Here is a 55970-nt window from a genome sequence, read left to right on the forward strand (position 1 = left end):
GGTGATGCATTCACCGCCTGAACCTACCGGGCTCAAAGTGTCATAAACCTAGTCACTTTCTTGGCGTTATAGATGGGCATACGCCGCGCGGAGGCGGTCGAACCACCAATCGCGGCGGGGGCCCGGCGCGGCGAGCTCGGCCAGGCGGGAAGGGTCGGGCGCGGGGTTGGTGACGGGCAGTCGGCCATCGATAAGTGGCCGGGGCTCGATGACGTCCTCGATAAACAGCGAGGACGTGGCCAACCCCGCCGCATTCGGCTCCGGCTGCAGCTCGGTAGCAGGCAGGGCCGCCGCCGTGAACAATCCCGCGGCCATACCAACGCCGGTATCCAAGGCGCTGGCGACGGTCACCTTCATCTCCAGTTCCTCGGCCAACCGAAGCAAACGGCGTGGCCCGCCAAGCGGCGCAACCTTCATTACGCCCACGTCAGCAGCCTGCTCGCGCGCAACCAAATACGGATCCTCGGCCTTGCGAATCGACTCATCGGCAGCAACCGGGCAAAACTCCCCCACTGCGTCGCGGACCTCGCGCAGCTCGGCGACAGTCGCAACGGGCTGCTCCATGTACTCCAGCGGCCCCAACTCATGAGCGGCGCGGATGGCCTGCTCCACCGACCAGCCACGATTCGCATCCACCCGCACCACAGGTTCATAGCCATAGGCTTCCGCCACCGCGGTGCGGACGGCGGCTACGCGCTCGATGTCGTCGTTAAGCGATTGGCCGCTCTCTGCGACCTTGACCTTAAACGTGCGGCACCCGGGGTAGCGCGCCACGACCTCCGGCACCTGGTCGGGTGTGACGGCGGGGATGGTGGCGTTGACCTCGACAAACTCGCGCTTCGGGATGGGCAGGCCGACGTATGCGCATTCGATGGCCGAGCGCAGCCACGCGGCGGCCTCGGACGCCTCGTATTCCAGGAAGGGAGCGAACTCGCCCCAGGTGACGGGGCCGTCGATGAGGAGTGCCTCGCGGGTGGTGACGCCACGGAATTTCACTGCCATGGGCAGCGCGACGACGTGGGCGCGGTCGAGGATGTCATCGATGGGCGGAAGCTGGATGTTGGGCGCAGCGGACACAGACATACCCCTCATGCTAGAGACCTTTATGCTGGAAGCCATGACTGATACCGCGAAGTACTCGACCGATAACCCCTTCCGCCCCGAGCAGTGGAAGACGGTTGATGGTTTTGAGGATTTGACCGACATCACCTACCACCGCCACGTCGGCGAGGGCCGCGAGAACGGCATTGTGCGTATTGCGTTTGATCGCCCGGAGGTTCGTAACGCGTTCCGTCCGCACACTGTCGACGAGCTCTACCGCGCGCTCGACCACGCGCGCCGCACCCCGGATGTCGGCGTAGTGCTGCTGACCGGTAACGGCCCGAGCACCAAGGACGGTGGCTGGGCATTCTGTTCGGGTGGTGACCAGCGCATTCGCGGTCGTTCCGGCTACCAGTACGCGACGTCCCACGAGCATGACGACGCTACCGCGGACGCATCCACCATCGATACCGCGCGCGCCAAGGTCGAGGGAGGTCGCCTGCACATCCTGGAGGTGCAGCGCCTGATTCGCACTATGCCGAAGGTTGTTATTGCTGTGGTCAATGGCTGGGCCGCAGGTGGCGGACACTCCCTGCACGTGGTGTGTGACCTGACGCTGGCATCACGCCAGGAGGCTCGCTTTAAGCAGACCGACGCTGACGTGGGATCTTTCGATGCCGGCTATGGCTCGGCCTACCTGGCGAAGCAGGTTGGTCAGAAGTTTGCCCGCGAAATTTTCTTCCTCGGCCGCTCCTACGACGCTGAGACCATGCACCGCATGGGTGCTGTCAACGAGGTCGCGGACCACGCTGAGCTGGAAGATGTCGCGGTCGAGTGGGGTCGCATGATCAACGGTAAGTCCCCGACAGCGCAGCGCATGCTGAAGTTCGCCTTCAACCTGACCGATGATGGCCTGATGGGTCAGCAGGTCTTCGCGGGTGAGGCTACTCGCCTGGCGTACATGACCGACGAGGCCGTCGAGGGCAAGGAAGCGTTCCTGGAAAAGCGCGACCCGAACTGGGACGAGTTCCCGTTCTATTACTAGGCCTGTTGGGACACTGCTAGGGCTGGCTTAGCGGCGTGAGCCCCCAGCCCTACTGCACCCCAGCCCTACTGAACCTTCGTAACCTCAAAACGCTGCTCCGGGTGAACGTAGGCCTCCTGCGCGCGCACGAGCTCCAGCTCGCCAGAGCCGGACTCGTGCGTGACCTTCAGCAGCTCAAAGATGCTGGCCGCGGTGTTGCCCAACGCGACCGACAGGTCACCGTCAATACCGCGACCGCGCAGCAGGTTGCCCGCAAACAGCGCAGCCGTGACATCGCCGGAGCCGTTGCGCTTTAGCGGCAAGTATGGCGTCGCTACCAGCCATGCGCCCGAGCCGTTGACGGCGAGCATCTCAATCTCGCCCTCCTTGCGCTCCGGACGCAGCACGCTGGTGACCAGCACGGCCTCCGGGCCCATCTCACGAGCAGCATGGGCTGCCGCAATGGTGGACTCCAGGTCGTTGACCTCGCGGCCCGTCAGGTATCCCAGCTCAAACTGGTTCGGCGTAATCACGTCTGCCACCGGCACAACCTTGTCGCGCAGCAGCGGCGGAATGTCATCCGAGACGTGGCAGCCGCTCTTGGCATTTCCCATCACCGGGTCACACGAGTAAATGGCCTTCGGGTTGCGCTGCTTGGCCATCGCCACGGCCTCGATGATGACATCCGCAATATCGCTACCGCCCTGGTAACCGGAGATAATCGCATCGACGTCGTCAAGCTTGCCCAGCTCATCGATACCCTTGATAACCTCGCGCACATCCGTGGCCGGAATCATCGGGCCGCGCCACTGGCCGTAGCCGGTGTGGTTGGAGAAATCGACGGTGTGGACCGGCCACACTTCAAAACCTGCGCGCTGCAGCGGGAAAACGGCAGCGGAGTTACCCACATGGCCGTAGCTCACATGCGACTGGATGGACAGGATCGAGGGCACGCGGTTGAACTCCGCGACGGCTTCAGCTGCCTTTTCGGTAGGGACCTGATTTTCGTTCATTCCTCTATATTGCAACGGATGCACGAAAATCCCATATCCCCTAGTAGGCGCTGGGGCGACGTCGGCTGGCTTTGAGCTCGGAGCGGCGTTGCTTCTGCGCTTTACGACGCGCAATCGAGGCCCGACTCGGCCGAGTCCGCCGGCGCCTCGGAGGCGGTGGCTGCACGGCTTCCCGAATGAGATTCGCCAAGCGACGCCGGGCTTCCGCGCGGTTGCGCACTTGGGAGCGCTGCGTGGTGACGGACACGGTGAGTGTCGTGCCGTCGAGTCGGTGGCTGAGATTCTGGAGAGCGCGGCGGCGGTAGACGTCGGAAAGCACGCTGAGCTCGGCGATATCGACCGATAGCTGCACCTTGGAATCCGTGGTGTTAACGCCCTGACCGCCCGGCCCTCCGGAGCGCGCGAAGCGTTCGGTGAGCTCCGCCGCGGGGATGACGAGGCCCTTTGGGATGCCGGGACCTGGTGGGATGTTCAGGGGTTTCATGGTGGCCAGTGTAGAGGGCGCGTTTGTAATCAGGGCGCGTTTCCTCTAATCCGCGGTTAAACAACAAATACTCACCTAAGCTGGCAAATAACATTTATCCACTTATAAAAACAGCAAGAAAAGGCAGGATTGAGACACCATGGCCACTTCTGATTCCCCGTCCATTTTCATCTCCGGCGGCGCGCAGGGCATTGGCCGCGCGGTGGCCGAGAAGTTCCTGGCTGCAGGCTGGACCGTCGGCGTCTACGACATCAATGAGGATGCCCTGGCGAAGCTCAAGGCTGAGCGCCCGGAGGTAATCGTCGGCAAGCTGGACGTGACGGACTTTAAGCAGTGGGAGGACGCGCTTGCGGACTTCACCTCCCACACCGGCGGCAAGCTGACGGTGCTGGACAATAACGCGGGCATCATCGGCGATGGCGATATCACTGACCAGTCGCCGGAGATTATTCGCGCGCAGGTGGACATCAACTGCACCGGTCTGACTCTGGGCGCGAAGGCGGCGCACCCGTACCTGAAGCGCACCAAGGGGTCTCACCTGGTCAACATGGGTTCGGCTTCGGGCATCTACGGCCAGCCGCACATCGCGCCGTACTCCGCGTCAAAGTTCTACGTCTCTGGTCTGACGCAGGCTCTGGATCTGGAGTGGCGCAAGGACAAGATCCGCGTCGTCGCAATCATGCCGCTGTGGGCGAAGACCAAGCTGGCGGACGTTTCCGCTGGTTCCACCCGCCGTCTTGGCGTGCGCATCACGCCGGACCAGGTCGCTGATGCCGTGTGGAAGGCAACGCACCCACAGAACTTCATTGAGCGCCAGCGCCACTTCTACTCGGTGTCGGCAGCGGACTTTATCCTGCGCTACCTGGGCAAGATTGGTCCGCAGTTCCTGTCCCGCCCGGTTAACGCAATCATCGCGGGTTAAGAGGCAAACTAGACCTATGCTCTTTGATCAACTCCCGCGCGATGATGCCCGCATCACGCCGGGAGTTGTTCATCTTCCGGGTTGGCTTCCCCTGGACCGGCAGGCGGGCATCATCACGCAACTCCGCGACATCGCCCGCGACGTTGCCGGCACTCCCCTGGCCATGACTCGCCCGCAGCTCAAAAGTGGTCAGATGCAGGTCTTTATGCTGCATCTCGGCCGCATGTGGGCCACCAATCCCTACCGCTACGTCACGCACGCAGGCGGCGTTCGCGTCCCGCCCGTGCCTGACAACCTGCTACAGCTCGCTACCGAAGCACTCGGCGCTGCCGCGCTTTACGACGAATCCCTCAGCCAGTGGCCCACCACTTTTCGGCCCGACATGGCGTTGGTCAACTACTACCCGCCCGGGGCCACCATGGGGATGCACCAGGATCGAAACGAAAACTCCCCTGCCCCGATTGTGTCACTCTCTATCGGCGATGAGGCTCTGTTCCGCATTGGCGGGACTGAAAACCGCAACAAACCCTGGGATGACGTGACTCTCGCCAGCGGGGATGTGATTGTGTTTGGTGGTTCGAAGCGGCTTGCGTTTCATGGTGTGCCCAAGACTCGTCCGGGCACGCTGCCGGAAGGGTGCGGGCTTAAAGAGGGCCGCATCAACATCACATTCCGGCAAGTGGAAAACTCACACTAAACCGCGCAAGCCACCGACCGCTAGCCTAGACACATGCAGCGCACCGCTTCCTCCATGCACGCACAGCCTGCCACCGCGCAGACCCCTGCCCCACTCGACTGGCGCAGCCGGGTACGTTTCTTTGTCGGCTCATTCCCAGCTGCCGATCTCGCTATTGCGGCTTTTTTCCTGCTGTGCTGCTGGTTGAGCATGACGCCGCTACTTACTTATGGCCCGAGCTTCACATATGTCACCAATGTGATTCTGTCCGCGATGATTGCCGGAGCCGCAGCGTTTCGTCGTAAAGCAGTGCGCGCATCGTTTGTGGTTACGTACAGTGCCCTAGCGGGTCTCGCCTTGCTGGTGTGGCTATCCCCAGTGAACCTTGGGCTAGACCCCATTATTGTTGCTGCCCCACTATCACTATGGGCTGTGAGCAGGTGGGAACCGAATCGCACCTGGGGCATCGTTGGGCTGTTTTTAGGGTTAATTGGCAGCTTCCTCAACCCGGCAGTTCCTGCCTTCGGCTTTACCCCGGAACGACTATTGGTCTTCGGACTACCGGCGGTGCTCATCACGGCGAGCGCGTACGCAGTGGCACTGTGGCTGCGCATCAACGCCGAGGAACATGCCGCAGAGTTGGAGAACGTCGTGGCGCGCAACAAACTGGAGTTGTCCCGGGAGCTTCACGACGTCGTGGGGCACGGACTCACCTCTATTAAGGTTCAGGCCCAAACCGCTCTGTACCTGGCGGAGATGGATGGCTCACGAGCGGAATCCGCTGCTGAAAAGACCACGCTGGAAGGTATTGCCCAGACCGCAGAACAATCGTTGCGGGATGTGCATGCGCTTGTCGATGCGCTACGTGATGGCGGCGAGATTAGCGCTGACCCGAATGAGATTCCGCGTCTGGTTGCGGCAGTTTGTCCGCCGGGTCGCGATGTTTCGGTGACTCTGCCGGAGTCTTATGGAGACCTGGCGGATTGGCCACTCGCGAAGCGTTTGACTTTGGTGCGGGCAGTGACGGAGTTGGCCGCGAATATGGCCAAGCACTCATCGGGCGCTGGTCAGCTGGCACTGGTAATCGATCCACCTGCCGATGCTGATGACAGCCCGGCGCGGGTACATTTGGTGACCGCAAATCGGGCTGCGAGCGATACTTTGGAACCCAGGAAGCGAGCTGGCGCTGGCCTGATTGGTCTGGATGAACGCGTGGCGCAGCTCGGTGGTGAGATGACTTATGGTGAAAGCGACGGCATGTTCCGCGTCAGTATTCGGCTGTAAGCAGTTCGACCGAAGCAAGGCTGACTGGCGATTCTGTCGAGAAAGACGAGCAATGGGTGTAATTCGAGTACTAGTGGCTGAAGATCAGGCTCTGATTCGACAGTCTTTCGCGCAGCTTATTGATGCCCACCCGCAGATGAAAGTCATTGGTGCCGTGGGCGACGGCGCCGAGGCTGTGCGTCGTGCCTCCGGTGCGGATGTGGTCGTCATGGACATTCGAATGCCCGTGATGGACGGTATCGAGGCCACACGACAGATTGTGCAAGGCGTGCCGTCCGGAGGTGCGGCTCGCACATCCACTCCGAAAGTCCTGGTACTGACCACTTTCCGCGAAGAAGACCTGGTGCTCGGCGCTTTAGAAGCTGGGGCCGCAGGCTTTTTGCTCAAAGACTCCAATCCCCGTGAGCTGCTTTCGGCCATCATGCGTATCCACCGTGGTGAAGGAGTCATCGATCCGAAGGTGACGCCGATGGTGTTGCGGCATGTTTCACCGCGCGCACCGCACTCAGGACAGCCAGCGAGAGCGTTCTCGACACATGGCGCTGACTCAGACCCCACTCACACAGGAACCCAATTCACACCCCGCGAACAGGAGATTTTGAACCTCGTCTGCCAAGGGCTTTCCAATGACGAAATTGCTCGCAGGTTGGTTGTCGCTACAACGACAGTGAAAACCCATGTGAAATCCCTGTTGACCAAGACGGGCTCACGCAGTCGCGTGGATCTTGTCATTTGGGCTGCGAAAAACGGGCTGCTGTAGCTTCTCCTCGCTGGTACCGTCATCCTCGCTATCGTCTCCTCCCTAGGGAGGATATTTCCGCCACCTCATCCTCAGGGAGGGCGCGAACCGTGCCAAACACTCCTATTACTTAAGGCATGAACGCACCAACCCCTACCTCAGGCCCTTCCGCAGATGCCGCCGCTCCCCTCCTTCAGCTGCGCGGCATCACTGTCTCCTACGGCAAGAACGAACCTGTCCTAAACGGCCTCGATATGAGCGTCCGTGCCGGCGAGGTCTACGGACTATTGGGACTCAACGGCGCAGGTAAATCCACGTTGATGAGCACGGTGCTTGGGCTAATTCCCTACTCCGGTGAAATCAGCATCGCGGGACACCCGTGGTCCGTTGTCGACCTGGACCGCATCGGCGCCTCCATCAATGGCCCGGCGTTCTACCCACAGCTCTCAGCCACCGACAACCTCAAGGTTCACGCGCACCTGACCGGCACGGACAAGAGCCGTATCGCCGAAGTCCTCGACATGGTGGGGCTGCACTCGGGCAACAAGCGTGCCCGCGCTTTCTCAACGGGCATGAAGGTTCGTCTCTCGCTGGCGATGGCGCTGCTCACCGACCCCGACATTGTGCTTCTCGACGAGCCCACCAACGGCCTCGACCCCGAAGCTATCGTGGGCCTGCGCACCTTGTTGCGAAATCTTGCCGCTAGTGGCAAGGCCGTCGTGGTGTCCTCCCATCAACTCGGAGAGGTCGAGAAGAGCGTTGACCACCTTGGCGTCCTTGCTGGTGGCCGACTGGTCTACGAAGGCCCGCTGGCTGACTTTGCGGCTGCTGGTCAATCCCTCGAGCAAGCTTTCTTCACCGCAGTAGGTGTTGCCCGATGAGCACTCAACCGCACACGCGCACTCTTAACACGCGCACCGTTCCTGCCCGCCGCTACTTCCGCGCCGAGCTACTGCGGGCAAAGTGGTCACTCACCATGTTTCTTCCCATCATCATGGTGGCAATCGCTCTGGTCAGCATGGTCTTTTCTAGAGGCGTTGACGCCACCGCCATGGCGAGCGCCCACATCTACTCGCTTATCCTGCTTCCTCCCCTGGCTGCTATTACGTCCGTCATCGGCCAAAACCGTGAAGAAAAACTCCGCCAAGGCGGCCTAATCTGGCGCAATATCTCGGGCACTCGAGTGCTCCTTGCCCGCGCAGCCACTGTCATTGCCTCCGCGGCCCTCGGTCACGCATTGATGGCTGCACTCCTTGCCCGGAGCGTGAGCACCGCATTGCAATTCACGCTCTTTAGCACGTTGTCATTCTTCGTCTTCTGGACATTCGGCCTTGCCCTATGGCGCCTTGTGCCACGCGCAGCTCTCTTCCTCGCTCCGCTCGCTTCCATCGCTTGGGCCATCGCAGGAACACTGGACGCCATGAGCCCAAACTGGAAAGTTCTCCCGTGGACCTGGGCAATCCGCCCAACGTTACCTATCCACGGAGTGCAGGCTAATTCCATCTCGGCTCCCGCCGACAGCGAGATCTGGAACATCGCCATCCTGCCGCCCGCGTTGCTGCATTTACTCCTCGGGCTAGGTCTATTTGCCATCGCATTGCTTGCGCACGGAAAATCTCTCAGCTTGCCGACGGGCCGGGAACGCAGCACTTCGTCGTTAAGCCATGGCATGAGCGCGACCCTTCCCTGGCGCACCTGGTGGAGTCTCGCAGCGCTGATGCTTGCCGGACTTGCGGTCGTGCGTGTGGTGTGGAACCCGGAGTATGCGCTGGGGCTGCTGAGTTTCGTCTGCGTGCCGACGGCCGCAACCGTGGTGGCCATCATGACATGGACTTCGCAAGCCGATGCCTGGCCAGCACTGATGTATCGGCGTGCGCGACGCAGCATCACGCTCCGACTGTTTGCCTTGGATATGGCGTTTCTCCTGCCGGTGCTGGTGGTTGCGGTGGTTATCAGTGGTGCAGGCGGCGAGACCAATAGCCAGACGGGCATTAACCCCTGGCCGTACCAGGCGGTAATCGCGTCTCTTGTGGCCGCGATGATTGTGGCCGTGACCGGCTTAATTGCGCGTCGAAGTGTGGCGGCCGCAATCTTTGTCTCGGTCGCGCTCGGCGGTTGGGCGGTGATGGTTGGCGGTGATGTCCTCAGCGCCTCACCGTTGTGGTGGACCTCGGAATGGGGATGGACTTGGGTAGTCCGTGATTACCCCGAGCGGTGGCCAGTGATGGTTCTCGTGTCCGCCATTGTGATGGCGGCGTTCGTGGCTTGGGCTCGGGCGACATCATTGAAGGCGATCCGATCCCAAGACTGACGGCGGCGCTACGAGCAGCCCACCTACTACTCGATCGCCTCGCGAACCTCTTCGACACTGAGGTTGGAGTCTTCAATCTCCTCGCGGGCCTCCTTGTTCCGGCCACGGCGGACCAGGCGGAAGATGCGCTTGCGGCGGGAAGTCTCTTCACTGATGCGCTCGCGGCCGCGCAACCAGGCAACAAGCATGACAGTAATGAGCAGCAGACCGATGTAGCCCAGGATTGGGTAGACCCAACCGATTAGGTTCTGGAAGCCCATGAAGCTCAAGGCGAAACCGAGCAAGACCAGCGCGACGTAGACAATCTTGAATTTTTCCGGGTGATTTGCGGTGACGCGACGCCCCAGTGCGTAGAACATGCCAAGTGCCGTGTTGAAGATCATGCCAAGGATTACCACGGCCATGGCCTGGCCTAGCCACGGGTGCAGTCGATTAATGACGGTGAGCATTGGCACGGCATCGGTGGCGACGGTACCAACAGTGTGGAACAACGTGATGGTGGTGATCAGCAGCATCGCGGAGTAGATCAAACCACCGGTAAACCCACCGGCTCCAGCGGCGCGGGGATTGAACAGGCTACCGCCAATAACAATCGCCATGGAAACCGCAACCATCAGGTTAAAACCGACATAGTTCACTGCGGCGACAACCCAGTTCGGCAGAGTGGTCGGGACTTCCGCAACGGCAGCTGCCTGCTCCGCGGCTGGGGTGGCATCGGTGAACGCCAGCGTATAAACACTGGCCAGCAGAATAAAGCCGACGATAAACGGCGTGATGGAACCGATCACTGTGGTCACTCGGTCAACATCGAGGAAACCGGCTGCAATGGTAACCAGCACCATGATTACGGCACCGATCCACACGGGGATGCCCCACTGCTGCTCCATGTTGGCACCGGCACCGGCGAACATGACGAACCCTGTGGCGAAGAGCGTGATAATCACGCCAATGTCCAGTACTCGCGAGAAGATGGGGTGCGATACGCGTCGGAAAACTTCGCCGTGCTCGCTGGCCTGAAAGTAGCTTCCCAGCTGCAAAATGATCATCGCCATCAGGCTCATGATCACCGCTGAGAGAACGGCACCCCAGACACCATTGATGCCAAAGGCGACGAAGTATTGCATGATTTCCTGACCCGTCGCAAAGCCCGCGCCGACGACCACGCCGACGAAGGCAAATGCAACGCGCAGTACTTGCTTCACCACAAGGGTTCACTCCTATTCGACTATCTGATTGATATAACCACCTTACTTTTCTCAGTGAGTTTTACTAATCGCGACTGACCGTTCTAAAAAGCTTCGCCTTTAAATTCCGCAGGCCACGCCGGTCGAATGCACTGGGCAGTAGCCGTTCGGATTCTTAAACAAGTACTGCTGATGCTCATCCTCGGCTCGGTAGTACTCCCCTGCCGGAGTCTCCGCGAGTGGCTTAATCTCCGTGGTGATGGCCCCCAGGCCAGCGTCGGCAAGCTTCGGCGCGTAGGCATCGGCGATCTCCTGTGCCCGGCGCGCTTGCTCGGGCGTCGTCGTGTAGATCGCGGAACGGTACTGCGTGCCGACATCATTACCCTGGCGGTAGCCCTGCGTGGGATCGTGGGCTTCGAAGGCCTTGGCGATCAGCTGGTCGAAGCTAATCTGCTCCGGGTCGTAGACGACCTCCACAATCTCGGTGTGGTTGGTGCGTCCGGTGCAGGACTCGCGGTAGGTGGGATTTGGCGTCACGCCACCGGCGAACCCGACCGATGTGCTGAGCACGCCCGGTGTTTCCCAAAACAGCTTCTCAGCGCCCCAGTAACAGCCAATCCCGATGTAGACGACCTCCTGGCCTTCCTCCCATGGGCCGGTGATCGGCGTGCCGAGCACCGCATGCGGCTTCGGATTTTCCAACACCGGGTGCGAGCCGCCCTTGAGCGCCTCATCTTCCGGCACCAGCTCTGCGGACCTGCCAAAAATCCAACCCATCTTCTACGCCTTTCTATCTATGACTGTCTTTGGTCTGCGCAACGCGCCCGAGGCCACGATTGTTCCGACCTCGCCACCAGAAACTACGGCACAACACGGGCTATGGTTTGGGTTGTGCGTACGCTCAGCCTGCTTTCCGTCAATCCCCACGACCCGACCGCCATCCTGCCCGACCTCCGCGCCGCGCTGGACGGTGAGGTCTCTCTTCTTCCCGTTCCGCTTCACGACGGCACGCGCGCCTCAATCTTGCGGAACTCGCAACGCGCAGGTGAGCCGATTGATGAGTCCATCGCGCTTGTTGTCGGCACTTCCGGTTCCACCGGCACACCGAAGGGTGCACAGCTGACGGTGGATAACTTGGTCTCCTCTGCTACCGCTACACATCAGTGGCTCGGCGGTGAAGGACAGTGGATGCTGGCGATGCCGGCCTACCATATCGCTGGCCTGCAGGTTCTCATTCGTTCGCTGCTCGCTGGCACGGATCCGGTGTGTGTGGATGTGACCGACGGTTTTGATGTTGCCGCATTCGCCGACGGCGCCGAGACCCTCACCAGCGATCGCGCCTACACGTCGCTGGCTCCGATGCAGCTGGCCAAGGCTATGGAAGAACCCTTTGGTGCGGCAGCCCTGCGCCTGTTTGATGCCGTCCTTGTCGGCGGCGCAGCTTTGAACCCGCAGGTGGCAGCGCGGGCCGAAGAGCTCGGCATCAACGTCGTAACCACCTATGGTTCCTCCGAGACAGCCGGCGGCTGCGTCTACGACGGACAGCCCATCGAGGGTGCACAGGTCGCCATCGAAAATGGTCGTGTTTGGCTGGGCGGGCCGATGATTGCACACGGTTACCGCAACGCGCCCGGTCACGAGGCTTTCCATAAACCAGGTTGGTTCGCCACCTCCGATGCGGGCGAGATCCGCGATGGCCGACTGGTCATCACGGGCCGCTTGGACACCATCATCGACTCCGGCGGGTTGAAACTGCACCCGGAAGTTCTCGAACGTGAACTGCTCGCCATCGACGGAGTAACAGGTGCCTGCGTGGTGGGCGTGCCGCACCCACGGCTCGGCCAAGCCATCGTCGCAGCGTATGAAGGCACGGCTGAGCTCGGCGATATTATGGACGAGCTCGGCGATGCTGAAGACGCCGGGCGAATCAATCACTGGATGATTCCGAAGGACCTGCGTCGTGTGGAGGCTCTGCCACTGATTGGTCCGGGCAAGGTCGACCGGAAGAAAGTCGCGGCGCTCTTTTAGCTCATTCAGACACGCATTAGTTCAAGGCATTTGGTGTCACGTCCTATTATTAATTCATGTCTGAAGCACCAAAGAGTCCTGCAACGGCGTCGTTAAGCGATTGGCTGGAAGGCGCGCGCCCCCATACCTGGGCGAATGCGTTTGCGCCGGTCATCGTCGGTGTCGGAGCGGCATCGACGCACGCGCCGATTATCTGGGGACGTGCGGTGCTCGCGCTGGTTGTCGCATGGGCGTTGATTGTGGGCGTGAACTTCGCCAACGACTACTCCGATGGCATCCGCGGCACTGACGATGACCGCTCGGGCCCGCTGCGCCTGACGGGTTCTGGTCTGGTCGAGCCGAAGGTTGTGAAGTACGCGGCGTTCGGTTCCTTTGGTGTCGCCGGTCTTGCCGGTGTGGCGCTGTCCCTGATGAGCGCGTGGTGGCTCATTCTGGTCGGTGCACTGTGCATCGCGGCTGCGTGGTTCTACACCGGCGGTAAAAATCCCTACGGTTATCGCGGACTTGGCGAGGTCTCGGTCTTCGTCTTCTTCGGTCTCGTCGCGGTGCTCGGCACGGAATTCACCCAGACGGGCTCGCTGTCTTGGGTCGGCCTGGCCTGCGCAATTGGTATTGGTTCGGTGTCTTCTGCCGTGAACCTGGCGAACAACTTGCGCGACATCCCCACCGACGCCGCCACCGGCAAGATCACGTTGGCAGTTCGCCTGGGCGACTTCCGCACCCGCATCGTCTGGCAGATTCTCTCCCTCATGCCCGCCCTGGCTAGCATCTTTATCGCGTTCTGGCGCCCATGGGCCCTGGTGGGTCTGCTCATCGTGCCGCTGTGGGTGAAGGCCTCCGAGCCAATCCGCATGCATAAGAAAGGCAAGGAGCTCATCCCGGTACTGGGGCTTACCGGCAAGATGATGCTTGCCTGGTCCGTCATCACGGCACTCGCACTCGCGCTCAGCTAGGGGGTACCGATGGACTTCCGCACACTGACACACAAGGCGCTTGACGACGCCAAGGAGGCCGCAACCAGAGTTGGCGACACAGCAGCCAAGGCTCCAGCTTTCGCCCGCAGCGCTGCTCTGCGCCTGACCAAATCGGGACGCCGCCGACTGGCGCTCGAGCACGGCGCGCTGCATTCACAGACTCGCACACCGGGCCTGACCAATCTCACGTCAACCGGCGTGGTGCATATCAAGACCGCACCGGTCACAGCCGAGATTGCGACCAAGGATGACGAGCGGGAAGCCAGCGACAAACCGGATGCTGTCACCACCGATATTCCGGTGCACTGGTACGAGGTTGAACCTAGCGAGCCCGCCAAAGAACCCGTCACCATCGTCTTTATCCACGGCTTCACCCTGGCTGGCGAGTCCTGGTACCGGCAGTTCAACCCGCTGCGAAAGTCGCACCCGGAAGCACGCCTGTTGACTATGGATCTACGCGGCCACGGCCAGACCGGAGCGGTTCCGGCTTCACTCTGCACAGTCGAAGGTGCTGCGGCCGATGCGCTGGCCGTGATCGCGGAGCGTGCCGCGACCGGAAAACTCATCGTTGTTGGGCATTCACTGGGCGGTTTGATTGCACTGCACATGGTTCGGGCTGCCGAGGAAAGTATTCGCCGTCGGATAGCGGGTGTGGTGTTGATTTCCACGTCTATCGACAAGCTAGCCGCCCAGGGTGTACCGCAGATTCTCGCGTCCCCGGTCGCGGATGCGGCGCGCAATGCAATTGAGTCCTCACCGAAGGAGATTCGCAAATTCCGCGAGGCAATCGCGTCGCTGATGGCGCCGTCGTTGGCAGTTGCTGTATTCGCCCGGCGCACCGATTACGAGATCATCGAGTTCCACGCGGCCATGATCAATGAGACGCCGCTGGAAACTTTCGTGGGATACCTAGACGACCTGCAGGAACATGACGAGTTCGCGGCCGGACCTTACTTGGCGGGTTTGCCAGGGGCAGTACTGGTGGGCACTAAGGACGATGTCACTCCCCGCAAGCAAGCAGACCTAATTATGGAAAAGTGGCCGGACGCCGAACTGGTTGAAGTCGACGGTGCCGGCCACATGCTGCCGCTGGAAGCTCCGGAAGCAGTGAACCGAGCAATCGAGCGGGTGTTGGAAAAGGTGCGCTAGTTTTCCTCGCGGTCCTTAATCTGCTGCGCAATGTATTCCTTGTGCGCGCGGCGGTTCTCCGACCACGCTGCAACCGACTCATTGGCCTGGACGCGCAGCTTCGGGAACACAAACACCGACAGCGGCATCGCAATAATCAACGCAAACACAGCCGTGATTGCAGCCGGAATCTGCACATTAACGAGGTAAATAATCACGAGCAGAACGAAGAACAGCACCAGGAACAGCAGCAGACGCGCAAGGCCGTACCAGAACAGACCCTTCATGGCATTGCCGCGACCAGCATTCTTCGGACCAGGAGCTGACTGCTTCGGAGCTGCCTCCGACTGAGCCTCAAAAGCCTTTTTGTCCTGCTCTGCTGGATTGGTCATTAAACCCTCACCTCTACGTGTTACGCCTGTGCTGCGCCCGACGTTGTTAGCGTCCATGGCTGTTCGTGTCCAACGTTCCTTTGTACCCTAACGAACTCTGTACGCCGTACCGCCTGCGTTGCGATACCCCTCGTGGGCACTACGGGACTCGTTGCGTATTCTAGTCGGTAAATCCAGGAGGTTAGCTATTACATGGGTCGGCTCATTCTGCTGCTGTTCATCATCCTTGTCGTAGTCATGCTGTGGAAAGCATTTGGCCCCGGCAGTCGAGGCAACGGCATGCGACGTATTTCTGCTCCGCAACCGGAACCCCGTCCGCTCGCTCCCGACGATGATCCGGAGTTCCTCTGGAAGCTTAAGAAGGCCGAATTCGATCGCCGTAAACGTGAGCAGGAGCTACAGGAACGGCGCGAACGCGAGCAGGACGACAACCCTGATAATCCCGGTGAAACCGCCTAAACGTCCTTGCCTCTCAGCAACAACTGCTGCAGATACTCCCCGTAGCCGCTGGCGCTGAGGGTGTCGGCACGCGCGCTAAGCGCTGCATCGTCAATGAACCCCATGCGCCATGCCACCTCTTCCGGCGAGCCAATCTTTAGCCCCTGGCGCTGCTCAATCGTGCGCACGAAATCGCCCGCGGCCATCAGATTGTCCACCGTGCCCGTATCCAGCCACGCCGTGCCGCGCGGCAGCACCTCTACCTGCAGTTTTCCACGCTCCAAGTAGGCGCGGTTAACATCCGTGATTTCCAATTCGCCGCGTGACGACGGTTGCAGCGAGCGCGCTATTTCTACAACCTCGGCGTCATAGAAGTACAAACCAGGCACCGCGAAATGGCTGCGTGGTTTCTTCGGCTTCTCCTGAATCGCCACGGCCTTGCCGCTTTGATCAAAGTCCACGACTCCATAGGCGGTGGGATCTGCGACCCAGTAGGCGAAGATCGCTCCGCCATCGACGTCATGGAAGCGGCGCAGCTGCGTGCCCAAGCCAGCACCGTAAAAGATGTTGTCGCCGAGGATGAGCGCAACGGAGTCATCGCCGATGTGGTCCGCACCGATGATGAATGCTTCAGCGAGACCACGGGGCTCGTCTTGGGTTGCAAAGGTGAGGTTGAGGCCCCACTGCGAGCCGTCGCCAAGTAGACGCTCAAACTGCGGGGCATCATGTGGCGTAGTGATGACAAGGATGTCCCTGATTCCTGCTAGCATCAGCGTGCTCAGCGGGTAGTAAATCATCGGCTTGTCATAGACGGGAACCAGCTGCTTGCTTACACCAAGTGTGATTGGAAACAGCCGAGAGCCGGTGCCACCTGCGAGGATGATGCCCTTCATAGTGCTCGCGCCTTTCTGCCTTACTGCCCAGCCGCTTCGTTGGCGATTGCCCATTCGTCGCGAGCCATGTTCTCCAAATCCTTGCAGTCAAACTCGCTGGGGAGCTTATTACCTTCAGCCTCGAACTGCTCGATGGTCGGAGCCTTCTGATCGCGCTCGGAGAGAATCATGTCCGCTTCGGTGAGACCACCCTTGGCCAGTAGCGCGGCCAGGTCAATTCCGAGAGTCGGGTCCTGGATGCTGACTGCACGCTCAGCCTCCGGTTTGTAACCGGTGGAAGTGAGGTAGGTAAGCACGGAGTCGTCGGCAAGCGAGACGAAGCCATGTCCGATGCCGTTGGGCAGATAGACCACTCGGCGGGTCTTGCTGTCGAGCTCGAAAACCTCGACCTTGCCGAATGTGTCGGAGCCGCGACGCAGGTCAACTGCGATGTCGAGGATGTGGCCCGCGGAGCAAGTAACCAGTTTGGCCTGGCCGGGGTGACCATCTGGCGCAGTGCTGACGTCGGCGAAGTGAAGGCCGCGGACAACACCTGCGGCGGAGACACTCATGTTGGCCTGCTCCGGGAAGAACGGGTAGCCCGTGGCCTCGGCGAATGCGTCGAGGCGATACCACTCGTGGAAACTACCGCGGCTATCGCCGTGGATGACCGGTTCGAAGGTGAAAACGCCGTCGATGGAAGTGGGCTGGAATGTGCTCTTAGGGCTCATGGGTAACAAGTGTAGACGCGGCATCCGGGCTGTGGCTGTGGCACGCGTTGAGCGTGCGCTGAGGGCGTGCGCTGGGAGTGTGCTAGGCGTGCTCCGACAACGAACTACAACTCCTACAACTCCTGCTCGCGCTCGGCGTAGCCAGCCTCAGCGGCATCGTAGGCCGCAGCCCACCAGGACTCGTTGGCGCGATACCAGTCAATGGTCTCGGCGAGACCCGCGGAAAAGTCTTGGTAACGCGGCTGCCAGCCAAGGGTATGGATGGATGCGGGATCAATCGCATAACGACGATCATGCCCCGGGCGGTCAGTGACATGGACGAAATCGGACCGCACACGTCCGAAGCCCTCCAGGATGTCTCCGACCACGTCGAGGTTGGAACGCTCGCCATCGGCACCGATAAGGTAGGTCTCCCCCACCTCGCCGGCAGCCAGGATTGCCCAGACCGCATCGTTGTGGTCATCGACGTGAATCCAGTCCCGAACATTCTCGCCGGTGCCGTACACACGAGGGCTACGACCGCGCAGCAGACCACAAATCTGCCGAGGAATCAGCTTCTCCGGATGCTGCCTAGGGCCGTAATTGTTCGAGCAGTTACTAATCGTCGCAGCCAGCCCAAAGCTACGCACCCACGCCCGGACAAAGTGGTCCGCAGACGCCTTGGAGGCCGAATAAGGGCTGGAGGGTTTGTACGCGGTGGCCGTCGTAAAGCGTGCTGGATCATCGAGAGCGAGATCGCCAAAGACCTCGTCTGTGGAGATGTGGTGGAGGCGAACATCGTGGGTGGCACAGGCCTTCGCCAGATTCACAGTGCCCATGACGTTGGTGGTGACGAAGGGATCGGCATCCACCAGCGAGTTGTCGTTATGGCTCTCGGCGGCGAAGTGGATGACGACGTCGAAGCGGGGAACGAGGCGATCGATCAGCTCCGCGTCACGGACATCGCCGCGAATAATTTCGCAGTCCGCCCCATCCAAGCTGGCGGGGTTCGCGGCATAGGTGAACGCGTCAAGCACCGTGACATTCACATTTGGCCGTGTAGCCAGAGTTCGGAGAACAAAGTTGGAACCAATAAAGCCGGCACCACCGGTGACGAGAACACGCATGGAAGCGATTCTAGTTCACCCGGCGGTGCCGGCTTGTACAAGTATGAAAGCTTAGTTCAGGCCAGCGTACGAGTGCAGACCCGAAACCACCATATTGATGAAGAAGAGGTTGAACACCATGGTCGCGAAACCGAAGATATTAATCCACGCGGCTTTGGTATTACGCCAACCCGAGGTCGCGCGAGCGTGCAGGTACAGAGCGTAGATAATCCAGGTAATCAGAGCAGTGGTCTCCTTCGGATCCCAGCCCCAGTAGCGGCCCCATGCGGACTCCGCCCAAATAGCGCCCAGCACAATGCCCAGACCGAACAGCGGGAAAGACCAAATAGCGGTGCGGTAAGCAATTGCATCCAGCTTCTGCGCGTCCGGCAGCGGCGCGACCAGCTTGCCCAGGAAACCCTTTTCGTTGTCCTTGCGGTTGTACATCCGCAGCATGTAGAGAATCGACGCGACACCGGAAATCAGTGCAATACTGCAGCCGATAGAAATAATCGAGACGTGAATCGGAATCCAAATCGACTGCAGTGCCGGCACCACTGGAGCAGCCTCAACATATAGGTTCTTACCCCCGTAGAACATCAGCGCCAGAATCGGTACCAGCATCCACGGCCAGAACACGCGCATGGCCTCACGATGCAGTACGCCAGCTGCAATTGCCATAGCAAAGAGGATTGAAACTGATACGTACTCGTAGAGGTTGCCCCACGGGAAACGCTGCACGGCCAGGCCACGCAATAGCACCGATGCAAAGTGCACGGCTACACCGACGTAAATCAGCATTTCCGTCACAACGCCGAGTCGGTTCGTCAGCGCCTGGTTCCTAGGCTCGCTTGCCGACAACTTCATCGCCGACTCCCCCGAGTCAGCAACACTAGCGGTGGTAGCTCCATCACCAGCGCCGGCGGCTACCAGCTCGCGTTCCGCAACCTGGCTCTTAGCTTCAGCGGCCGCGATACGACGGCTGTAGTAGGCAATGGATACAACAAAGGCCAAAAGATAAAAGGCGAAGGCCGTGAAGTACGACCAGTCCGAAAACTGCGCCAGTGTCTTATTGACGAGCATGTACTTGGCTCCAAAGTGTGGAATTAGCGGAATACTTCTTCAAACCCTAGTACTAAAGCAGGACTAAGCAAAAGGGGACCGGGGACACGGGGGACGCAAAAATGCGCGGAGGCGCAATTCTCGCCCCCGCGCATTCACCCTGCAGTAATGATGGACCAGACTTAGTGGTCAGTTAGCTTTTGTCCTTGTCGTCCGCGCTCTCGTCGGTCGCAGCATTGTTGTCAGCAGCATCCTCGTCATCACTGTCACGTTCCAGGATGTCATCTACGATGTACTGGAACTCCTCGCCCCAACCTGCCTTGTCGGTGCGGGCAAGGCCACCGAACTCAACGCGAGTGCGGCCATCTTCCAGCGGGAACATGCGCACCCAAACACGTCGGCGCTTAATGCCCAACGAAAGAACCATGCCCGCCAGTGCGGCCACAGTTGCCACCAGCACCCAGAACTGCGTGGGATCGTGCGAAACCTGCAAGTTGACGAATTCCTTCGCACCGAGGAATTCAATCTTGGTGCCGTCGGCAAGCTCGGTGGATTCGCCCTGCTTGAGGTTGACGCGGGCTTCCTTAGCCAGCTGACCCGAGTGCATCAGATCGCGGTCGAGGGAAAACAGCCCCTGCGAACGACCGGTGTCCAAGCCCGCGTCGCCGCGGTAGATGTCGACAGCCACGGCCGGGTCTTGCATCGCCGGGTAAGAGGACTGCAGCAGAGCACCCTTTTCACCAGTAAACTCCGCGGTCGGAGCGAACAGTCCCTCGATTGCAATCTGGTTCTGGCGGCGCTCGAACAAGTCCGGGTACATGCCTGCTGGTGGGTCGAAGCGCAGCGCACCAGAGGACAGGAAGAAGGTCGGATCATCCGGACGGAACTGGACAATCGACGTACGCGACTCGCCATTCGGCCAGGTCACCTTAAAGGCCGGGGCAAAGCCGTGCCCCTGCAGGTACACACGGTCACCGGCGACGCGCAGCGGATGGTTGACCTGCAGCGTGGTCTTTTCCCACTCATCGACCGGCTTGCGCATATCCTCTTCTTCTGCGAATCGGATATGAGAGGTAAACATCTTGGCCTGACCGTTCGGCAGGTAATCGGCGAAGAAGTCATCGACCTGAATACAGAACGGGTTCAGAGTTGTACCGTCGAAGGTGTTGCCAGCACGCAGCGAGTCATAGTTCGCAGCAGCGGTGTTACAGAACGGAACGCCCACCGCGCTATTGACGTTGTCGTCAGAAATCTCGGTGCCGGTGTTGGTCAGCAAAATGACCTGACCCTCGTAATAGATCATGCGGCCCAAGCCGACGATGATAATCAGCAGCGCAATGCCCAGGTGGAACACCAGGTTGCCAAACTCACGCAGGTATCCCTTCTCCGCGGAAAAGGATCGTGCCCCAGCGCGATCTTCATCTGCTGGAGTCTCGGTCAACGCCCACTTGTTCAGGCGCTCACGCACCCGCTTAGAAACTTCATCCGCAGAGGCATCGACCACGGCTTCGTCGTGAAGCGGAAGACGCGCCAACCGTTTCGGCGCCTTGGCCGGTGGCGTCTTCATGGCCTTGTAGTGGTCGATGGTGCGCGGAATAATGCAGCCAACCAGGGAAATCAGCAGCAATGCCACGATGGCGACGAACCAGACGGACGAGAAGACATCGAAAAGCTGCAGCTTATCCATGATCTCGGCGGTCTTGCCGTTGGCGGCAAGATACTGGTCGACCTTGTCCTTATTCAGCGAGCGCTGTGGCAACAGGGCGCCCGGAACCGCTGCGAAAGCGAGGATGAACAGCAGAATCAGCGCTGTGCGCATGCTGGTCAACCAGTTCCAGACCTGCTGGAAGGGCTGTCGTACCTTATTCCAATTCACCGACATCGAAAAATCTTTCACTAAATTGGCGTTACCGTATCAGTAATAAAAGCGGCCTGAACCCAGGCAACAAAAACATCCCACAGTCCCGTGACCAGGGCAATTCCGACCAGCACCAGCGCCACACCACCGATGAGCTGAATAGTTCGCGAGTGCTTACGCAGGAAGTCCACTCCACGCATCGCGCGTGCCGACCCCAGCGCCACCAAAATGAACGGCAGCCCCAGCCCCAGGCAGTAAGCGATAATCAGCGCCACTCCCCTGGCCGCGGTCATACCCTGCGTGCCCGCGGACACCGAAATAATTGCAGTCAGCGTCGGGCCCAGACACGGCGTCCACCCCAGCGCGAACACCGCGCCAAGCAGTGGCGCTCCCAGCCACGTGGTCCAGCGCTTCGGCGCCATGCGGGTGTCCTTCTGCAGCGCCGGCACCATGCCCATGAAGGCGAGTCCCATCACGATGGTCACCACGCCACCGACAATCGTCAGCGTGCGCGCCTGCAGACGCAGCGTGGACACGAGCCCGAAAATTGAGGCCGACCCCAGCACGAAAATGACAGTGAAGCCCAGCACGAACAGCAACGCAGCCAGGCCGACGCGGGCAGTTGCGGAACGCTTGCCACGCCCTCCATCGCCGTCACGCTTATCGACGGCGGTTGCGTCCGCAGTGCCCGTCGTCAAGCCCTGGCCCTGCGCCCCCGATGCTCCGGAAAGACCGGTGAGATACGAGACGTAACCGGGCACGAGCGGAATGACGCACGGGCTGGCAAACGAGACGAGACCAGCCAGCGCAGCAGCGAGCAGGCCTAATAGGATGGGACCGCCGGTGGCGGCGTCGGCGAACTGCTGGCCGATGCCATCGGCAAGATAAATCGTGTCCATGGCAAGAGTTCCCATGCTGGGGCCTAGCCCTCCGCCTTCACTTCATTAACAGCCTTCATCAGCATGGTGTGATCGACCTCGCGGAGGAAGACCTTGGCCGGGCGGTGCTGCTTGTCCAGAATGATGGTTGTCGGAATCACCGAAGCCGGGATGCCGCCGAGTGCGCTGGCGTTGACGAAGGCCGGGTCATAGATGGACGGGTAGGTGATGCCGTTGTCCTTCACAAAGTCGATGGGAGCCTGGCGGACATTGTCGCGGACGTTGATGCCGAGAACGGTGCCGATACCTTGCTCTTCCATCTGTTCCTGGACATACTGCAGGTCATCCGATTCGGATCGGCACGGTGCGCACCACTGCCCCCAGGCGTTTAGGACCACAATCTGGTCCTTGAAGTCATCGAGGGAGATTTTCTTGTCGTCGTCCTCTAGAGAAGGACCGAACACCTTGCCGACCGGTTTGCGCTCCTCGGGTGCGTAGTCAATGATCTGCTGACCCCCTGGAGAAACAAACTCGAACTGACCGCCGACGGCAACGGCATCGTGTCCCACTGAATCTCCGGGGTTACATGCTGCGAGCGACAGAGACAGAGTTGCTGCCGCTAGCGTTGCTGCAATTCGGGACGATGAGACCTTGGCCACTTGGGGTGCCACCTTCCGGGGGTCAGTGAAACTTCAACAAAACTATCTATTCACCTTACAGGTGACCGGCCGGTTCACTGTAGCGCACGTCGACAATGGTGTCGCCGACGAAGACCAAGGAGGTCACGCTGGCCAGATCGCACTGCCTAGTTGCCGGGTTGTGGGCGAGCTTCAAGTACCGCGCACGACGCTGAGCTGCAATGATGCACAGCTGGTGCGTCACCAGCACCGCTTCCGCTCCTTCGGCGGCCTCGCGGGCTCGCTCGATGGCGTGGAACATACGGTCCGCGATCTCCTCGTAGGGCTCGCCCCAACTGGGCACGCTCGGACGACGCAGCCGTGGCCAGTACTTCGGATTCCACAGTGCGGAGTCAATGCCCTTGATGTGTAAACCCTCAAAGGAGTTGCCAGCCTCCAGCAAATCTTCATCCAGGGTCGGCTTCATGCCGATTATCTCGGTGAAGGGCCGTGAGGTTTCCTGCGTGCGCTGTAGCGGGGAACAGGCGAAGTAGCGGATGTCGTGGCCTTCGAAGGACGAGGCCGTGGCCGCTGCCTGACGCTGACCGCGCTCAGACAAGTGCCAGCCGGGCAGGCGACCGTAGAGAATCTTATCCGGGTTATAAACCTCGCCGTGGCGGACGAGATGTACGACCGTGGTCTTGGCGTGCTTTGTTGCACGCTTAGACGCCTGGTTTTCCGGCTGTGTCGGCTGCGATTCCTGCTGTGCTGCCTGCGAATTGGTCTTGTTCGGCACGTGTCACCTACTCCGGCTTGGCGGTTGCCGCCGCCTCGGCCGCGCGGGCTGCTGCACGCTCGATAATCTCGAAGTCGGCGTCGGTCAGCGCAGCGGAGACGAACCAGGTCTCGTAGCAAGAAGCCGGCGGGTAGACACCATTGGCCAGTAGGGCGTGGAAGAAAGCCGGGTAGCGGAAAGTATCCGCTGCCTGCATCTGCTCAAAGTTATGGCCCTCGCCCTCGGCGAAGCGTGGCGAGAGCATCGTGCCCGCACGCTGAATGTGGTGGGCCACGCCCTGCTTGGTCAGGGCGTCGGACAGAATCGTGGCCAGGCGATCTGCATTGGCTGCGACGGTGTCATAGACATCCTTCGTGGCATTCTCCAGGTTGGCCAGGCCAGCTGCCATAGCGACCGGGTTACCGGAGAGTGTGCCTGCCTGGTACACCGGACCGTTCGGAGCCAAGTACTCCATGACGTCGCGGCGACCACCGAAGGCAGCTGCCGGCAGACCACCGGAGACGACCTTGCCGAAGGTGGTCAGGTCACCGGCCACACCATCAATGCCGTACCAGCCGTTGTAGGAAGCGCGGAAGCCAGTCATGACCTCATCGAGAATCAGCAGTGCGCCGTCTGCGTGGCAGACTTCCTTCAACTTCGCGTTGAAGTTGTCCTGCGGTGCGACGGTACCCATGTTGCCCGCTGCCGCCTCAGTGATGACACAGGCAATCTCGCCCGGGTTCTCAGCGAATGCGGCCTTGACGGCCTCAATGTCGTTATAAGGAACAACAATGGTGTCGGCAGCCGATGCACCGGTGACACCCGGCGAATCCGGCAGACCAAAAGTAGCGACACCGGAACCGGCCGATGCCAGCAGCGCGTCCACGTGACCGTGGTAGCAGCCGGCGAACTTGATGATCTTGGAACGGCCAGTGAAACCGCGAGCCAGGCGTACTGCGGACATAGTGGCCTCAGTGCCGGAGTTGACCAGACGCACCTCATCTACCGACGTGCGCTCAACGATGTGACGAGCCAGGTCGGTCTCAGCCGTGGTCGGAGCGCCGAAAGACAAACCGCGAGTGGCGGCGCTCTGAACGGCCTCCACCACTGCCGGGTGCGCGTGGCCCAGAATCATTGGACCCCACGAGCAGACCAAGTCCACATATTCGTTACCATCAACATCCACGAGACGAGAGCCCGCGGCGTGGTCAATGAAACGTGGGGTGCCACCGACGGAACCGAAGGCGCGGACCGGCGAGTTCACGCCACCCGGCGTCACTGCCTGAGCCTGCGTAAAGAACTCTGCCGAACGATCGGTGAGCTCAACGTTTTCTGGGACATGAGGAGCATTAATGTCTTGAGTCACGGTGACCATCGTAGACGGCCACTCGGATGAAGGGCTACCCTGCCCTACCAACGTCCCAGCTTCACCCTGAATAGATGCTTGCGGCGAGAGGACACTCGACGGGATCGCCAGTCGATCCACAAGCTGGAGAAAATCATCAAAAGCGATGCCAGCAGCGGGTGAATCATACCGGTCATACCCAGCAGGATGACCGCAACGTTGTAGAACCACGCAAAGTAGATGTTGGAGTCCATCATCCGCACCACAGCACGTGCGATTTCAATGGCCTCCGGAATCGACAACACGTTGTTCCGCAGTGCCACGACATCGGCGTAATCAACATCAAGATTCTGATTGCCTTCGGTGTTGTCCATCAAAACACCCACGTCAGCGGCACGCAGAGAGTCCCGGATGTCCTTGTCGCCAACCATCACGACAGTCTCGCCGTCACTGTGGACCGAACGCACCGCAATGGCCTTGCGGGAGGCAATGATGCCCGCGAATACTCGTGAGATATTCAGCCGGTCAGCAAAACGACGGGCTACTGGATACGGATCTCGCGTGATCATCATGGTGTCCACGCCCATATCCTCAAGCTGGTCAATGCTCTCGACCGCATCGGGCTTAATGTCCTCACCAATGGTGATGACACCACGGACCTTGCCACGCCACGACACCACCATCGGAGTACCGCCACTGAGCGCAGCCACGGCCATTTTCTCGCTGAGTGCAGTGAGATCACGCGGACGCCAAACACGCCCCTCAACAAAGCGCATCTCTAACTTGTCGTCGGAGTCCTTCACCGGAATCTCTACCTGGCCAACGAACGCACCATCTTCCGCAATTGCGACGTGTACGGTCTCAATCCAGTGCGGCACCTCGCCACCGCCGGAACCGGCGTCGCGGGATGCACGGCACGCGCGTACGATGGCCGCCGATGCCGGGTGGTTGCTCTCCATCATGAGAGCGCCCGCCACACGCAGAACCAGATCCGGATTTTCATTGCGCTCAGCGGCGACACCGAGCACGTGGGTGTCACCCTCGGTCAGCGTTCCAACTCGGTTAAAAATCACCACATCGGCAGCGGCCAGCTTTCGGAAAGTCTCATTGCCACGAATCAAGATTCCGTTACTAGCACCGGCCAGAATCCCGATGCGCTGCACGGTCGACGTAGACATTGCCAATGCCACCGGCGCGATGCCCGAGAGCATAGCCAGCGCCACCGCGAGGGCACCGCTCATCGTGCCCGTCGCCAGCCACCAACCGCAAAAAGCCACGCCCGCCAACGACAGCGTCCATGGCACCAGCTCTGATGCCGAGTGCACTGCGGTCTGGTGCATCACCGTTTCTTCTCGAACCGCTTGACGCAGCCAACGCGCTATCGATGACGCCCGGGTCTTGAAACCGGTGCGCTCCACACGCACCTTGAGCTCCGAATCCAGGTTGATTGCGCCGGCCCAAACCTTGGAATTGACCTTGACCTTCTGCGGTTCAACGCCGATCCCGAGTAGCTGCGCATCCATCGTGGAGGCTCCACCGATAACCGAGCCATCGACCGGAATCACCGAGTGCGGTGGAACCACGATGTCATCACCGATATTGAGCTCCGCAACCGTCACCTCCACCCGTTTCGGCTCCGCGGATTTAGCGCTCTTGCGCACGACTGTCACGTTTCGCTCAGCTGGAATGCGCAGGTTGCGCAAGATTTGTCCAGTACGAACCTTGTTGTAGCGCGTAAACATGCGACCTGTTAGCAACAACACGGTCAGACCGCAGGCAACGTCGAAAAACACCTCTGCCGAGGCGCTTTCCCGGTAGTTGAAAGCAAACCACGTGGGCGCAGTGGTATATCCAATCTGTCCCGCGGGGCCAAAAATAAGCTGCGCCAGCGACCACAGCCACGCCAGCAGGATGGCAATGGAGCTCGCCCCATCCAGCGCCGACATCCGCCGACGCAGAGACGCCGCCATTGCACGGTGGAACGGCCAGCCACCCCACCACACCACAATCGTGGTCAGCACAAGACACATCCACTGCCAACCCGGGAACTGCCAGTTGACGTTCAACGACGTCACCAGCACCGGAATCGATAGGAACAGGCTGCCCCAAAAGCGCTGCTTGGTCACCAGTTCACGCGCCGTGAACAGTACTTCCGCGCCGCCGCCGCTTCGGCGCAAGGCCGCTTCACGACGGCGAATGCGCTCCTCCTCATTCTGTTGAGCAGCAGCCGGAACAGCGGGACGGCGATGTTGTGACACATCCAGCCGAGTTGCACGACGCCGAAGCGTGCTGCGCGTGAGGTACGACTCGACCCCAATTTCGCGGAGAGCTTCGATGAACTGATTCGGATCGATGGTATCGGGCGCTGTAATCCACGCGCGTCCGGGCTTGTAGACCACAGAGGCCGTCACATCTGGAAAGGATTCCAAAACATGCTCAGCACGCTCAGCACTCTCGGCGTTTTCCAAGTTTTCCAGGATGAGTGCGAAAGCTGTGTTGGACTGGCCTCTGCGGTGTGCAAGCCGCTGATGGGCACTTTCTTCGTCGATGTCCTGACGGCTTCGTGGCAATGCCTTACGAGCAGCGACCTTGGCATCCACAATCGCTTGTTCAACGCGATTGTCCAGAGAGAAATCAAACTCACCGGTGTCACTCATAGCCTTTGAAACTTTCCGTCTAATCCTGTGGCTGGTTGGCGCGCGTGAGCGCTAATTCACGATAGAGCAACAGTAGTCCACACGCCATCGCCAGGCTGGGCGCGATAACCCATACAGTCAGCGCTCCAGCCATAATGGCAAAGAACATGGCGAGAGCCGTGATAATCACCATGATGAGCAGGCAGTTCCGGGAGAGTTTGAACTCAGTGGCCGTCGGCAAGCAGCCGCTACCAATAAGCGAGCAGCCCAGCGTCACACCGGCGACGATGTAGATATCGCGGCCAACGGCGGCGGGAGCCTGCGAATAGTCGCCGGTGACCAGTATCAAGCTCAGGACAATCTGGGCGATGAGCGCGACAAAAAGCACCCACTGCCAGGGCCGACTCGGCAGGGACATCATCGCTTGGACTCCTCAGGCTGCTTGGATTGCTTGGGCTGTGACTGGCCCAGCTGCTGTTGCCGCTTTGGATCAGCGCCATGCTTCGACGCTCTCGGCAGATGCGATTCCGGAGCGGACGGCGTCCACGGTTTCAACGGGCGCTGATGATCGAAGTAGTCCTTGGATTCCTTCGAAGCGGCGAGCACTAGACCCGCTACCGCGGCAGTGGCCGAGGCGATTCGCACAATTCCGCTGATAAGAACGAGGGATGCCGGCACTCCCGATTCTGAAGCCGTAGAAGAGAAGAAGGACATCAGCGCCGACAGTGCCAGGTAAAGCGAGCCGATAACCAGCACGGTGCGAGCACCTTCGCTCCCCTTGCGCATTCGCTCGATAATGGCGAAGAACGCGATGCAAAGCCCCACTGCGAAAAAGAACGCGATAACGATAGTCGCCTTCATGGCAGCATCAATCTGGCCCTCGCTGAAACCCGGGAAATTCTCCTTAGCGGTTGAGGGGCTCATCAGCATTTCCGGATGCAGCCAGTAGGTCACCGTAGCTACCGCAGCGACGAGCAGCTGCAACACGGCCGTAACCCGCCACGCCTGCCTAGCTCCCTCGACCTGCTCGGGAATTGCGGGCTTCTTCTCTTCTTTAGTCATCCGTCCACTTCTCGATATTTACTACTGCACGTTCACCCGAGCGAATTAGAACTGGGCGCGCAGCTTCTTCGCCAAGTCCACCGCTGCGTAGGTCAAAATCTGCTCCGCACCGGCACGGCGAATGCTCAGAACTGCCTCCATCATCGCAGCATCCAGGTCAATCCACCCGTTGGCGGCAGCGGCGTGAATCATCGCGTACTCACCAGAGACCTGGTAAGCGGCAACCGGCACCGGCGACATATCCGCGACCTCGCGCAGAATGTCCAGGTAGCTCATGGCCGGCTTGACCATCACCATGTCCGCACCTTCGTCAACGTCGAGCTGCACTTCAAGCAGGGACTCACGACGGTTTGCAGGATCCTGCTGGTAGGTACGGCGATCACCCTGCAGCGAGCTGCCCACAGCTTCACGGAATGGACCGTAGAAGGCGGAGGCGTACTTTGCCGAGTACGCCATGATGGAGACATCCTCATGGCCAGCGGCATCCAAGCCCTCGCGAATTGCGGCAATCTGGCCGTCCATCATGCCCGAAGGGGACACGATATGGGCACCGGCGTCGGCCTGCGCAACGGCCATCTTGATGTAGTTAATCAGCGTGCGGTCATTCTCAACGACCGTGTTGCCGAAGCGGTCCTTGCCCAGCACACCACAGTGGCCGTGGTCAGTGAACTCATCCAGGCAGGTGTCGGCCATAATCAAAATGTCATTCCCGAACTCGTCGCGGAGACGACGCAGGGCACGGTTGAGTACGCCCTCCGGATTCCAGGACTCAGAGCCCTCGCCGTCCTTGTCCGCATCCAGCGGGACACCGAAGAGGTCAACTGCCGAGATACCTGCCTCAACAGCCTCGCGCACAGCTTCTACCAGGGAGTCCTCGGTATGCTGCACTACCCCGGGCAGGGAGCTGATTGGCTTCGGCTCATCAATCCCATCTGCAACAAACATGGGCAGGATGAGATTTTTCGGAGTCAGTGTCGTCTCCGCCGTCATCGCACGCATCACCGGGTTGGTGCGCAGCCTGCGTGGGCGACGAATCGGGAGAGGAAATCCAAACTGTTCGAGATCGATTTCGCGGGATGATTCAGAAGCTCCAGATGTAGTCATAAAGACAACCTTAATCAAAACGCGAACTCGCTCCGGTACGCCCCTGCTCAGTCCTTGGTTTTACGCGAACGACGACGCTTCTTGCGCGGTGGTGGCAGCTGCCCTGCCGCCCGCAGTTGCGCAACATGCTCTGCCAGCGCATCCACCAGCTCCGGGATGCTTGCGCGCTCCGGCACGACATCTACCCGCAGGCCGTACTCGCGAGCCGTGGCTGCGGCCATCGGCCCGATGCAGGCAATGATGGTGCGAGCATGCGGCTTACCCGCGATGCCGACCAGGTTCTTCACCGTCGACCCCGAGGTGAAGCACACTGCGTCGAAGCCACCGGACTTAATCATGTCGCGGATATCCGCACTCGGTGGCGCTGCCCGCACGGTACGGTAAGCGACCACATCATCAACTTCCCAGCCCAGGTCAATCAGACCGTCGACAAGCACATCGGTGCCGATATCGGCGCGCGGCAGCAGCACGCGGTTGACCGGATCGAGATCCTCGATGTACTCCGGGAACACGTCGACAATGCCCGCGGCATTTTGACGAGTGTCATCCGGAAGCAGCTCCGGAGTGATGCCGAGATCGCGGATGGCAGCGGCGGTGCGATGGCCGACGGCTGCGATGCGGACCCCAGCGAAGGAGCGCGCGTCCAAGCCGAATTCCTGGAACTTCTCCCACACTGCGGTGACGGCGTTGACGGAAGTGAAGACAACCCACTGGTAACGGCCGTCGACAAGCCCCTTGATGGCGCGTTCCATCTGCGCCGGGCTGCGCGGTGGCTCGATTGAGATGGTCGGGACCTCAATCGGGATGGCGCCGTGCGCAACGAGACGGGCACTCATCGGGCCTGCCTGCGCCTTGGCACGTGGGACCAGCACCTTCCATCCGTAGAGAGCGCGGTTTTCCCACCATGAGTACTTCGAACGATTGTCCACACCCTTGCCAAGCGTGACCACCAGCGGACCGGTCAGGTCACCCGAGAGCTGCGCCAAGGTGCCCAGCGTGACGTCGTAGGTGCGCTGCAGACGAGTCGTACCGTTGACAGTCACCGACACCGGCAACGACGACGGCAGGCCGCGTTCGCCGAGCTCAGTTGCAATGGCGGACAGGTCGTCCTGCACGGCCTGCAGTACCAGCGGCTGCGGTGCCTGGGCCAGCTCGTCCCAGTCCACATCGGCGCGATCGAGATCGGTCTCCGTGTACGTCGAGCCCAACGCGATACCGGCAAATGCCGGGACGGTGGAGGGCACGGACATGCCAGGGACGATCTGGAACTCAACATCGGCGTGCGAGACCTCGTTGATTTCGGCCAGCAGCGAATCGTTGGTCAGCGGATTGCCTGCCACCAAACGCACCACGTCATTGCCTTTAGCGGCTTCCTCGACGAGCAATTCTGCCATCTTCTTGGGATCGTCGATAGGCGTGCGCAGATCTGCGGCGGTCGGTGGTGCCGGACGCGGCGGCTTACGACGAGATCCCTTGGCCTTGGCTGCGGCGCACATGCGCTCGTACTCTTCCTCGGCTTCCTTCAGCAGCTCGGGAGGAACAGGCACATCGGTTGCGACGAGCTCTCGAACCCCCGGCATGACATCGGCGTCGACGTAGGCGATAGCGGTGTCTGCGAGAATCTCACGGGCGCGAAGCGTCAGCAGGTCGGGATTTCCAGGACCAGCGCCGACGAACAGGATGCGTCCCGTTGCTGAGGGGAGGGAGGTGTTCATCGTTGCGGAGTGATTTCTTTTCTATTGGTTGTTCACTTTTCGTGCCGATGAGTCACTAAGGAAGAAAGCGGACATGCGCCAACGCATGTGAGGGGCAGGTAGATACCTGAATCTCACATGCGAGCACACGAAGGAAACCCTTATCCCAACGGCATGCATACAGGCCTATTAGCATAAAGGGTTTGAGCCAAATTAACTAACCGGCTACTTTTGAGATTCCCGCAGGGTATCGCCCATTACCTCATGAGCACCCCGTTCGAGCAGCGCCGCCGCAACCTTCCGGCCAAGCTCATCGGCCTTATCCACGTTTGCGGTAGCGGTCTCGAGCAACTGACGCGAACCGTCGAGTGCGAACACCCCCGCCTGCAGGGTGAGTTCACCGCTGTCGCTCACGGTTGAGTAGGCCGCGACCGGAGCGGTGCAGCCCGCTTCCAGCTCATTGAGTACCGCGCGCTCAGCGACAGCCCGGGCATGGGACACCGGGTGGTCAATCTTGCGCAGAATATCCACAATTTCGCGGTCAGCAGTGCGGCACTCCAGCGCCAGGGCGCCCTGAGCCGGGGCTGGCATGAGGACATCCACATCCAGGGATTCCGCAATCTCTCCGAGGCGACCCGTGCGCTCCAGTCCGGCGCGAGCCAGAATGACAGCGTCCAAGTCCTCAGAGACGCGCCCCATGCGGGTTTCGATGTTTCCACGCAATGGTACAAGTTCCAGATCGGAGCGCAGCGCACGCAGCTGAGAGACACGACGCGGCGCGAAGGTACCCACACGAGCCCCCTCAGGCAGGTCCATCAGCGGCGTGGCATCGCGGGAAATCAGCGCCTCTCGCGGATCGACGCGCTCCGGCACGGCTGCGACCATCATGTCGTCTTCCGGCAGGGTCGGCAGGTCCTTAAATGAGTGCACGATAATGTCGCACACCCCCTCGCGGAGTGCATGACGCAGCGCCTGGGTGAAAACACCGATGCCAATCTTTTCCACCGGGTCGTGGCGGTTATGGTCACCGGCGGTCTTTACAATCACCAGCTCTGCAGGCTGACCCAGCTCAATCAGTGCATCACGGACGTGACCGGCCTGTGTCGTGGCCAGTTCCGAGCCCCTGGTACCGATACGTATAGTCGCTGGGTCAGGCATGTTTCCCTCCGAGTGTTAATTTTTGGTGGTTTCAGCAACGCCTTCAATGATGGCACTACTGTCAAGACCATACTGCTCAAATCCCTGCATCCGCCCAATTCGGCCCTCTACCATGAGATCTGCGGGGATATCGGTGTCAGCATACAGGCCAGAGGGGGTAGATAGGGGCAGGTCGAAGAGCTTCTGGAGCGCAAGAGCGTAGTTGCCACCACCCTGCTGGCTGGAAAGCTTCTTGACCTGCACTGTTGGCGCGTGCAAGAGCTTATCGACGACGCGGCGAACCGTGGACTCGACCTCGCGACGTTCCTTTTGAGTAAGACCCGGTGTCTTCGCCTCCAGGCGAGCGAGCTCTGCCGCCGCCACATCCGCCGCACGCTCACGCAGAGCGCGAACTGTCGGCGCTACCTCGCTTGCGCGCTGCGCCGTGAGATAGGACTCCAACTCTTCGGCCACAATGTCACGCGCTGCAGCCTCATCATCACGGCCCGGCACCTCCGTGCGAGTCATCTGCAGCAATTCGATGTTGAAGAGTGCGATCCCCTCAAGCCCGGCGACATCCTCCGCAACGTCGCGAGGCATAGACAGGTCGACAATGGCGAGCGGGCCATGGTCGATGACGTCGTCAGCTGAAACCACTGGAGCCATGGCTCCGGTGGCGCTGACGAGAATGTCCACATCATCGAGGACATCGGCGAAGTCATGCAACGCAACCGCAGTAGCGGGGATGCCCGCTTCGATGGAGTGGTTAGCCAGGTTCTGCGCCCTGTCAACGGTGCGGTTGGCAATAATCAGACGGTCAATGCCACAGCGCCCCAGGTAGCTGGCAGCCAGCGAACTCATCGCGCCGGCGCCGAGGATAAGAGCCGAACGTCCGGCCAGGATATCGGTCCCCTCAGCGACGTCGACACCAGAGTTGAATCCGGGGTGCAGCGCAGCAATCGCCTCATCGATGGCCACGGAGACCATCGATGCGCCCGCGTTATCAATCAGCGTTTCGCTGTGGACTCGCTTGCCTGTGTGCAGCGCCTTCTGTGCCAAGTCATGCAGCATGCGGCCGACGGTGCCGACTTCGTCCGCTTCCTGGTAAGCATTGCGAAGCTGACCGATAATCTGCTGCTCGCCCAGCACCATCGAGTCAAGACCCGCACACACCGAGAAGGCATGCTCCGCTGCGGCCTGTGCGTACCGAACATAGAGGTGCGGTGTCAGTTCATCGAGCTCGAGCCCAGTACGACCGACTATTTCACGGACCACGGCCGATAGCCCGGAGTGGAAGCCGTTGGCCACCACGTAGTACTCAACGCGGTTACAGGTCGACAACAGCATCGCTTCGCTGATCGCTTCATCCGCAACCAGCCGAGCCAAAATGGCCTCTCGCTCAGTTTCACCGACGGAGACCTTTTCAAGAAGGGTCACCGGTGCAGACCGGTACGACATTCCGACGAGAAGCACACTCACCGCTCAATCACCGCTCTATTGCTCCTTCACAGGCCCCGCTACGGGCTTTTTCACACAGCTATGACTGTTAACGCTAGACAACTCTGCCATCTCGTCACAACAAAGGCATACTTTACTTAGCCTCTACCTCGATGTTCGCAGCACTCCCCTGCTTCCTTGCTGCTACTTCACATTCTGCCATGTCTCCGCAGCTCCTAGCAGTTCGGCAGAGTTGTCTCCCGAACTTATTCGGCTTCCGCTATCGCTTCCAGGAGTTCATCGTCATCGATTTCCCAGCAAGCGATTTCCTCATCATTGACCAAAATCACCGGTACGCGATCGCCAAATTCCATGGCCAAGTTCGGATCGGTATCGACATCTTCTACCTGGAACTGCGCATTTTGGTCCCGAACCAGCGGCTCAATCTGCGCAATCACTCGGGCGCACGAACCGCACGTCTTCCTACTCATCACCGTCACAGTCACCATAACGGCCAGTCTAAAGGTCGACTGTTTCGCTTTACGACGTCCCCCTCCCCACACTTCCCTGCAAAAGTGACTCTTCTTATCCTTGCCCCATCCGCTCCTTGAATCTCAGCGCGCGGCTTTGCCTAAAGAGCGGATACTATTCAACAAGAGCTTCCGATAACGGATGTCGGTTGCATACACCGTGGAAAGAGATTTTCGTGCCGTGAGTGAGTTCAGTGCCGACAACCGCTCCCCCTTCCCCATCGACATGCTGGGCGACCTTGCGTCCTCGCAGGGCAACGTCCGCAACTTCCTCGAGCAGGTAGTTCTCGCTCCGCTCAATGATGAAGCACAGGAGGAAGCTGGTGCTGCAGCGGCTGCCAATGCACTGGAAGCTCTCGGCGAGGTCTACGACGTCGGCGGCGAAGAACTGGCTACGGGATTTCGCAGTGTAGCGGGTGCCGAAGATGCCGCTGGCGGTGCACGTGTGCTCTCGCAGCCCATTCCAGGTGTCGAACGCGATCAGGGCGCAGCCGCTTTCTTCGATGTGGACAACACGCTTGTCCAAGGCGCATCAATCTTCCTCTTTGCCATGGGTTTGGTCGAGCGCGGTTTTATCAAGAAGCGTGATTTGGCCGGCATGATTTGGAAGCAGCTGAAATTCCGAATCTCAGGCGCGGAAAACGCCGCCGACGTAGCTAAGGCCCGTGAACAGGCATTGGAGTTTTTCGCCGGCCACGATGTGGATGAAATGGTCAAACTCGGCGAAGAGATCTTTGAAGAAAAGATCAGCGACCGCGTTTACCAGGGCACCCGCGATCTTGCGGAACTGCATATCCAGGCTGGCCAAGAGGTCTGGCTGGTCACCGCTACCCCGGTGCAGCTAGCCCAGGTTATCGCTAAGCACATCGGACTGACCGGCGCCCTTGGCACAGTCGCCGAGGTCAAAGATGGCAAGTTCACTGGCCGTCTGGTAGGCGATATTCTCCACGGCCCGGGCAAGAAGCACGCAGTGGCAGCTCTGGCGGCCTCCTCCGGGTTGGATATGTCTCGCTGCACGGCATACTCAGATTCCGCCAACGATATCCCCATGCTGTCCATGGTAGGCACCGCCGTGGCCATCAACCCGGACCGCAAATTGCGGAATTACGCCCAGAAGATGGGGTGGACTGTCTACGACTACCGTCACTTCCGCTCCGCAACCTTCGCCACAATGCGGTGGCTCTCGATTGGAGCACTACTGACAGGAGCTGTCTGTGGCGCGGGACTCGTCGGCAAGCGACTGTGGGACGCGAACAAGGAAAGTTAAGCGCTGCTACGCGCACTCGAGAGTTAGTGACTGCGTTTATGACAAAAATGGCTCGAAAAATGGCATGAAAGTGTCATAAACTCCTACAGTTTCACATTTGCAGCCCGTAATCGGCAGCCCGTGATTAGCCCCCAACGACAAAACCCGCCCTATCTCAACGAGACCGGGCGGGTTCTGCTTTTAAAACGTGTACGCGACGCAGCACGCGCGCTCCTGCGATAACGGCAGGAATGCTGGCTTACTTGCCGAGCTTACGACGCTGCACGCGGGTACGGCGAAGCATCTTGCGGTGCTTCTTCTTCGACATGCGCTTGCGACGCTTCTTAATGACGGAACCCATCGGCTCGACCTCGCTATTCGTTGACGGAAATTTCTTTTCTTGCACAATGGCGGCGTACTCAATGCGGCCTTACAACCGCCGAGATGTCACGCCCTTTTTCCTTCCGCCTTCACAGCTAGATACTTCATGACTTGAAGACGATAGGAAACAGGGGCGCAGCACAGCACCATGTACTAATCGGATTAATCATAGCGGGGACATATGCGTTCAGGTCAAACAGCCCCGCTTAAAGGCAGAAAAATTAACCCGCGTTGTAGAAGGAGGAGTCCAGGTATTCCTTGACTGCGGACTCATGGACGCGGAAAGAACGGCCAACGCGCACTGCCGGCAGCTCGCCAGCGTGAACCAGGCGGTAGACGGTCATCTTGGATACGCGCATGATGTCAGCAACTTCCGCAACGGTCAGAAAGGTGCCTTTATCTGCATTCTGCATTAGTAAATATTCCCTTCAGCGCACGCGACGCGCTGCAGGCTTCCCCTCCTGCAGAAAATCGTGACACGCACGTGCTTTTCATATCCTACCGGTAGGCAAGGTGCCGGTGCGATTTTTGATAAAAAATAGGGGCATTGGCGAATGGTGTGACAGTTGTGACTAACCCATCGTCCCTGCGTATCGGATTAGCTACTGCCGCTGACCATCTCCAATGCCCCAAATATTGGGGTTACTTGTACACCCACTTCGACGCGGCGAAATACTTATTTACCCATCTCGTTGGCCTTGTCGTAGCAAGCCTGCAGCGCGCGATGCACTGCGCGGCGAATGCCCTCTTCCTCGAAAACTCGGGTGGCCGCAGCTGTTGTACCGCCCGGCGAAGTGACATCGGCACGCAGCGCAGTCGGGTCCGCACCTTCCTGCATCATCATCTCGGCTGCACCCGCAGCCGTAGCTGACGCCAGGCGCTTAGCCTGATCACGCTTGAGGCCCAGATTCACACCCGCATCGGTCATCGCCTCGACAAACTGGAAGAAGTAAGCCGGACCAGAGCCCGAGACTGCAGTGACTGCAGACATCAGCGACTCATCGACAACCTCAACGCTGCCGACCTTCTTCAACAGTTCGACAACCTCGTCGGTCTGGCTCTCCGTGACAAAGCGGCCCGGCGCGACTGCACAGACCCCCTTGCCCACCAGCATCGGGGTATTCGGCATGACGCGGATCACCGGAGTACCGACAGCACAGACGCTTTCCATCTTGTCCAGCGTGATGCCAGCCGCCATCGACACCACAATGGTGTCGACCTCAGAGTCATCGAGCACGTCGGCAATCTGCTCGAGCATGTCGATAATCAAGTACGGTTTTACGCACAAGAACACCACGTCGGCACCGTCGACGGCCCCTACTGGGTCGTCGGCATCGACAATGCCGTAGGTCTCCTTCAGACCGGCCAGGCTCTCCTTGGTGCGCCCCACCACATAAATCGAGGAAGGCGAGACACCACCGTCGATGAGACCACCGACGAGTGCGCTACCAATCTTTCCGCCACCAATTACAGCAATTCTTGTCATGGACGCTAAGTGTGCCAAAACTGGCCCACACATGCGAATGCAGGGACCGGAAAACTACGCTTCCGACCCCTGCATCAGGTGATGATTATTCTGTTGACCCCACTACAACTGGAAGAGAATCCAGGGGCCAAATGTCAGCGCCAAACCGACAAGTCCCGCGAGAATCGGTGTCAGTTTGTCCTTCTCACGGCGCAGGTAGTTCGCCATTCCCGCGAAGCCACCAGCGACCACGAGAGCCATGATGACAACCACGATCTTTGGCAGCGACGACCAGGCCATGGTGAAGCCCAGGAACACCAATGCACCAGCAATCAGACCCACGAAAACCTGGATTAGCAGCAACGGCACCGAGAGGGAATTGTCCTCAGCGTAGCCATCGCGCGCGACGGCCTTGCCCTTGGAGCTCTTGGATTCTTCACGCTTAACGACGTCCCGGGGCTCCGCCTGCTTCTCGTCAGCTGCGGCCTGGGTCGGTGTGGTCTCGACCTGTGCAGCCTCAGCGGGGGCGTCCTCGGCCTGCTCAATATCGGCCTGTGCGTCTTCCGCCTGTGCAACTCCAGGAGCAACAGCGGCTGCCACTGCCGCCTTGGAAGCGGCACCGGTATCGGCGTCAGCGTCGGCAGCCTCGAAGGTAGCGGTTTCCTGAGCAGCTTCAGCCTCAGCAAGCTGTTCACCGTCGACGCCATCCGTTTCAACGGATGCCTCAGACGCTTCGTCGATCTTGTCCTGGACAACCGGAATGGAGGCAGTCGGACGGTCGTCGTAAGCGTTGGAACCGGTGAGTACTGCACGAGCGACTGGCCCCGGCTCCCCAAGCTGCTGCGACTCGTCTGCCATGTCACGCAGCTCGGTGAAGGTATAGGTAATCTCCGAACGCTCGGAGTTGACCATGACCGGACGGGGTTCCATCGGAATTGCCAATGGCACTGCAGGGGCTGCTGGCTGCGCAGTTGGTGTGCTCTGCGCGGCTTGCTCCTGCTGCGGAGCTGCCGGTGCAACCGGTGCAGCCGGTTCTTCAGCAACTTCGGTAACCTCGTCAGCTTCAACATCGTCAGCTTCGACCTCAGTGACCTCGGCGTCAGCTACTTCGGCGTCAGCTACTTCGGCATCAGCCTCAGCTAATTCCGACTCCTCTTCTTCCTGAGCAGCAGCTTCAGCCTCGGCCTCAGCTTGAACCTCATGCTCCGACGAATCCGCCCCTTCAGCAACTACCACTGGCTCAGCGACAGCCTCCGAGTGCACCGGAGCTTCTACCTCCGGTTCGGTTGCCTGCGCTTCGTCGGCGGCGTTGGCCGCAGCTTCGTCGGCAAGCAGATCGCTTGTAGTCGTCTGATCGTCGTCTGCGTTGGAAAGAGCGTGAGCACCACGTCGCGGTTCGTCGGCCTTTACACGAGGGATTGAGCCGGTGAGTTCCTGAACGGACACACCGCCTTCTTCAAGGCTGCGTCGACGGCGGCGCCGCGGTGGTTCAGAGGGAGCTCCCTCCTTCTGCCGCCGCGCCAGCAGTTCGGCAACGGTGAGCTTTTCCTCGCTCATCTCAACCCTTTCCGTATAGGTCACTGTCCAGTCGTCGGAAGATAATGCCCTCGCGCAGCGCCCAAGGACAAATCTCGACCTTCTCTAATCCCAATGCTCGCATACTAGCCTCTGCAACGAGAGCACCTGCGACAATTTGGTGAGAACGATTCGCACTAACACCCTCAAGTTCAGCACGGTCAGCCGCCGTCATGCGGGAAATAAACGCAATCAACTGGCGCAAACCAGCGGCAGTCAGAGTGCGCTTAACCCGGGGACCAGCAGCGGAAGGCGCCGCACCGGTCAGGCGGGCGAGAGTGCGGAAAGTCTTCGAGGTGGCGACAGCCAAGTCCGGCTCACCAAGCGTACGCAAATGACGAGCTGGCTCAGCGAGCTCAGCATCAATGTAATCGCGCAGCAGGTCAATCTTCTTGCGCTCCGGCGGATCGGTCTCGAACCACTCGTGGGTCAAACGTCCCGCACCGAGCAGCAGCGAGTACGCCGCCTCCGGATCTTCATCAGTACCCGACGTCAGCTCAAGAGAACCGCCACCGATATCCAGGTTGATTAGACGACCAGCAGACCAGCCGTACCAGCGCCGTACTGCCAAAAAGGTCAGACGAGCCTCATCCTCACCGGAGAGAATCTGCAGCTTAATCCCAGTTTCTTTCTCAACGTGGGCGAGAACCTCGTCCGCATTCGTGGCATCGCGAACAGCTGAAGTGGCGAAGCTAATCATCTCTTCGCACTTCATCTGCTCAACCAATTCCTTGGATTCAGCGACGTAGCCCGTCAGCTTGTCAATGCCCTTCTTGGACAGGTTGTTGTCCTTATCCAGGTACTCGACCAGCTTCATCGTCGACTTGGAATCGCTCATCGGAGTCGGATGTCCGCCCCGGCGGGCGTCCACCATCACCAAGTGGACGGTATTACTACCTACATCTAATACACCTAATCTCACTCTTAGTAGGTTAGACGGTCTACGGTGTATTGGTGTGAATCAACCCCACCCCCGCCCCGGTCGCGGACCACAACCATCTCCCGCTGAAGTCGCCTATGACTTTCCCCGCGAGTGGTTCGAGTTCGCCCACCCGGAGGACCCAGAACACATCATCACCTGCGACCTAACCTGGTTGATGAGCTCCTATCAATGCGCTTTCGGCACCTCCGCTTGCCAGGGCATCGACTCCGCGAACGCGGATGTCGGATGCTGCGGCCATGGCGCCTTTATCACCGACGAAGAAGACCGCGAGAGGGTTATTGACGTCGTAAAGCGAATGGAAGGCGACTCCGCAGAGCCCCAGTGGTGGCAGAACCGCCCCGAACAAACGCTGAAGTGGCTCGAGACCTACGAAACTGACCCCTCCGAACCGTTGGAACCGTGGTTAGTATGGGACGAGCTTGACGACGAAAACGGAGAGCCTGAGCCGGCTCTGAAAACGAAGGTCGTGAAGAATGCCTGCATTTTTGCCAACCGTGACGGGTGGCGAAATGGTGCGGGCTGTGCCATCCACCAGTGGGCAATGGCCAACGACATTGACCCCGTGAAGGTCAAGCCGGATGTGTGCTGGCAGGTGCCGCTGCGCCGACTGGAGGACTGGGAGGAACGCCCAGACGGCCAGGAGATTCTGCACACGACCATTACTGAATACGATCGTCGTGCATGGGGCGATGGCGGCGAGGACTTTGAATGGTTCTGCACGGGCGCGCCGGCCACACATACCGGTGGCGAGCCGGTGTGGCGCACGCACAAGTCTGAGCTAATAGAGCTCATCGGCGAAGAGTGCTACGAAATTCTGGCGGAGCACTGCCGTGCCCGAGAAGCAGCGGGCGCGGCCAAGGCTTTCGGACCGAGTGGCTACCCACTGCTGGCGATTCACCCGGCCACACGCGCAGCGGCCGAGGGGCTGGCGCCGGACGAGGTTTAAGTCGGGGTTTCTCAGACCGCCGGCGGATTCCGTCGGCAGCAGTCTGCTGAGCTAGTCCTCGAACTTGTAACCCAAGCCGCGAACGGTGACCAGGAATTCCGGCGAGGAAGGATTGCGCTCGATCTTGGAGCGCAGGCGCTTGATGTGTACGTCCAGCGTCTTGGTGTCGCCGACGTAGTCGGAGCCCCAGACGCGGTCGATGAGCTGGCCGCGGGTTAGCACACGACCACGGTTGCGCAGCAGGTACTCCAGCAGGTCGAATTCCTTGAGCGGCATTGCAACATCGTCACCGTCAACGGTGACCACGTGGCGCTCGACATCCAGCACGACCGGACCGCCGCGCAAGACCTCCTCGTAGATATCTTCGACATCGTCGGAGTCGTCGTGGCGACCACGGCGCAGCACAGCTCGGATACGGGCAATAAGTTCCCGAGAGGAATACGGCTTGGTCACATAGTCATCCGCACCAATTTCGAGGCCGACGACCTTGTCAATCTCAGTGTCACGGGCGGTGACCATAATCACTGGGACAGAGGACTTTAAGCGGATGTTTTTGCAGACCTCGGTGCCACTCATACCTGGCAGCATGAGGTCCAGCAGCACAATGTCCGGTTCTGCCTTGGAGAATTCTGCAAGTGCTTCCTGGCCGTCAGCGGCCATCCGCACCTCGAATCCTTCGCGCTGCAGCAGAAACGCAAGCGGCTCCGCCAAAGCCGTCTCGTCTTCGACAATAAGTACCTCAGTCACGGATTACTTCATTCCTTCCTTGGAATCCTTGTTCTGGGAATCCTTATCCTTGCCACGGGTTTTGCCCGTACCTCGCTGCGCGTTTTTCTCAGCCGCAATTTTACCCGCAGGCTGGGTGTGGCCGATTGGCAAACGTGCAGATACATCGCCATCATTCGACGCGGAACCGTTCTTTTCCATCAGCGGAAGCTCAATGGTGAAGGTCGATCCGGTGCCCAGCCGACTCCACAGCTTGACGGTTCCCTTGTGATTCGCTGCGACGTGCTTAACAATTGCCAAGCCCAGACCGGTACCGCCTGTCGCCCGCGAGCGTGCCTTATCCGCACGGAAGAAGCGCTCGAAGATGCGCTTCTGGTTCGCCTGGGAAATGCCGATACCGCGGTCAGTGACGCGGATAGCGACGGTGTCGTTATCCTCCTTGACCGCAGTCACGGATACCGGCGTGGCCTCTGGCGAGTAGTTGATCGCGTTTGAAATCAGGTTGGACACCGCGGTGATCAGCAGGCTGCGTTCACCTTCAACAACCAAATCCGGCTCACAGTCAACGGTGATTTCAATACCCGCCTGCTCCGAGAGCATCTGGTTACGACGCACAGCTCCCTGGACAATCTCTTCAACCTTCACGGGAGACATGTCCGGCAGTGGCTCTGCCCCCTGCAGCTTCGACAGCGAGATGAGCTCCGTAATCATAGTCGACATCCGCTTGGACTCCTGCGTCAGGCTCTCACTAAAGTGACGCACGGCAACCGGGTCGTCGGTAGCTTCATTCAGCGCCTCGACCAAGAGACTGATGGCACCTACCGGCGTCTTGAGCTCGTGGGAAACGTTAGCCACAAAGTCACGTCGCGCGGCCTCCATACGGGCCTGTTCGGAGACATCCGCCGCATAAATCACCACAAAACGGTCGTCCACCAGTGACAACGGAGTTAGCTGACAGCGGACAATTGTGTCCGGCGCCCCCGCCCGGCGCGACGGCAGCACGAGTGTCAGCTCCTGGTCCTCCTGCGAGTCAAAGACCCTGAGCGCAGCTTCCCAGCCCACGTCATTGAGGCGGCGCTCATAGACCAGCCCCAACTTGTGCGCCATGGAGTTCGACAAAATCAAATCACGTGAGATGTCAACGACCACCACACCCGTCGGAGACTTCTGAATGGCCAGGTGCATGACCTGCGCCATGGTGGTTATTGAACTTTCCTCGTCGCTCTTCTGACGCCGAGCGGCGTTATAGGCACCCGAGACAACTCCACCAAGAATCAGCACAGCTGCCATAACCGCAGCACCTAATAGAGCGGCGATAATGATTTTTGACACGGGTCTTACCCTAAGCTCTTTTCACAGTCCGCGCGCGCTGAAAAATCATTGCGCTAGCTAGCTCTAAATAGACCAAGGAGCACAGCCTCACTTGGCTGCGCCCCTTATCGGCCTATCAAACACCTACATATTTACTTGTTGCCCTGAGCAGCAACAGCAGCAGCACCTGCAGCTGCAGCTTCCGGATCCAGGTAGGTGCCACCCGGGTTCAAAACCTTGCCCTCAGCATCAAAGTCGTAAACCAGCGGGATACCGGTCGGGATGTTCAGAGCGGCAATGTCCTCGTCCGAGATGTTGTCCAGGTGCTTGACCAGTGCACGCAGGGAGTTACCGTGAGCTGCCACCATGACAGTCTCACCGGACTTCAGACGCGGCAGGATTTCCTCTTCAAAGTAAGGAATGAAACGCTTCACGACGTCCAGGAGGCACTCCGTGCGCGGAACCTCATCCAGGTTGGCGTAACGCGGGTCATTAGCCTGCGAGAACTCGCTGTCATCCGACAGCTCCGGCGGCGGAGTGTCGTAGGAGCGACGCCAGGACATGAACTGGTCCTCGCCGTACTTCTCCTTGGTCTCTGCCTTGTTCAGACCCTGCAGAGCACCGTAGTGGCGCTCGTTCAGACGCCAGTCACGGATAACCGGAATCCACAACAGGTCAGCGGTATCCAGGGCAATGTGTGCGGTGTTAATTGCGCGACGCAGCAGCGACGTGTAGAGAACCTGCGGCTTCAGGCCTGCCTCTACGAGCATCTCACCGGCACGTACTGCCTCAGCGCGGCCCTTGTCGGTCAGTGCAACGTCGACCCAGCCCGTGAACTGGTTGGATGCGTTCCACTCACTCTGGCCATGACGGACAAGAATCAGTTTTCCATTGCTCATACCCCTAATTGTGCCCCAAAACGGGAAAGCCCGCCGTTCGTTGCCCCGCTATGTGGGTTGCTACCCCCGGCTACTCAACCATGTGGCGGAACTGCTCCAGATTGGCCAGGTTTTCCCCACGGTCAACTCGCCACTCCCACTCGCGCTTGATTGCCGATGCAAAGCCGCGTTCGAGGATCTGGTTGAAGTCCCCATCGGCCGTCTCCAGCAGCTGACCGAGGAGACGGTCGAGGTCATCGTCGGAAAGCTCAGCGGGCAGTTGACCGACCAGGTAGATGTCGCCGGCGGCGTCGATGGTGTAACCGATGCCGAACAGACGACGGTTGCGCTGTAGCAACCACTTGTAAACGGCCTCGTGGTTTTCTTCGACCGCGCGACAGACGAAGGCTTCAACACGCAGGGAGTCGGGCGCCGGGATGAGGCCGACGACAGTCTTGAGCTTCTTCTTACCAGGCAGGACCACCACGGCGGCATTGTCTGCAATACCATGCTCGACACCGAGGCGTTCCAGCTGCTCACCGAGGGATTTCAGCTGTACTTGGATGTCCGTGCTCATCGTGAATCATCTCCCTGCTTTTGTGGCTACGGCTCTGGCGGTACTGAAGCTAACGAAACCTACCGGGAGCCGCCCGCATCCCGGATAGAGCCGGGACAATTTTCCTTTTGGAGTTCGGTTCGATGATAGACATCGGCCAACCGATCCACGGTCTTTTGCCAGGAAAACTCCAAGGAGTGCTCGCGCGCCTGGGTGGCCAACTTAATGCGCAGCTCGTCGTCCTCCACCAGGCGACCGAGGGCATCGGCCCAGGCTGCGGGCTCGTGACCGTCGACAAGCAAACCGCTGACCCCATCGTCGACAGCGATGGAGAGCCCGCCGACATTCGCCGCGACAACGGGAGTGCCAGTGGCCTGAGCCTCCATCGCCACCAACCCGAAAGTTTCGTTGTAACTGGGCACGGCGACAATATCTGCGGCCTGGTAGAGCTTCGCCAGGTCCTGCGGCGGGCGCGGGGGCATGAAACGGACCAGGTGGTCGATCCCCTCTTCCGCGGCGAGATTGGTGAATTCGTCGGGCGCATGCAGCCCAGAACCGGAAAGTCCACCGCAGATAATCACTCGGACATTAGTGGCGGGATGGCGACGCATGAGCTCACCGACACCCCGCAGCAATACCTGCGGGCCCTTCAGCCGCTGCAGCCTACCGACGAACAAAATGACCTTAGTGTGCAACGGGATGCCCAGCTCACGACGGGACCGCTCGGTGGCACGATCACTGCCCGGCGAAAAGAGCTCCACGTCCACCCCGGGCGGCACGACATTGATGCGCCACGGGTCGGCATCGTGGAGATCCGCTAGCTGCTTAGCCTCGGCATCTGTGTTGACAATGAGCCGGCACGCATTGTCCACAATCTGCTGCTCACAGATACGCCGAGACTCCGGCTCCGGCGTATCTCCCTCCGCCAGATGGAGATTCTTCACTGCCGCCAGCGTGTGCGCCGTGTGCACAAACGGAATGTCAAGCAAATCCGACAGCAGCCAGCCCACCTGGCCAGAGAGCCAGTAGTGCGAATGAATGAGGTCGTATTCAATCCCCTGTTTGCGGGCGAATTCAATGACCCCACCGGCAAAGGCCGGCATCTGCGTAGCCAGGTCTGACTTCTCTAACCCCTCATATGGACCAGCCACAATGTTGATGACGCGGAAGTTCTCACTGACCTGAATCACCGGCCCATCGCTGGAACGCGTGGCGCGGGTGAAAACATCCACCTTCACACCGCGTCGCGCCAGCTCCTCGCAGGTGCGCAGCACGTAGACATTCATGCCACCAGCGTCACCGATGCCCGGTTGCTCCAGCGGAGAGGTATGCATGGAGATCATCGCGATGCGGTTCGGCCACGCCGGGGTGTTAGAGGCGGCCGCGTCTGCGCCCGCCGTTGCCGCCGGAAATGTTTCGCTCATACTGCCCAGAGTGCCTACGCCAGGGGCAACCCCGCAAATGAGTACCTCAAATACGTGTATTGGAATTCCGGCATCGCAGTGCGACGTACGGCACAATAGAGGTCGATACCTACTACGTCGTAGGTTATTATCACCTCACGACATATTCAGGTGCTAAACAAAAATTTAGGAGGACCCCATGGCCGATACATCCAGCTCACACGCTGCAAATGACTCTGCCCCAGCTCACGGTTCCACACCCAACGCTGCGGTTTCCAAGGCCTGGCTGAACTTGTATCCGGAGTGGACCCCACCCCACATCGACTACAACTTCGACACCCTCCTAGACGTCTACCGCCACACTCTGAGCAACCACCCGCGCCGCAAGGCACTGACCTTCTTCGGTCGCTCCACCTCGTATGCGGAGCTGGATGCCAAGGTTCGCAGCGTTGCCGCCGGCCTGCGCGCACTTGGCGTACGCAAAGGCGATCGCGTGGCACTGCTCATGCCGAACTGCCCGCAGCACGTCATCGCCTACTGGGCAGTTCTGCACCTCGGCGCTGTTGCCGTAGAGCACAACCCCCTCTACACCGCCCACGAACTGCGCCACCCATTCAACGACCACGGCGCCCGCTTTGCCATCTGCTGGGACAAGATCGTCCCCGTACTTGAAGACCTCCGCAACAACACCCCGCTCGAGACCATCATCGCGGTCAATATGCTGCAGGACCTGCCGTTTGTCATGCGCACCGCCCTGTCGATCCCGCTGCCGAAACTCCGCGCCGCCCGCGCTAAGCTGCACTCCTCCGCACCGCAGGTCATGGGTTTTGACGCTTTGCTTCACGACGCCGTCGGCGGAGACGGCCACGACCTCCAGGCCGATGAGTCCATCACTGCCGATGACACTGCAGTGATGATGTACACCTCTGGTACCACGGGATCGCCGAAGGGCGCTCAGCTGAGCCACCGCGGGCTGGTCGCCAACATTCTGCAGGGTAAGGCCTGGGTGCCTGGCCTTGGCAAGGAGCGGGAAATCTCCCTCGGCATCCTGCCAATGTTCCATGCCTACGGTCTGACCATTGTCACCAACTTGTCCATGCTGATTGGCGCTGAACTGGTGCTGGTGCCGGCACCGGAGATTCCGCTGATTATGAAGGTGATGAAGAACAATCGCCCGACATGGGTGCCTGGTGTGCCGACTCTCTACGAGAAGATTGTCGAAGCCGCCGAGCGCGATAATGTCGACCTCTCCGGCGTGAAGTTCGCCTTCTGCGGTGCTGCTACCCTGCCGGTTTCCCTCGTGCAGAAGTGGGAGAAACTCACTGGCGGGCGCCTTGTCGAAGGCTACGGCCTCACCGAAACGTCACCGATTATCGTCGGCAACCCGATGGACGGCAACCGCCGCCCGGGCTACGTTGGCCTGCCATTCCCCGACACCGAGGTTGCCATCGTTGACCCCGAAAATCCCACCAAGCTCCGCGCTGACGGCGAGGAGGGCGAGGTCATCGTCCGAGGCCCACAGGTTTTCGCCGGTTATCTCAACCTCCCGGAGGCAACGGAGAAGTCCTTCACCGATGGGCCTGCTGAGCTTCCCGCTGGCGACCGTTGGTACCGCACCGGCGATGTCGGAGTCATGGAGTCGGACGGCTTCATCAAGCTGGTTGCCCGCATCAAGGAGGTCATCATCACCGGTGGCTTCAATGTCTACCCGGCCGAGGTCGAGGAAGTACTGCTCTCCCACCCGGACATCACCGATGCCACGGTCGTCGGCCTGCCGAAGAGTGACGGCTCCGAGATGGTCGTGGCCGCCATTACCCTTGCTGACTACGCCCGACTGGATTCTGACGCCTACCGCGACCACTGCTACGACAACCTGACCCGATACAAGGTGCCGCGCGCATTCTTCCACCTGGAGGAACTTCCTCGCGACCAGATGGGCAAGGTCCGCCGCCGCGATGTCCGCGACGTGCTGCTCACACAGCTGGAGCAGAAGGGCCAGAGCGTCGATTCGCTTTCCCACCGCAAGCACCATTAGTTCACGGTGGTTTTGTAGTTGGGATAGGGGCCTGAGTAGAGCGGGCTCCTATCCCTTTAAGGCGGACCCCGGCTCCCCCCAGACTTAGTGACTAGGTTTATGACAAAAAACTAAGGGTGAATACTATTCACATGTCATAAACCTAGTCACTTTCTCTATCCCCGCCATTGGGAGAAGGCCCGGGAGCGCAAACTGAGGACTACTCAGCGGCTCCAGAACCCCCATCAAGCCCGCCAGCCCCATCAGTCACGCCAGCCTCTCCAGTCCGCCCCCCCCCACTGGCCATCAGCCACCCGCCGCGGGCCTAGTCGATGCTCACGCCGACCCACACCGGCTCGGGCACCAGGGTCACGCCGAAGGCCTTTTCCACGCCAGCGCGCACATCACGCGCCAAAGCCACCAAGTCGGCGGCGGTCGTAGGCGTACCGTCGCCGGACTCCCCGCGGTTGGTCAGGGCAAGAGTGTGCTTAGTCGACAGTCGTGCGGGCGCACCGTCACCGGGGTAGCCCTTGGGGAACCCGGCGCGCTCGATAAGCCACGCCGCCGAGAGCTTCACGGCTCCCTCGTGGCCGGGGCCAGCGGGGAATGCGGGCATATTCGCGGCCTCATCGGCCCCACGCAGCGCGGCAACCTTTGCACGCACGGCCTCCACCGAGTTCTCCGGAATGATCGGGTTGGTAAAGAAAGAACCCGCCGACCAGGTATCGCGGTCAGCATCTTCGAGCACCATGCCCTTGCCCCGGCGCAGCTCAAGTACCTTTTCGCGCACCAACTCAGCCGGCCTGCGAATCTCGCCAGCCGCAGCCTCGGCCTCGTCGACGCCCAGACGCCGCGCCAGTTCGCCATAGCGAAGTGGCGCGGACATGCCATCCACGCTGAGCTCGAACCGCACGGCCAGCACCACTGCCCGTGCGGTGAACTTCAGGTTCGAGTAGCGGTAGGAAAGGTCGAGAGACTCCGGTTCCACCCACTCGACCGAGCCGGTTGCGCGATCGTAAAGCTGCACCGAGTCCAGGACCTGCGACACCTCAGCACCGTAGGCGCCCACGTTTTGCACCGGAGTGGCTCCGGCCGATCCCGGAATACCCGACAGGCATTCCAGGCCACCAAAACCTGCGTCGACACTCATCGCCACGACCTCGTCCCAGACCGCACCGGCCTCGGCCTCCACGATTGCCGACACGGACTCCAGCCCGTGTCCGCGAGTGCTCATGGTCACGTTGTCGGCCTCGATCACCACGGCCACCAGCGGCTCGAGTTCATCGGCTACCACCAGGTTGGATCCGCCTCCCACGATGAGGAGGGGCACGTTAGCGTCGTCAAGCGTGCGTACAACATCGACCACAGCGTCCGTCGTGTTGCACCGCACGACCGCGCGTGGCACCCCGCCGAGGCGGAGCGTCGTCAGATCCGAGAAAGCGGTACGCGTGCTGAGCTCCACCCCCTCTAGCCCCGCAAGCCCATCGATGGCTTCTTCCATGTCGGAGGTCAGGTGAATTGGGTTCGGCGATTGGTCGAGATTTTCCACGCCCCTAGCGTAGTGCAAATTACGTATCATCAAGCGCATGACTACGACTAACACGCACACCGTCAACTTCGACCAGCCGATTGAGAAGGTTTACGAGGCCCTCACCGACGCCGGTTTCTGGGAGAAGGTCGCAAACCGTTTCTCGGCAGCTGACGGCAAGGTGGAAAAGTTCGAGACCACCGACGCTGGCACCACCGTCGTGATTCGCCAGACCGTCTCTGCTGACAAGATTCCGGCGCAGGCGCAGAAGTTCGTTAAGTCCGGGGTCGGCATGACGCGCACGTTCGTCATCAGCCCGCTTAACGACGACGGCGCGACCTCCACTGTGACCACAGAAGCTTCGGGCGTACCGGCGTCCTTCAGTGCGTCCCAGAAGCTCACCGCCCAGGGTGAAGGTTCAGTGCTGACCACCAACTCCGAGTTCGCCATCAACGTGCCGCTGCTCGGTGGCAAGCTCGAGGAGAAGGCAGCTCCGTACCTGGAACGCGTCCTCAACGCTGAGACCGCTGTGCTGGCGGACTACGTCACTAAGTAGGTTGCGCAGCGGGGCACACCGAGGCGGCACCGGGGGCGGACACCCGGGCGAAGAAAGGTGGTAGCGACGGAGCCGTCGTTAAGCAAGACTGGGAAACATGAGTTCTGCTAAACGCTCAACGAGCGTCAAAGTCCTGCCCACAGTCCTCGGTGTCATCATCGTGGTGGCGCTCATTGCGATCGCTGGCGAAATCGGCGTCCGCATGTTCGTGAGCAAGGAGATTTCCGATGGCTACCGCACCTCCGCCGAGGAGCGTGGTGCGACGGTCACTGAAGACCCCAAGGTTGCTTTCGGCACCCGCCCGATGCTGCTCGCCTTGGCCACGAAGTCCGTGCCCTCGATGGATCTGTCCACTCCGAACACACTGGAGGTCAAGAACCCGGAAGCGCTGGGTGGCGCGCCGGAGATTTACGGCGACCCGGCAGCGGAAGTGCACCTGGAAAACGTGGATCTGAGCAATCGTGCGGATCCGACCGCAGAGTCGCTGCGAGTAGATGTCACGATCCCACCTCAGCTGCTACAGGCGCTGATTAACCGGGAAAGCGGTGTTCGTGCTTCCACGATCACGCCGTTGCCGGACGAAGGCCTGTTCAACATTGAATTCGCCTCCGGATTTGCGACCTCCAAGTTCCGCCCGATTGCCAACGGCGGTCATATCGAAATCAACCTGGAGGGCGGCTCAATCCTCGGCTTAAACCTCGATGGCCTGGCCGGTTGGCTGGGAGAGGCGAGCGGTACGCTGTTGAGCTACGACATCGGCCACGGCATGCAGGTGGAGGAAGCGCACGTCACCGGGGAGGGCCTGGCGTTGACGCTGACGGGCGCAAATCTGCCTTTGTCGACCGTGAGCGAACTTACCTTTAGCTAGCAGGTAAGATACCGAGAATGACTCGCTCTCTCATCACCGCAAATAGCGGTACTCCAACCGAGCGCCAGTACATCTTCTCGCTCGGCTGTCCAGACCGTACCGGTATCGTTTCCACCCTGTCGACTTTCCTGTCCGACATTGGTGCGTGGATCACCGAGGCGGACTTCTTCTCCGACCCGGAGACCGGATGGTTTTTCACTCGCCAGGCGGTCCGCGCCGACGCGCTCGACCTGACTGTAGACGAGCTGCGCGAGAAGTTCGCTGAGCTCGTGGGTGATTGGGGCCCCGAGGTCCGCTGGAAGGTCACCGACAACGCTGTCCCGAAGCGCGCTGTCATCCTGGTGACCAAGGAAGGTCACTGCCTGCAGGATCTGCTCGGCCGCGTCGCGCAGTCCGACTACCCGATGGAAATCGCTGCAGTAGTTGGCAACCACCGCGATCTGGAGCCACTAGTCGCAGCGTATGACATTCCTTTCCACCATGTGCCCTTCCCCAAGGATGCCGTCGGTAAGCGTAAGGCATTCGATGAGGTCGCAGAGATCGTCGACGCCGAAAACCCGGATGCCATCGTGCTCGCACGCTTCATGCAGATTCTGCCGCCGGATCTGTGCGAGAAGTGGGAAGGCCGCGCAATCAATATCCACCACAGCTTCCTGCCGTCGTTCATGGGCGCGCGCCCGTACCTGCAGGCTTATCGACGTGGTGTGAAGCTCATCGGTGCCACCTGCCACTACGCCACCGAGGACCTCGACGACGGCCCGATCATTGAGCAGGACGTCATGCGTGTCTCCCACAAGTACACCGCTGCGGACATGCAGCGTGAGGGTCGCGATGCGGAGAAGCAGGTCCTCGCCCGCGGTTTGCGCTGGCACCTGGAGGACCGTGTGCAGGTCTACGGCAACCGCACCGTGGTGTTCCAGTAGGTTACCGTGGTGTTCCAGTAGGTTTTCGGGGAGCCAGACCTATCCCTATCCCCTCCCCCAAAAAGAAAGTGTCTGGGTTTATGACAAAATAACCGGGTTTTTCACCCAGAAACTGTCATAAACCCAGACACTTTCTCAGTTGTGCGGGCTAACACCCGCCCTGGGCTAGCACCCGCCCGGGACTAATACCCGCCCTGTGCGTTCGACAAAATGTCCTTGATCTGTGGGCGAACATCCAACCAGTAAATCCCCGTGATGACTAGTCCGGCAATCAGCGGGATGCCCAGCATTGCCCAGCCCAGCCACGGCAGGAGCAGGAAGATAGCCGAACCGACCAGCATGCCGGCCCAGACGTTGCGGCTCTTGCGGTCTGCAGCGTCAAAGGCATCCGCGCGGGTGGTGATGACAAGCACCGCACCGATTAGCGCCAAGATGCCGATGACAAACGGAATGGCGAACTGAAACAGGACGTCCACATAGACGGAAATTGCCATCAGCGGCGAATCCGCAAGACTGGGCAAAGATGGTAACAGGCGCACCGGGGGAACAACTCCTTTAACAGGGATGCATTGCTTTTTACATGCTAACGCACACGGTCTGATGTGCTGGGTTGTGCTGCTAAATAGCCCCAAACACCAAGGTCGACAGGGTGTAAATAGCCAAACCGGCCAGTGATCCGACAACAGTGCCGTTAACGCGAATGAACTGCAGATCGCGACCGACCATCAGTTCAATCTTGTCGGAAGCCTCATCGGCGTCCCAACGCTCGACGGTCTCGGAAATGATCGAGGTAATCTCGCCCGCGTAGTTCTCAGCGATGAAGACGACAGCCGCTTCCAGACGGCGGTCCATTCGTTTGCGCAACTCAGGATCGGACTGGATCCGCTCGCCGTAGCGGGCGGCCGTTTCCGAGACCTTCCGACGGAGCAGGGAGTCCGGGTCGCGGGCAGCGTCGACAAGCTTTGCGGATGTCGATGCCCAAATCTTCGCCGGTGCCTGTGTGACGGCGGCGGACGAAAGAATGTCAGTCTTAATTTCTTCGACCTTGGCGATGGTTTTCTCGTCGTTTTGCAAATCAATGGCGAGCTGCGTGAGGAAGCGGTGGAGCGCCAGGCGCGCGTCGTGCTTAGGGTCATGCTGCACCTGCCAGGTCCAATCAACCAGCTCGCGATAGACCTTGTCGCCGATGAGATCGTTGACAAAGCTCGGTGCCCAGGAGGGGGCGCGCTCTCCGACGAGTCGGTCGATAAGATTCTGCGAGCCCAGCGACTTCCGGTGCAGCCACTCAGCCATCTGCTGGACAATAGGCTCGGTGCGCCCTTCTTCGATCAGCTGCTCGAGAACCTTACCCGCTGGTGGTCCCCACTCCGGGGCCGCAACTTCGTCGATGACTGCTGACTTCAGCACTGCGGCGGCATCGTCAGGATTAATCGCCTCCAGCACATTTCCGGTGAACTTACCGACCTCTGCAGACACTTTGTCGGCGTTTCCCGGCGCTACCAGCCATTCGCCAATACGCTCAGGAATCTCGGCCTTACGCACCTTGTCCACAATCAAAGCGGGGTTCAGGAAGTTATCACCGACGAACTGCGCCAGGGACTCACCGACCTGGTCCTTCTTGCGGCGGACGATAGCGGTGTGTGGGATAGGAATGCCGAGCGGGTGGCGGAACAGAGCTACGACTGCGAACCAGTCGGCGAGGGCACCGACCATGCCAGCCTCAGAAGCAGCGCGAACGTAGCCCACCCACGCGGGCACAACTTCGCCTGCGGATAAGTGTGAAGACTCAATACCGCGGCATGTGAAATACACAGCGGTTGCGATGACCAGCAGCATCGTAGCGAAGGCCTTGGCCTTACGCAGTTGCGCACGTTTTTCCGCCTCAACCTCTGGTGATGGCCCGGGAACTTCGAGTCGGTCCGAGACCGAATCGACAGCTGCCGGAAGCTTAGCGGGGTTGTTATCCATGTGTATAGATTAGGCGCCGAAAACGCGAAAATGCCACCGCGCCGCAGTCCGCTGTTGGTGAGAGAGGTACTTCTCAGTACTTCCCTACCTCAGCACACTGTGCACGGTGGCATCAACTGTGGAGGTGCTAGTTCAAAAGGCTAGCGTTGCATCCGCCTAGAGGCGAGCCCCTTTAAACTGGGGCAAGCCTTTAGTGGTGAGTGCCGAATTCCTTTCGGTAAGCCTTGTAGTCACGACGACCGATGGAGATGCAGGCCACACCCGCAATAACCATAACCAGTGCGACTACCAGGCCAGCCCACATGAACACGCTGCCGTCGAAGTTCCAACCACCGGTGTAGTCGGTGTAGTTGGCGGCATCCTTAGCCAGGAAACCGTTGCTGTGAGAGGCAGCAGTCTGGTCGGCAAAAACGGTCGTTGCGAGACCGAAAATGAAGGTACCCCAAGCCGCCAGAGAGGCGAGAATGAGACCCATGCCAATCCAGGTAATGCTCTTGTGAAGCGAGGAGTATTCGGCATTCATGCTCTGAGGCACGTAACCGTCGACGAAGTGCTCTTCGCCCTGGTAACGCTTGACTGCATTCGCCATAATCTATGTCCCTTCTGGAAAACTCTAATCGAGAAAGAGTCTAGTCGTCCTTACCGCGGAAGAACGAACGAGCTCGTTCCTTGGTGACGGCGGCAACCGCAGTCAGCGGGATACCTGCCGGGCAGACGTCAGCACATTCACCATAGAGGGAGCACGGACCGAAGGTGCCTTCGACCTCGTCAACCATCTTGCGGGCACGCTTGCCACGCTCTTCCTTACCCAGCGGGACCAGGGAAAGGTGAACCAGCTTTGCGCCGGTGAACAGGTGTGCAGCACCGTTCGGGCAAGCTGCGACACAAGCACCACAGCCGATGCAGGCTGCGTGGTCAAGTGCGAACTCAGCGGTCTCGTGGTTCAGGTGCAGAGTATCTGCATCCGGAGCGGTACCAGCGTTGATGGAGACGTAGCCACCCTGCTCGAGGACACGGTCCAGAGCGGAGCGGTCAACGACCATGTCCTTGATGACCGGGTATGCGGCGGAGCGCATCGGCTCGATCTTCAGGGTGTCACCATCGCTGAACTGGTGCAGACGCTGCTGACAGGTCGGGGTGTTCTGGCCCGGGCCGTGCGGACGACCGTTAACGTTCAGACCACAGGTACCACAGATACCCTCACGGCAGTCAGATGCGAACGCGAACGGCTCCTTGCCGGACTCGACGTACTTGGAGTTGACGTGGTCAAGCAGCTCCAGGATCGACATCTCTGCGACGGCGTCGTCAACGTCAACGGATTCAAAGTGTCCCTCGACGTTCGGACCTGCTTGGCGCCAGATTTCAAGGTGCAGTTTCATTACTTGTAGTTCCTTGTCATGAGCGGGACGGCTTCGAAGGTGAGCGGCTCGGCGTGGCGAATGAATTCGTGACCGGACTGATCCCATGCAGGACCATTGTTGCCTCGCTCCCATGCGGAAACGAAGCACCAGTTAGCGTCATCGCGCTCTGCCTCGCCATCTTCGGAGATGTGGTCATCACGGTAGTGAGCACCGCAGGACTCATCGCGGTCGAGGGCGTCGACACACATGAGCTCACCGAGGTCGATGTAGTCAGCAACGCGGTTAGCGTACTCGAGCTGCTGGTTCATCTCGTTCGGCTCACCCGGGATGAACAGGTCAGACCAGAATGCCTTACGCAGTTCGCGGATCTCCTCGATACCGCGAGCCAGGTCTTCCTTGTTACGAGCCACACCACAGTCGCGGTAGAGAATCTCACCGAGCTGGCGGTGGAAGTACTCAGCGCCGTGCTTACCCTGGATGCTCATCAGCTTGTCCAGGCGAGCCTGAGCGCGGTCCAGTGCTTCCTTGGCCTCCGGGGCATCCTCAGCCAGGCGGTCGGTACCGAGCAGCGGGCCGAGGTAGTTCGGAATGGTGAACGGCAGGGTGAACCAACCGTCGACCGAACCGGACAGCAGGGAGTTTGCACCCAGGCGGTTTGCACCGTGGTAGGTCCAGGATGCCTCGCCACCGGTGAACAGACCCGGGATGGAGGTCATCTGGTTGAAGTCAGACCACAGGCCACCCATGGTGAAGTGGCAGGTCGGAGCAATACGCATCGGAACCTTGTACGGGTCCTCACCGATTGCCTCTTCGTACATCTGAATCAGGTTCGAGTAGCGTTCCTTGATGACCGGCTGGCCC

At 60.0% G+C, this 55970-nt stretch carries 56 protein-coding genes (1 of these 56 running past the window's edge); 17 read left to right on the top strand and 39 right to left on the bottom strand.

What is annotated here, in order from left to right:
* Positions 1-66: 66 nt before the first annotated feature.
* The gene (locus HMPREF2787_RS03225) at positions 67-1092 is read right to left on the bottom strand and encodes an o-succinylbenzoate synthase (RefSeq protein WP_049172344.1); all 1026 of its coding nucleotides are present in this window, start codon (positions 1090-1092) and stop codon (positions 67-69) included.
* A 13-nt stretch (positions 1093-1105) separates the two neighbouring features.
* Here HMPREF2787_RS03225 and HMPREF2787_RS03230 point away from each other — a divergent pair, with 13 nt between their 5' ends.
* Complete coding sequence (locus HMPREF2787_RS03230; protein ID WP_016422029.1) at positions 1106-2086, top strand: 1,4-dihydroxy-2-naphthoyl-CoA synthase; 981 nt, start codon at positions 1106-1108, stop codon at positions 2084-2086.
* 65 nt (positions 2087-2151) lie between these two features.
* Here the strand turns inward: HMPREF2787_RS03230 and pdxY are convergent, their stop codons facing one another.
* Both pdxY and arfB read right to left on the bottom strand, forming a co-directional pair.
* Complete coding sequence (pdxY, locus tag HMPREF2787_RS03235) at positions 2152-3078, bottom strand: pyridoxal kinase PdxY (protein WP_232250834.1); 927 nt, start codon at positions 3076-3078, stop codon at positions 2152-2154.
* 40 nt (positions 3079-3118) lie between these two features.
* Positions 3119-3562, bottom strand: a complete 444-nt coding sequence (arfB, locus tag HMPREF2787_RS03240) for an alternative ribosome rescue aminoacyl-tRNA hydrolase ArfB (RefSeq protein WP_070858377.1) — start codon at positions 3560-3562, stop codon at positions 3119-3121.
* A gap of 139 nt (positions 3563-3701) precedes the next feature.
* Between arfB and HMPREF2787_RS03245 the strand changes: the two genes are divergently transcribed.
* The 6 genes from HMPREF2787_RS03245 to HMPREF2787_RS03270 all read left to right on the top strand — a co-directional run bounded on the left by HMPREF2787_RS03245 (position 3702) and on the right by HMPREF2787_RS03270 (position 9494).
* On the top strand, positions 3702-4484 hold the full coding sequence (locus HMPREF2787_RS03245) for an SDR family oxidoreductase (RefSeq protein WP_048759274.1): 783 nt from the start codon (positions 3702-3704) through the stop codon (positions 4482-4484).
* A gap of 16 nt (positions 4485-4500) precedes the next feature.
* Complete coding sequence (locus HMPREF2787_RS03250) at positions 4501-5181, top strand: alpha-ketoglutarate-dependent dioxygenase AlkB family protein (RefSeq protein WP_070858378.1); 681 nt, start codon at positions 4501-4503, stop codon at positions 5179-5181.
* 33 nt (positions 5182-5214) lie between these two features.
* Positions 5215-6444, top strand: coding sequence for a sensor histidine kinase (locus HMPREF2787_RS03255; protein ID WP_070858379.1), 1230 nt, complete (start codon positions 5215-5217; stop codon positions 6442-6444).
* A gap of 52 nt (positions 6445-6496) precedes the next feature.
* Positions 6497-7204: a response regulator gene (locus HMPREF2787_RS03260; RefSeq protein WP_069359105.1), complete on the top strand. Its 708-nt coding sequence runs from the start codon at positions 6497-6499 to the stop codon at positions 7202-7204.
* Between the two features lie 116 nt (positions 7205-7320).
* Complete coding sequence (locus HMPREF2787_RS03265) at positions 7321-8064, top strand: ABC transporter ATP-binding protein (protein ID WP_070858380.1); 744 nt, start codon at positions 7321-7323, stop codon at positions 8062-8064.
* The gene (locus HMPREF2787_RS03270; protein WP_070858381.1) at positions 8061-9494 is read left to right on the top strand and encodes an ABC-2 family transporter permease; all 1434 of its coding nucleotides are present in this window, start codon (positions 8061-8063) and stop codon (positions 9492-9494) included. Before HMPREF2787_RS03265 ends, HMPREF2787_RS03270 begins: the two co-directional genes overlap by 4 nt.
* A 26-nt stretch (positions 9495-9520) precedes the next feature.
* On the opposite strand, the gene HMPREF2787_RS03275 is transcribed toward HMPREF2787_RS03270, so the two are convergent.
* Complete coding sequence (locus HMPREF2787_RS03275; RefSeq protein ID WP_069359108.1) at positions 9521-10699, bottom strand: YkvI family membrane protein; 1179 nt, start codon at positions 10697-10699, stop codon at positions 9521-9523.
* Positions 10700-10798: 99 nt separating this feature from the next.
* Entirely contained in the window at positions 10799-11455 is a 657-nt protein-coding gene (msrA, locus tag HMPREF2787_RS03280) for a peptide-methionine (S)-S-oxide reductase MsrA (RefSeq protein ID WP_016422007.1), read from the bottom strand.
* Between the two features lie 102 nt (positions 11456-11557).
* Here msrA and menE point away from each other — a divergent pair, with 102 nt between their 5' ends.
* The 3 genes from menE to HMPREF2787_RS03295 are packed head-to-tail and all read left to right on the top strand — an operon-like array spanning position 11558 to position 14829.
* Positions 11558-12706: an o-succinylbenzoate--CoA ligase gene (menE, locus tag HMPREF2787_RS03285; protein ID WP_070546365.1), complete on the top strand. Its 1149-nt coding sequence runs from the start codon at positions 11558-11560 to the stop codon at positions 12704-12706.
* Positions 12707-12762: 56 nt separating this feature from the next.
* Positions 12763-13659 carry a 1,4-dihydroxy-2-naphthoate polyprenyltransferase gene (locus HMPREF2787_RS03290; protein ID WP_049192984.1) on the top strand — a complete coding sequence of 299 codons (897 nt, stop codon included), beginning with the start codon at positions 12763-12765 and terminating at the stop codon, positions 13657-13659.
* Positions 13660-13668: 9 nt separating this feature from the next.
* Positions 13669-14829 (top strand): alpha/beta fold hydrolase, encoded by a 1161-nt coding sequence (locus tag HMPREF2787_RS03295; RefSeq protein WP_083326646.1) that lies wholly within the window; start codon positions 13669-13671, stop codon positions 14827-14829.
* Here HMPREF2787_RS03295 and HMPREF2787_RS03300 read toward each other — a convergent pair.
* Entirely contained in the window at positions 14826-15200 is a 375-nt protein-coding gene (locus HMPREF2787_RS03300; protein WP_070858382.1) for a DUF4229 domain-containing protein, read from the bottom strand. The genes HMPREF2787_RS03295 and HMPREF2787_RS03300 overlap by 4 nt on opposite strands.
* 192 nt (positions 15201-15392) lie before the next feature.
* Here HMPREF2787_RS03300 and HMPREF2787_RS03305 point away from each other — a divergent pair, with 192 nt between their 5' ends.
* Positions 15393-15659, top strand: coding sequence for a hypothetical protein (locus HMPREF2787_RS03305; protein WP_070858383.1), 267 nt, complete (start codon positions 15393-15395; stop codon positions 15657-15659).
* Here HMPREF2787_RS03305 and rfbA read toward each other — a convergent pair.
* From rfbA to HMPREF2787_RS03390, 17 genes are all read right to left on the bottom strand, one after another.
* Positions 15656-16531 carry a glucose-1-phosphate thymidylyltransferase RfbA gene (rfbA, locus tag HMPREF2787_RS03310; protein WP_070858384.1) on the bottom strand — a complete coding sequence of 292 codons (876 nt, stop codon included), beginning with the start codon at positions 16529-16531 and terminating at the stop codon, positions 15656-15658. The two genes, HMPREF2787_RS03305 and rfbA, sit on opposite strands and share 4 nt — an antisense overlap.
* A 20-nt stretch (positions 16532-16551) precedes the next feature.
* Positions 16552-17241 carry a dTDP-4-dehydrorhamnose 3,5-epimerase family protein gene (locus tag HMPREF2787_RS03315; RefSeq protein WP_070858385.1) on the bottom strand — a complete coding sequence of 230 codons (690 nt, stop codon included), beginning with the start codon at positions 17239-17241 and terminating at the stop codon, positions 16552-16554.
* Positions 17242-17354: 113 nt separating this feature from the next.
* Positions 17355-18347, bottom strand: a complete 993-nt coding sequence (gene rfbB / locus HMPREF2787_RS03320; protein ID WP_070858386.1) for a dTDP-glucose 4,6-dehydratase — start codon at positions 18345-18347, stop codon at positions 17355-17357.
* Between the two features lie 51 nt (positions 18348-18398).
* Positions 18399-19409 carry a c-type cytochrome biogenesis protein CcsB gene (gene ccsB, locus HMPREF2787_RS03325; RefSeq protein WP_070858387.1) on the bottom strand — a complete coding sequence of 337 codons (1011 nt, stop codon included), beginning with the start codon at positions 19407-19409 and terminating at the stop codon, positions 18399-18401.
* Between the two features lie 172 nt (positions 19410-19581).
* Positions 19582-21270: a cytochrome c biogenesis protein ResB gene (locus HMPREF2787_RS03330; protein WP_016421997.1), complete on the bottom strand. Its 1689-nt coding sequence runs from the start codon at positions 21268-21270 to the stop codon at positions 19582-19584.
* A 14-nt stretch (positions 21271-21284) separates the two neighbouring features.
* Positions 21285-22145, bottom strand: a complete 861-nt coding sequence (locus tag HMPREF2787_RS03335; RefSeq protein WP_070546392.1) for a cytochrome c biogenesis CcdA family protein — start codon at positions 22143-22145, stop codon at positions 21285-21287.
* A gap of 23 nt (positions 22146-22168) precedes the next feature.
* On the bottom strand, positions 22169-22783 hold the full coding sequence (locus tag HMPREF2787_RS03340; RefSeq protein WP_016421995.1) for a TlpA disulfide reductase family protein: 615 nt from the start codon (positions 22781-22783) through the stop codon (positions 22169-22171).
* Between the two features lie 55 nt (positions 22784-22838).
* Positions 22839-23537: a histidine phosphatase family protein gene (locus HMPREF2787_RS03345; protein ID WP_076772585.1), complete on the bottom strand. Its 699-nt coding sequence runs from the start codon at positions 23535-23537 to the stop codon at positions 22839-22841.
* 7 nt (positions 23538-23544) lie between these two features.
* Positions 23545-24891, bottom strand: coding sequence for a glutamate-1-semialdehyde 2,1-aminomutase (hemL, locus tag HMPREF2787_RS03350; protein WP_049190552.1), 1347 nt, complete (start codon positions 24889-24891; stop codon positions 23545-23547).
* Between the two features lie 35 nt (positions 24892-24926).
* Positions 24927-27518 carry a heavy metal translocating P-type ATPase gene (locus HMPREF2787_RS03355; protein WP_069359109.1) on the bottom strand — a complete coding sequence of 864 codons (2592 nt, stop codon included), beginning with the start codon at positions 27516-27518 and terminating at the stop codon, positions 24927-24929.
* Positions 27519-27537: 19 nt separating this feature from the next.
* On the bottom strand, positions 27538-27918 hold the full coding sequence (locus tag HMPREF2787_RS03360; protein ID WP_070858388.1) for a hypothetical protein: 381 nt from the start codon (positions 27916-27918) through the stop codon (positions 27538-27540).
* Complete coding sequence (locus HMPREF2787_RS03365; RefSeq protein WP_070858389.1) at positions 27915-28559, bottom strand: hypothetical protein; 645 nt, start codon at positions 28557-28559, stop codon at positions 27915-27917. Before HMPREF2787_RS03365 ends, HMPREF2787_RS03360 begins: the two co-directional genes overlap by 4 nt.
* A gap of 45 nt (positions 28560-28604) precedes the next feature.
* Entirely contained in the window at positions 28605-29663 is a 1059-nt protein-coding gene (gene hemB, locus HMPREF2787_RS03370) for a porphobilinogen synthase (RefSeq protein WP_049172406.1), read from the bottom strand.
* A 47-nt stretch (positions 29664-29710) separates the two neighbouring features.
* The gene (locus HMPREF2787_RS03375; protein WP_070546360.1) at positions 29711-31378 is read right to left on the bottom strand and encodes a bifunctional uroporphyrinogen-III C-methyltransferase/uroporphyrinogen-III synthase; all 1668 of its coding nucleotides are present in this window, start codon (positions 31376-31378) and stop codon (positions 29711-29713) included.
* A gap of 204 nt (positions 31379-31582) precedes the next feature.
* Positions 31583-32515 carry a hydroxymethylbilane synthase gene (hemC, locus tag HMPREF2787_RS03380; protein ID WP_070858390.1) on the bottom strand — a complete coding sequence of 311 codons (933 nt, stop codon included), beginning with the start codon at positions 32513-32515 and terminating at the stop codon, positions 31583-31585.
* A gap of 15 nt (positions 32516-32530) precedes the next feature.
* Entirely contained in the window at positions 32531-33973 is a 1443-nt protein-coding gene (locus HMPREF2787_RS03385) for a glutamyl-tRNA reductase (protein ID WP_083326647.1), read from the bottom strand.
* A gap of 224 nt (positions 33974-34197) precedes the next feature.
* Positions 34198-34440 (bottom strand): glutaredoxin family protein, encoded by a 243-nt coding sequence (locus tag HMPREF2787_RS03390; RefSeq protein WP_016421985.1) that lies wholly within the window; start codon positions 34438-34440, stop codon positions 34198-34200.
* Positions 34441-34603: 163 nt separating this feature from the next.
* Between HMPREF2787_RS03390 and HMPREF2787_RS03395 the strand changes: the two genes are divergently transcribed.
* A complete protein-coding gene (locus HMPREF2787_RS03395; RefSeq protein ID WP_070858391.1) occupies positions 34604-35728 on the top strand; it encodes an HAD family hydrolase in 1125 nt (374 codons plus the stop codon).
* A gap of 238 nt (positions 35729-35966) precedes the next feature.
* On the opposite strand, the gene HMPREF2787_RS10840 is transcribed toward HMPREF2787_RS03395, so the two are convergent.
* From HMPREF2787_RS10840 to HMPREF2787_RS03415, 5 genes are all read right to left on the bottom strand, one after another.
* Positions 35967-36068, bottom strand: a complete 102-nt coding sequence (locus HMPREF2787_RS10840) for a 30S ribosomal protein bS22 (RefSeq protein WP_003855542.1) — start codon at positions 36066-36068, stop codon at positions 35967-35969.
* Positions 36069-36309: 241 nt separating this feature from the next.
* Positions 36310-36501: a helix-turn-helix domain-containing protein gene (locus tag HMPREF2787_RS03400; RefSeq protein ID WP_005509751.1), complete on the bottom strand. Its 192-nt coding sequence runs from the start codon at positions 36499-36501 to the stop codon at positions 36310-36312.
* Positions 36502-36764: 263 nt separating this feature from the next.
* Positions 36765-37574 (bottom strand): pyrroline-5-carboxylate reductase, encoded by an 810-nt coding sequence (gene proC, locus HMPREF2787_RS03405; RefSeq protein ID WP_016421983.1) that lies wholly within the window; start codon positions 37572-37574, stop codon positions 36765-36767.
* A gap of 102 nt (positions 37575-37676) precedes the next feature.
* Positions 37677-39110: a hypothetical protein gene (locus tag HMPREF2787_RS03410; protein WP_070858392.1), complete on the bottom strand. Its 1434-nt coding sequence runs from the start codon at positions 39108-39110 to the stop codon at positions 37677-37679.
* 1 nt (position 39111) lies between these two features.
* Positions 39112-40050 (bottom strand): Ppx/GppA family phosphatase, encoded by a 939-nt coding sequence (locus HMPREF2787_RS03415; protein WP_161798518.1) that lies wholly within the window; start codon positions 40048-40050, stop codon positions 39112-39114.
* A gap of 34 nt (positions 40051-40084) precedes the next feature.
* Here HMPREF2787_RS03415 and HMPREF2787_RS03420 point away from each other — a divergent pair, with 34 nt between their 5' ends.
* The gene (locus HMPREF2787_RS03420; RefSeq protein ID WP_070858393.1) at positions 40085-41017 is read left to right on the top strand and encodes a DUF3109 family protein; all 933 of its coding nucleotides are present in this window, start codon (positions 40085-40087) and stop codon (positions 41015-41017) included.
* A 51-nt stretch (positions 41018-41068) separates the two neighbouring features.
* Here HMPREF2787_RS03420 and HMPREF2787_RS03425 read toward each other — a convergent pair whose 3' ends face one another.
* The 5 genes from HMPREF2787_RS03425 to mshA form a co-directional block, all read right to left on the bottom strand.
* Positions 41069-41764: a response regulator transcription factor gene (locus tag HMPREF2787_RS03425; protein WP_016421979.1), complete on the bottom strand. Its 696-nt coding sequence runs from the start codon at positions 41762-41764 to the stop codon at positions 41069-41071.
* 3 nt (positions 41765-41767) lie between these two features.
* Positions 41768-43075 (bottom strand): sensor histidine kinase, encoded by a 1308-nt coding sequence (locus HMPREF2787_RS03430; RefSeq protein WP_070858394.1) that lies wholly within the window; start codon positions 43073-43075, stop codon positions 41768-41770.
* Between the two features lie 131 nt (positions 43076-43206).
* Complete coding sequence (locus HMPREF2787_RS03435) at positions 43207-43953, bottom strand: phosphoglyceromutase (protein ID WP_070643272.1); 747 nt, start codon at positions 43951-43953, stop codon at positions 43207-43209.
* A gap of 70 nt (positions 43954-44023) precedes the next feature.
* Positions 44024-44509, bottom strand: coding sequence for a type III secretion system chaperone family protein (locus HMPREF2787_RS03440; RefSeq protein WP_049172367.1), 486 nt, complete (start codon positions 44507-44509; stop codon positions 44024-44026).
* 59 nt (positions 44510-44568) lie between these two features.
* A complete protein-coding gene (gene mshA / locus HMPREF2787_RS03445) occupies positions 44569-45831 on the bottom strand; it encodes a D-inositol-3-phosphate glycosyltransferase (RefSeq protein WP_172620248.1) in 1263 nt (420 codons plus the stop codon).
* Positions 45832-46090: 259 nt separating this feature from the next.
* Here mshA and HMPREF2787_RS03450 point away from each other — a divergent pair, with 259 nt between their 5' ends.
* Positions 46091-47926 carry a long-chain-fatty-acid--CoA ligase gene (locus tag HMPREF2787_RS03450; RefSeq protein WP_083326648.1) on the top strand — a complete coding sequence of 612 codons (1836 nt, stop codon included), beginning with the start codon at positions 46091-46093 and terminating at the stop codon, positions 47924-47926.
* Between the two features lie 304 nt (positions 47927-48230).
* Here HMPREF2787_RS03450 and HMPREF2787_RS03455 read toward each other — a convergent pair whose 3' ends face one another.
* Positions 48231-49406 carry a UDP-N-acetylmuramate dehydrogenase gene (locus tag HMPREF2787_RS03455; RefSeq protein WP_070858417.1) on the bottom strand — a complete coding sequence of 392 codons (1176 nt, stop codon included), beginning with the start codon at positions 49404-49406 and terminating at the stop codon, positions 48231-48233.
* Between the two features lie 85 nt (positions 49407-49491).
* Between HMPREF2787_RS03455 and HMPREF2787_RS03460 the strand changes: the two genes are divergently transcribed.
* The 3 genes from HMPREF2787_RS03460 (at position 49492) to purU (ending at position 51780) form a co-directional block, all read left to right on the top strand.
* On the top strand, positions 49492-49989 hold the full coding sequence (locus HMPREF2787_RS03460; RefSeq protein WP_069359365.1) for a DUF2505 domain-containing protein: 498 nt from the start codon (positions 49492-49494) through the stop codon (positions 49987-49989).
* A 97-nt stretch (positions 49990-50086) separates the two neighbouring features.
* A complete protein-coding gene (locus HMPREF2787_RS03465) occupies positions 50087-50857 on the top strand; it encodes an LmeA family phospholipid-binding protein (RefSeq protein WP_070858396.1) in 771 nt (256 codons plus the stop codon).
* Between the two features lie 17 nt (positions 50858-50874).
* Positions 50875-51780: a formyltetrahydrofolate deformylase gene (gene purU, locus HMPREF2787_RS03470; protein ID WP_070858397.1), complete on the top strand. Its 906-nt coding sequence runs from the start codon at positions 50875-50877 to the stop codon at positions 51778-51780.
* Positions 51781-51962: 182 nt separating this feature from the next.
* On the opposite strand, the gene HMPREF2787_RS03475 is transcribed toward purU, so the two are convergent.
* The 5 genes from HMPREF2787_RS03475 to HMPREF2787_RS03495 all read right to left on the bottom strand — a co-directional run.
* Positions 51963-52319, bottom strand: coding sequence for a DUF2516 family protein (locus HMPREF2787_RS03475; RefSeq protein WP_016421969.1), 357 nt, complete (start codon positions 52317-52319; stop codon positions 51963-51965).
* A gap of 79 nt (positions 52320-52398) precedes the next feature.
* On the bottom strand, positions 52399-53748 hold the full coding sequence (locus HMPREF2787_RS03480) for a DUF445 domain-containing protein (RefSeq protein ID WP_070595094.1): 1350 nt from the start codon (positions 53746-53748) through the stop codon (positions 52399-52401).
* 190 nt (positions 53749-53938) lie between these two features.
* Entirely contained in the window at positions 53939-54337 is a 399-nt protein-coding gene (locus HMPREF2787_RS03485; protein ID WP_038627515.1) for a hypothetical protein, read from the bottom strand.
* Positions 54338-54377: 40 nt separating this feature from the next.
* Complete coding sequence (locus HMPREF2787_RS03490; RefSeq protein ID WP_016421966.1) at positions 54378-55127, bottom strand: succinate dehydrogenase/fumarate reductase iron-sulfur subunit; 750 nt, start codon at positions 55125-55127, stop codon at positions 54378-54380.
* Positions 55127-55970, bottom strand: the 3' portion of a protein-coding gene (locus HMPREF2787_RS03495) for a fumarate reductase/succinate dehydrogenase flavoprotein subunit (protein WP_016421965.1). The gene runs 1175 nt beyond the window's last position; only the last 844 of its 2019 coding nucleotides appear in the window; its start codon lies beyond the right edge, outside the window — the gene reads right to left on this strand; its stop codon occupies positions 55127-55129. Before HMPREF2787_RS03495 ends, HMPREF2787_RS03490 begins: the two co-directional genes overlap by 1 nt.

Source organism: Corynebacterium sp. HMSC061H03 (assembly GCF_001838215.1).
Taxonomy (GTDB): Bacteria; Actinomycetota; Actinomycetes; order Mycobacteriales; family Mycobacteriaceae; genus Corynebacterium; species Corynebacterium jeikeium_D.

What these genes read in the sequence shown, in the direction of transcription:
- HMPREF2787_RS03225 (WP_049172344.1), bottom strand. Translation starts at nt 1,092, where the DNA reads ATGAGGGGTATGTCTGTGTCCGCTGCGCCCAACATCCAGCTTCCGCCC.
- HMPREF2787_RS03230 (WP_016422029.1), top strand. Translation starts at nt 1,106, where the DNA reads ATGCTGGAAGCCATGACTGATACCGCGAAGTACTCGACCGATAACCCC.
- pdxY (WP_232250834.1), bottom strand. Translation starts at nt 3,078, where the DNA reads ATGAACGAAAATCAGGTCCCTACCGAAAAGGCAGCTGAAGCCGTCGCG.
- arfB (WP_070858377.1), bottom strand. Translation starts at nt 3,562, where the DNA reads ATGAAACCCCTGAACATCCCACCAGGTCCCGGCATCCCAAAGGGCCTC.
- HMPREF2787_RS03245 (WP_048759274.1), top strand. Translation starts at nt 3,702, where the DNA reads ATGGCCACTTCTGATTCCCCGTCCATTTTCATCTCCGGCGGCGCGCAG.
- HMPREF2787_RS03250 (WP_070858378.1), top strand. Translation starts at nt 4,501, where the DNA reads ATGCTCTTTGATCAACTCCCGCGCGATGATGCCCGCATCACGCCGGGA.
- HMPREF2787_RS03255 (WP_070858379.1), top strand. Translation starts at nt 5,215, where the DNA reads ATGCAGCGCACCGCTTCCTCCATGCACGCACAGCCTGCCACCGCGCAG.
- HMPREF2787_RS03260 (WP_069359105.1), top strand. Translation starts at nt 6,497, where the DNA reads ATGGGTGTAATTCGAGTACTAGTGGCTGAAGATCAGGCTCTGATTCGA.
- HMPREF2787_RS03265 (WP_070858380.1), top strand. Translation starts at nt 7,321, where the DNA reads ATGAACGCACCAACCCCTACCTCAGGCCCTTCCGCAGATGCCGCCGCT.
- HMPREF2787_RS03270 (WP_070858381.1), top strand. Translation starts at nt 8,061, where the DNA reads ATGAGCACTCAACCGCACACGCGCACTCTTAACACGCGCACCGTTCCT.
- msrA (WP_016422007.1), bottom strand. Translation starts at nt 11,455, where the DNA reads ATGGGTTGGATTTTTGGCAGGTCCGCAGAGCTGGTGCCGGAAGATGAG.
- menE (WP_070546365.1), top strand. Translation starts at nt 11,558, where the DNA reads ATGGTTTGGGTTGTGCGTACGCTCAGCCTGCTTTCCGTCAATCCCCAC.
- HMPREF2787_RS03290 (WP_049192984.1), top strand. Translation starts at nt 12,763, where the DNA reads ATGTCTGAAGCACCAAAGAGTCCTGCAACGGCGTCGTTAAGCGATTGG.
- HMPREF2787_RS03295 (WP_083326646.1), top strand. Translation starts at nt 13,669, where the DNA reads ATGGACTTCCGCACACTGACACACAAGGCGCTTGACGACGCCAAGGAG.
- HMPREF2787_RS03300 (WP_070858382.1), bottom strand. Translation starts at nt 15,200, where the DNA reads ATGACCAATCCAGCAGAGCAGGACAAAAAGGCTTTTGAGGCTCAGTCG.
- HMPREF2787_RS03305 (WP_070858383.1), top strand. Translation starts at nt 15,393, where the DNA reads ATGGGTCGGCTCATTCTGCTGCTGTTCATCATCCTTGTCGTAGTCATG.
- rfbA (WP_070858384.1), bottom strand. Translation starts at nt 16,531, where the DNA reads ATGAAGGGCATCATCCTCGCAGGTGGCACCGGCTCTCGGCTGTTTCCA.
- HMPREF2787_RS03315 (WP_070858385.1), bottom strand. Translation starts at nt 17,241, where the DNA reads ATGAGCCCTAAGAGCACATTCCAGCCCACTTCCATCGACGGCGTTTTC.
- rfbB (WP_070858386.1), bottom strand. Translation starts at nt 18,347, where the DNA reads ATGCGTGTTCTCGTCACCGGTGGTGCCGGCTTTATTGGTTCCAACTTT.
- ccsB (WP_070858387.1), bottom strand. Translation starts at nt 19,409, where the DNA reads ATGCTCGTCAATAAGACACTGGCGCAGTTTTCGGACTGGTCGTACTTC.
- HMPREF2787_RS03330 (WP_016421997.1), bottom strand. Translation starts at nt 21,270, where the DNA reads ATGTCGGTGAATTGGAATAAGGTACGACAGCCCTTCCAGCAGGTCTGG.
- HMPREF2787_RS03335 (WP_070546392.1), bottom strand. Translation starts at nt 22,145, where the DNA reads ATGGACACGATTTATCTTGCCGATGGCATCGGCCAGCAGTTCGCCGAC.
- hemL (WP_049190552.1), bottom strand. Translation starts at nt 24,891, where the DNA reads ATGGTCACCGTGACTCAAGACATTAATGCTCCTCATGTCCCAGAAAAC.
- HMPREF2787_RS03355 (WP_069359109.1), bottom strand. Translation starts at nt 27,518, where the DNA reads ATGAGTGACACCGGTGAGTTTGATTTCTCTCTGGACAATCGCGTTGAA.
- HMPREF2787_RS03360 (WP_070858388.1), bottom strand. Translation starts at nt 27,918, where the DNA reads ATGATGTCCCTGCCGAGTCGGCCCTGGCAGTGGGTGCTTTTTGTCGCG.
- HMPREF2787_RS03365 (WP_070858389.1), bottom strand. Translation starts at nt 28,559, where the DNA reads ATGACTAAAGAAGAGAAGAAGCCCGCAATTCCCGAGCAGGTCGAGGGA.
- hemB (WP_049172406.1), bottom strand. Translation starts at nt 29,663, where the DNA reads ATGACTACATCTGGAGCTTCTGAATCATCCCGCGAAATCGATCTCGAA.
- HMPREF2787_RS03375 (WP_070546360.1), bottom strand. Translation starts at nt 31,378, where the DNA reads ATGAACACCTCCCTCCCCTCAGCAACGGGACGCATCCTGTTCGTCGGC.
- hemC (WP_070858390.1), bottom strand. Translation starts at nt 32,515, where the DNA reads ATGCCTGACCCAGCGACTATACGTATCGGTACCAGGGGCTCGGAACTG.
- HMPREF2787_RS03390 (WP_016421985.1), bottom strand. Translation starts at nt 34,440, where the DNA reads ATGGTGACTGTGACGGTGATGAGTAGGAAGACGTGCGGTTCGTGCGCC.
- HMPREF2787_RS03395 (WP_070858391.1), top strand. Translation starts at nt 34,604, where the DNA reads ATGTCGGTTGCATACACCGTGGAAAGAGATTTTCGTGCCGTGAGTGAG.
- HMPREF2787_RS10840 (WP_003855542.1), bottom strand. Translation starts at nt 36,068, where the DNA reads ATGGGTTCCGTCATTAAGAAGCGTCGCAAGCGCATGTCGAAGAAGAAG.
- HMPREF2787_RS03400 (WP_005509751.1), bottom strand. Translation starts at nt 36,501, where the DNA reads ATGCAGAATGCAGATAAAGGCACCTTTCTGACCGTTGCGGAAGTTGCT.
- proC (WP_016421983.1), bottom strand. Translation starts at nt 37,574, where the DNA reads ATGACAAGAATTGCTGTAATTGGTGGCGGAAAGATTGGTAGCGCACTC.
- HMPREF2787_RS03410 (WP_070858392.1), bottom strand. Translation starts at nt 39,110, where the DNA reads ATGAGCGAGGAAAAGCTCACCGTTGCCGAACTGCTGGCGCGGCGGCAG.
- HMPREF2787_RS03435 (WP_070643272.1), bottom strand. Translation starts at nt 43,953, where the DNA reads ATGAGCAATGGAAAACTGATTCTTGTCCGTCATGGCCAGAGTGAGTGG.
- HMPREF2787_RS03440 (WP_049172367.1), bottom strand. Translation starts at nt 44,509, where the DNA reads ATGAGCACGGACATCCAAGTACAGCTGAAATCCCTCGGTGAGCAGCTG.
- mshA (WP_172620248.1), bottom strand. Translation starts at nt 45,831, where the DNA reads ATGATCTCCATGCATACCTCTCCGCTGGAGCAACCGGGCATCGGTGAC.
- HMPREF2787_RS03450 (WP_083326648.1), top strand. Translation starts at nt 46,091, where the DNA reads ATGGCCGATACATCCAGCTCACACGCTGCAAATGACTCTGCCCCAGCT.
- HMPREF2787_RS03455 (WP_070858417.1), bottom strand. Translation starts at nt 49,406, where the DNA reads ATGGAAGAAGCCATCGATGGGCTTGCGGGGCTAGAGGGGGTGGAGCTC.
- HMPREF2787_RS03460 (WP_069359365.1), top strand. Translation starts at nt 49,492, where the DNA reads ATGACTACGACTAACACGCACACCGTCAACTTCGACCAGCCGATTGAG.
- HMPREF2787_RS03465 (WP_070858396.1), top strand. Translation starts at nt 50,087, where the DNA reads ATGAGTTCTGCTAAACGCTCAACGAGCGTCAAAGTCCTGCCCACAGTC.
- purU (WP_070858397.1), top strand. Translation starts at nt 50,875, where the DNA reads ATGACTCGCTCTCTCATCACCGCAAATAGCGGTACTCCAACCGAGCGC.
- HMPREF2787_RS03480 (WP_070595094.1), bottom strand. Translation starts at nt 53,748, where the DNA reads ATGGATAACAACCCCGCTAAGCTTCCGGCAGCTGTCGATTCGGTCTCG.
- HMPREF2787_RS03485 (WP_038627515.1), bottom strand. Translation starts at nt 54,337, where the DNA reads ATGGCGAATGCAGTCAAGCGTTACCAGGGCGAAGAGCACTTCGTCGAC.
- HMPREF2787_RS03490 (WP_016421966.1), bottom strand. Translation starts at nt 55,127, where the DNA reads ATGAAACTGCACCTTGAAATCTGGCGCCAAGCAGGTCCGAACGTCGAG.